The 55876-nt window shown below is 61.2% G+C and carries 59 protein-coding genes (1 of these 59 cut by a window edge); 34 read left to right on the top strand and 25 right to left on the bottom strand.

The window, feature by feature from the left end; all coding sequences use genetic code 11:
• The 6 genes from VWY75_RS15825 to aat form a co-directional block, all read left to right on the top strand.
• Positions 1 to 152 carry the end of an ABC transporter ATP-binding protein gene (locus VWY75_RS15825; protein ID WP_340545322.1) on the top strand. The gene continues 604 nt to the left of window position 1, outside the view, so the window shows 152 of its 756 coding nt (coding positions 605–756); its start codon lies off the left edge, out of view; its stop codon occupies positions 150 to 152.
• An 11-nt stretch (positions 153 to 163) separates the two neighbouring features.
• Positions 164 to 919: an ABC transporter ATP-binding protein gene (locus tag VWY75_RS15820; RefSeq protein WP_340545321.1), complete on the top strand. Its 756-nt coding sequence runs from the start codon at positions 164 to 166 to the stop codon at positions 917 to 919.
• Positions 920 to 1121: 202 nt separating this feature from the next.
• Positions 1122 to 1658, top strand: a complete 537-nt coding sequence (locus VWY75_RS15815; protein WP_340545320.1) for a PAS and helix-turn-helix domain-containing protein — start codon at positions 1122 to 1124, stop codon at positions 1656 to 1658.
• Positions 1659 to 1818: 160 nt separating this feature from the next.
• Positions 1819 to 2313 (top strand): acetyl-CoA carboxylase biotin carboxyl carrier protein, encoded by a 495-nt coding sequence (accB, locus tag VWY75_RS15810; RefSeq protein ID WP_416538635.1) that lies wholly within the window; start codon positions 1819 to 1821, stop codon positions 2311 to 2313.
• Positions 2314 to 2322: 9 nt separating this feature from the next.
• Complete coding sequence (gene accC, locus VWY75_RS15805; RefSeq protein ID WP_340545318.1) at positions 2323 to 3675, top strand: acetyl-CoA carboxylase biotin carboxylase subunit; 1353 nt, start codon at positions 2323 to 2325, stop codon at positions 3673 to 3675.
• Between the two features lie 129 nt (positions 3676 to 3804).
• Positions 3805 to 4437 (top strand): leucyl/phenylalanyl-tRNA--protein transferase, encoded by a 633-nt coding sequence (aat, locus tag VWY75_RS15800; RefSeq protein ID WP_416536180.1) that lies wholly within the window; start codon positions 3805 to 3807, stop codon positions 4435 to 4437.
• Here aat and VWY75_RS15795 read toward each other — a convergent pair.
• The 3 genes from VWY75_RS15795 to VWY75_RS15785 form a co-directional block, all read right to left on the bottom strand.
• Positions 4401 to 4763, bottom strand: coding sequence for a DUF2155 domain-containing protein (locus tag VWY75_RS15795; protein ID WP_416538634.1), 363 nt, complete (start codon positions 4761 to 4763; stop codon positions 4401 to 4403). The genes aat and VWY75_RS15795 overlap by 37 nt on opposite strands.
• Complete coding sequence (gene mlaD, locus VWY75_RS15790; RefSeq protein ID WP_340545315.1) at positions 4763 to 5215, bottom strand: outer membrane lipid asymmetry maintenance protein MlaD; 453 nt, start codon at positions 5213 to 5215, stop codon at positions 4763 to 4765. The genes VWY75_RS15795 and mlaD overlap by 1 nt, the downstream gene beginning before the upstream one ends.
• Before the next feature lie 95 nt (positions 5216 to 5310).
• Positions 5311 to 5697 (bottom strand): NADH:ubiquinone oxidoreductase subunit NDUFA12, encoded by a 387-nt coding sequence (locus VWY75_RS15785; protein WP_340545314.1) that lies wholly within the window; start codon positions 5695 to 5697, stop codon positions 5311 to 5313.
• 172 nt (positions 5698 to 5869) lie between these two features.
• Between VWY75_RS15785 and VWY75_RS15780 the strand changes: the two genes are divergently transcribed.
• The gene (locus VWY75_RS15780) at positions 5870 to 6157 is read left to right on the top strand and encodes a hypothetical protein (protein WP_416536184.1); all 288 of its coding nucleotides are present in this window, start codon (positions 5870 to 5872) and stop codon (positions 6155 to 6157) included.
• Between the two features lie 29 nt (positions 6158 to 6186).
• Here the strand turns inward: VWY75_RS15780 and VWY75_RS15775 are convergent, their stop codons facing one another.
• The 3 genes from VWY75_RS15775 to VWY75_RS15765 all read right to left on the bottom strand — a co-directional run bounded on the left by VWY75_RS15775 (position 6187) and on the right by VWY75_RS15765 (position 8694).
• Complete coding sequence (locus VWY75_RS15775; RefSeq protein WP_340545312.1) at positions 6187 to 6546, bottom strand: RidA family protein; 360 nt, start codon at positions 6544 to 6546, stop codon at positions 6187 to 6189.
• A gap of 106 nt (positions 6547 to 6652) precedes the next feature.
• Positions 6653 to 7921 carry an ATP-dependent Clp protease ATP-binding subunit ClpX gene (gene clpX, locus VWY75_RS15770; RefSeq protein ID WP_340545311.1) on the bottom strand — a complete coding sequence of 423 codons (1269 nt, stop codon included), beginning with the start codon at positions 7919 to 7921 and terminating at the stop codon, positions 6653 to 6655.
• A 140-nt stretch (positions 7922 to 8061) separates the two neighbouring features.
• The gene (locus VWY75_RS15765) at positions 8062 to 8694 is read right to left on the bottom strand and encodes an ATP-dependent Clp protease proteolytic subunit (protein WP_340545310.1); all 633 of its coding nucleotides are present in this window, start codon (positions 8692 to 8694) and stop codon (positions 8062 to 8064) included.
• A gap of 273 nt (positions 8695 to 8967) precedes the next feature.
• Between VWY75_RS15765 and VWY75_RS15760 the strand changes: the two genes are divergently transcribed.
• Positions 8968 to 9975 (top strand): GlxA family transcriptional regulator, encoded by a 1008-nt coding sequence (locus VWY75_RS15760; RefSeq protein ID WP_416538633.1) that lies wholly within the window; start codon positions 8968 to 8970, stop codon positions 9973 to 9975.
• Between the two features lie 59 nt (positions 9976 to 10034).
• Here the strand turns inward: VWY75_RS15760 and VWY75_RS15755 are convergent, their stop codons facing one another.
• From VWY75_RS15755 to VWY75_RS15705, 11 genes are all read right to left on the bottom strand, one after another.
• Positions 10035 to 10844, bottom strand: coding sequence for a lytic murein transglycosylase (locus VWY75_RS15755; RefSeq protein ID WP_416536306.1), 810 nt, complete (start codon positions 10842 to 10844; stop codon positions 10035 to 10037).
• 181 nt (positions 10845 to 11025) lie between these two features.
• The gene (locus VWY75_RS15750; protein ID WP_416538632.1) at positions 11026 to 12276 is read right to left on the bottom strand and encodes an Hsp70 family protein; all 1251 of its coding nucleotides are present in this window, start codon (positions 12274 to 12276) and stop codon (positions 11026 to 11028) included.
• Positions 12277 to 12460: 184 nt separating this feature from the next.
• Positions 12461 to 13492 carry a c-type cytochrome gene (locus VWY75_RS15745; RefSeq protein WP_416539155.1) on the bottom strand — a complete coding sequence of 344 codons (1032 nt, stop codon included), beginning with the start codon at positions 13490 to 13492 and terminating at the stop codon, positions 12461 to 12463.
• Between the two features lie 61 nt (positions 13493 to 13553).
• Entirely contained in the window at positions 13554 to 14825 is a 1272-nt protein-coding gene (soxC, locus tag VWY75_RS15740; RefSeq protein ID WP_416538631.1) for a sulfite dehydrogenase, read from the bottom strand.
• Between the two features lie 76 nt (positions 14826 to 14901).
• Positions 14902 to 16599 carry a thiosulfohydrolase SoxB gene (gene soxB / locus VWY75_RS15735; RefSeq protein ID WP_416538630.1) on the bottom strand — a complete coding sequence of 566 codons (1698 nt, stop codon included), beginning with the start codon at positions 16597 to 16599 and terminating at the stop codon, positions 14902 to 14904.
• A 98-nt stretch (positions 16600 to 16697) separates the two neighbouring features.
• Positions 16698 to 17549 (bottom strand): sulfur oxidation c-type cytochrome SoxA, encoded by an 852-nt coding sequence (gene soxA / locus VWY75_RS15730; protein ID WP_416536194.1) that lies wholly within the window; start codon positions 17547 to 17549, stop codon positions 16698 to 16700.
• 73 nt (positions 17550 to 17622) lie between these two features.
• Entirely contained in the window at positions 17623 to 17952 is a 330-nt protein-coding gene (gene soxZ, locus VWY75_RS15725; protein ID WP_416538629.1) for a thiosulfate oxidation carrier complex protein SoxZ, read from the bottom strand.
• Between the two features lie 49 nt (positions 17953 to 18001).
• On the bottom strand, positions 18002 to 18418 hold the full coding sequence (gene soxY, locus VWY75_RS15720; RefSeq protein WP_340545303.1) for a thiosulfate oxidation carrier protein SoxY: 417 nt from the start codon (positions 18416 to 18418) through the stop codon (positions 18002 to 18004).
• A gap of 49 nt (positions 18419 to 18467) precedes the next feature.
• Entirely contained in the window at positions 18468 to 18944 is a 477-nt protein-coding gene (soxX, locus tag VWY75_RS15715) for a sulfur oxidation c-type cytochrome SoxX (RefSeq protein WP_340545302.1), read from the bottom strand.
• 201 nt (positions 18945 to 19145) lie between these two features.
• Positions 19146 to 19721 (bottom strand): thioredoxin family protein, encoded by a 576-nt coding sequence (locus tag VWY75_RS15710; protein WP_416538628.1) that lies wholly within the window; start codon positions 19719 to 19721, stop codon positions 19146 to 19148.
• Between the two features lie 37 nt (positions 19722 to 19758).
• A complete protein-coding gene (locus VWY75_RS15705; RefSeq protein ID WP_340545300.1) occupies positions 19759 to 20496 on the bottom strand; it encodes a cytochrome c biogenesis CcdA family protein in 738 nt (245 codons plus the stop codon).
• Positions 20497 to 20810: 314 nt separating this feature from the next.
• On the opposite strand from VWY75_RS15705, the gene VWY75_RS15700 reads away from it, so the two are divergent.
• The 10 genes from VWY75_RS15700 (at position 20811) to mdoH (ending at position 32872) form a co-directional block, all read left to right on the top strand.
• Entirely contained in the window at positions 20811 to 21290 is a 480-nt protein-coding gene (locus VWY75_RS15700; protein ID WP_416536308.1) for a hypothetical protein, read from the top strand.
• A 19-nt stretch (positions 21291 to 21309) separates the two neighbouring features.
• The gene (locus VWY75_RS15695) at positions 21310 to 21645 is read left to right on the top strand and encodes an ArsR/SmtB family transcription factor (RefSeq protein WP_340546305.1); all 336 of its coding nucleotides are present in this window, start codon (positions 21310 to 21312) and stop codon (positions 21643 to 21645) included.
• An 86-nt stretch (positions 21646 to 21731) separates the two neighbouring features.
• A complete protein-coding gene (locus tag VWY75_RS15690) occupies positions 21732 to 22802 on the top strand; it encodes a YeeE/YedE family protein (protein WP_416538627.1) in 1071 nt (356 codons plus the stop codon).
• Between the two features lie 124 nt (positions 22803 to 22926).
• Positions 22927 to 23463 carry a DUF302 domain-containing protein gene (locus tag VWY75_RS15685; protein ID WP_416538626.1) on the top strand — a complete coding sequence of 179 codons (537 nt, stop codon included), beginning with the start codon at positions 22927 to 22929 and terminating at the stop codon, positions 23461 to 23463.
• Between the two features lie 81 nt (positions 23464 to 23544).
• A complete protein-coding gene (locus VWY75_RS15680; protein WP_416538625.1) occupies positions 23545 to 25209 on the top strand; it encodes a thiamine pyrophosphate-binding protein in 1665 nt (554 codons plus the stop codon).
• Positions 25196 to 26416: a CaiB/BaiF CoA transferase family protein gene (locus tag VWY75_RS15675; RefSeq protein WP_416539154.1), complete on the top strand. Its 1221-nt coding sequence runs from the start codon at positions 25196 to 25198 to the stop codon at positions 26414 to 26416. Before VWY75_RS15680 ends, VWY75_RS15675 begins: the two co-directional genes overlap by 14 nt.
• Positions 26417 to 26785: 369 nt before the next feature.
• Positions 26786 to 28150, top strand: coding sequence for a tetratricopeptide repeat protein (locus VWY75_RS15670; protein WP_416538624.1), 1365 nt, complete (start codon positions 26786 to 26788; stop codon positions 28148 to 28150).
• Between the two features lie 23 nt (positions 28151 to 28173).
• Positions 28174 to 29445 carry an OpgC family protein gene (locus VWY75_RS15665; RefSeq protein WP_416538623.1) on the top strand — a complete coding sequence of 424 codons (1272 nt, stop codon included), beginning with the start codon at positions 28174 to 28176 and terminating at the stop codon, positions 29443 to 29445.
• Positions 29442 to 30965, top strand: coding sequence for a glucan biosynthesis protein (locus VWY75_RS15660; RefSeq protein ID WP_416538622.1), 1524 nt, complete (start codon positions 29442 to 29444; stop codon positions 30963 to 30965). The genes VWY75_RS15665 and VWY75_RS15660 overlap by 4 nt, the downstream gene beginning before the upstream one ends.
• Complete coding sequence (gene mdoH / locus VWY75_RS15655; protein ID WP_416536206.1) at positions 30962 to 32872, top strand: glucans biosynthesis glucosyltransferase MdoH; 1911 nt, start codon at positions 30962 to 30964, stop codon at positions 32870 to 32872. Before VWY75_RS15660 ends, mdoH begins: the two co-directional genes overlap by 4 nt.
• Before the next feature lie 126 nt (positions 32873 to 32998).
• Here mdoH and VWY75_RS15650 read toward each other — a convergent pair whose 3' ends face one another.
• Positions 32999 to 33859, bottom strand: a complete 861-nt coding sequence (locus tag VWY75_RS15650; protein WP_416538621.1) for an alpha/beta hydrolase family esterase — start codon at positions 33857 to 33859, stop codon at positions 32999 to 33001.
• Positions 33859 to 34422: a rhodanese-like domain-containing protein gene (locus tag VWY75_RS15645; protein ID WP_416536210.1), complete on the bottom strand. Its 564-nt coding sequence runs from the start codon at positions 34420 to 34422 to the stop codon at positions 33859 to 33861. The genes VWY75_RS15650 and VWY75_RS15645 overlap by 1 nt, the downstream gene beginning before the upstream one ends.
• 265 nt (positions 34423 to 34687) lie before the next feature.
• Here VWY75_RS15645 and VWY75_RS15640 point away from each other — a divergent pair, with 265 nt between their 5' ends.
• The 7 genes from VWY75_RS15640 to selD all read left to right on the top strand — a co-directional run bounded on the left by VWY75_RS15640 (position 34688) and on the right by selD (position 42864).
• Positions 34688 to 37549: a monovalent cation/H+ antiporter subunit A gene (locus VWY75_RS15640; RefSeq protein ID WP_416538620.1), complete on the top strand. Its 2862-nt coding sequence runs from the start codon at positions 34688 to 34690 to the stop codon at positions 37547 to 37549.
• 2 nt (positions 37550 to 37551) lie between these two features.
• The gene (locus VWY75_RS15635) at positions 37552 to 37905 is read left to right on the top strand and encodes a Na+/H+ antiporter subunit C (protein ID WP_340545289.1); all 354 of its coding nucleotides are present in this window, start codon (positions 37552 to 37554) and stop codon (positions 37903 to 37905) included.
• Entirely contained in the window at positions 37902 to 39458 is a 1557-nt protein-coding gene (locus tag VWY75_RS15630) for a monovalent cation/H+ antiporter subunit D (protein ID WP_340545288.1), read from the top strand. Before VWY75_RS15635 ends, VWY75_RS15630 begins: the two co-directional genes overlap by 4 nt.
• A gap of 1 nt (position 39459) precedes the next feature.
• A complete protein-coding gene (locus tag VWY75_RS15625; protein WP_340545287.1) occupies positions 39460 to 39957 on the top strand; it encodes a Na+/H+ antiporter subunit E in 498 nt (165 codons plus the stop codon).
• Entirely contained in the window at positions 39954 to 40223 is a 270-nt protein-coding gene (locus VWY75_RS15620; RefSeq protein ID WP_014874349.1) for a K+/H+ antiporter subunit F, read from the top strand. Before VWY75_RS15625 ends, VWY75_RS15620 begins: the two co-directional genes overlap by 4 nt.
• Positions 40224 to 40232: 9 nt before the next feature.
• Positions 40233 to 40613, top strand: coding sequence for a Na+/H+ antiporter subunit G (locus VWY75_RS15615; protein ID WP_340545286.1), 381 nt, complete (start codon positions 40233 to 40235; stop codon positions 40611 to 40613).
• Positions 40614 to 40704: 91 nt separating this feature from the next.
• On the top strand, positions 40705 to 42864 hold the full coding sequence (selD, locus tag VWY75_RS15610; protein ID WP_416539153.1) for a selenide, water dikinase SelD: 2160 nt from the start codon (positions 40705 to 40707) through the stop codon (positions 42862 to 42864).
• Positions 42865 to 42872: 8 nt separating this feature from the next.
• Here the strand turns inward: selD and mnmH are convergent, their stop codons facing one another.
• Positions 42873 to 43925, bottom strand: coding sequence for a tRNA 2-selenouridine(34) synthase MnmH (gene mnmH, locus VWY75_RS15605; RefSeq protein WP_416538619.1), 1053 nt, complete (start codon positions 43923 to 43925; stop codon positions 42873 to 42875).
• A gap of 163 nt (positions 43926 to 44088) precedes the next feature.
• On the opposite strand from mnmH, the gene VWY75_RS15600 reads away from it, so the two are divergent.
• Positions 44089 to 44580, top strand: a complete 492-nt coding sequence (locus VWY75_RS15600; protein ID WP_416536217.1) for a MarR family winged helix-turn-helix transcriptional regulator — start codon at positions 44089 to 44091, stop codon at positions 44578 to 44580.
• Between the two features lie 117 nt (positions 44581 to 44697).
• On the opposite strand, the gene VWY75_RS15595 is transcribed toward VWY75_RS15600, so the two are convergent.
• On the bottom strand, positions 44698 to 45006 hold the full coding sequence (locus tag VWY75_RS15595; protein WP_416538618.1) for a DUF1992 domain-containing protein: 309 nt from the start codon (positions 45004 to 45006) through the stop codon (positions 44698 to 44700).
• 100 nt (positions 45007 to 45106) lie between these two features.
• Complete coding sequence (locus VWY75_RS15590; RefSeq protein WP_416538617.1) at positions 45107 to 46684, bottom strand: bifunctional metallophosphatase/5'-nucleotidase; 1578 nt, start codon at positions 46682 to 46684, stop codon at positions 45107 to 45109.
• Positions 46685 to 46838: 154 nt separating this feature from the next.
• Here VWY75_RS15590 and VWY75_RS15585 point away from each other — a divergent pair, with 154 nt between their 5' ends.
• From VWY75_RS15585 to arsC, 3 genes are read left to right on the top strand one after another with little or no spacing between them, the layout of a single operon-like run.
• Complete coding sequence (locus VWY75_RS15585; protein ID WP_416538616.1) at positions 46839 to 47177, top strand: DUF952 domain-containing protein; 339 nt, start codon at positions 46839 to 46841, stop codon at positions 47175 to 47177.
• Positions 47174 to 48232, top strand: coding sequence for a quinone-dependent dihydroorotate dehydrogenase (locus VWY75_RS15580; RefSeq protein WP_416538615.1), 1059 nt, complete (start codon positions 47174 to 47176; stop codon positions 48230 to 48232). Before VWY75_RS15585 ends, VWY75_RS15580 begins: the two co-directional genes overlap by 4 nt.
• The gene (gene arsC / locus VWY75_RS15575) at positions 48229 to 48570 is read left to right on the top strand and encodes an arsenate reductase (glutaredoxin) (protein WP_340545279.1); all 342 of its coding nucleotides are present in this window, start codon (positions 48229 to 48231) and stop codon (positions 48568 to 48570) included. Before VWY75_RS15580 ends, arsC begins: the two co-directional genes overlap by 4 nt.
• A 79-nt stretch (positions 48571 to 48649) precedes the next feature.
• Here arsC and VWY75_RS15570 read toward each other — a convergent pair whose 3' ends face one another.
• From VWY75_RS15570 to VWY75_RS15560, 3 genes are read right to left on the bottom strand one after another with little or no spacing between them, the layout of a single operon-like run.
• Positions 48650 to 49981 (bottom strand): MATE family efflux transporter, encoded by a 1332-nt coding sequence (locus VWY75_RS15570; RefSeq protein WP_416536229.1) that lies wholly within the window; start codon positions 49979 to 49981, stop codon positions 48650 to 48652.
• 5 nt (positions 49982 to 49986) lie between these two features.
• Entirely contained in the window at positions 49987 to 50553 is a 567-nt protein-coding gene (locus tag VWY75_RS15565) for a PaaI family thioesterase (RefSeq protein ID WP_416538614.1), read from the bottom strand.
• The gene (locus VWY75_RS15560; RefSeq protein ID WP_340545276.1) at positions 50550 to 50972 is read right to left on the bottom strand and encodes a PaaI family thioesterase; all 423 of its coding nucleotides are present in this window, start codon (positions 50970 to 50972) and stop codon (positions 50550 to 50552) included. The genes VWY75_RS15565 and VWY75_RS15560 overlap by 4 nt, the downstream gene beginning before the upstream one ends.
• A 115-nt stretch (positions 50973 to 51087) precedes the next feature.
• On the opposite strand from VWY75_RS15560, the gene VWY75_RS15555 reads away from it, so the two are divergent.
• The 5 genes from VWY75_RS15555 (at position 51088) to VWY75_RS15535 (ending at position 55673) form a co-directional block, all read left to right on the top strand.
• On the top strand, positions 51088 to 51465 hold the full coding sequence (locus tag VWY75_RS15555) for a MerR family transcriptional regulator (RefSeq protein WP_340545275.1): 378 nt from the start codon (positions 51088 to 51090) through the stop codon (positions 51463 to 51465).
• Between the two features lie 372 nt (positions 51466 to 51837).
• Positions 51838 to 52239, top strand: a complete 402-nt coding sequence (locus tag VWY75_RS15550; RefSeq protein WP_340545274.1) for a MerR family transcriptional regulator — start codon at positions 51838 to 51840, stop codon at positions 52237 to 52239.
• Between the two features lie 79 nt (positions 52240 to 52318).
• Entirely contained in the window at positions 52319 to 54100 is a 1782-nt protein-coding gene (locus VWY75_RS15545; RefSeq protein ID WP_416538613.1) for an acyl-CoA dehydrogenase C-terminal domain-containing protein, read from the top strand.
• A gap of 141 nt (positions 54101 to 54241) precedes the next feature.
• Positions 54242 to 54454 carry a hypothetical protein gene (locus VWY75_RS15540; protein WP_416538612.1) on the top strand — a complete coding sequence of 71 codons (213 nt, stop codon included), beginning with the start codon at positions 54242 to 54244 and terminating at the stop codon, positions 54452 to 54454.
• Positions 54455 to 54521: 67 nt separating this feature from the next.
• On the top strand, positions 54522 to 55673 hold the full coding sequence (locus tag VWY75_RS15535) for an acyl-CoA dehydrogenase family protein (protein WP_416536233.1): 1152 nt from the start codon (positions 54522 to 54524) through the stop codon (positions 55671 to 55673).
• Positions 55674 to 55876: the final 203 nt, after the last annotated feature.

Raw genomic sequence — 55876 nt, 5'->3', positions numbered from 1 at the left:
TCGCGATCATCGAACACGACATGCACGTCGTATTCTCGCTGGCGGACCGGATCACCGTGCTGGCGCAGGGTAAACCGCTGGTGGAGGATGATCCGCAAAACATCAAAGGCAACCCGAAGGTGCGCGAAGCCTACCTCGGCGAGTCGGCGTAAGGAGATCACAGATGAACGTCAAACCCGACTTTTCCAAACACGCCAACCACGCCACCACGGCCCCGGCCTTTCTCTCGGTCTGGGACATGCACGCCTATTACGGCGAGAGCTACATCGTTCAGGGCATTTCCTTCAATGTGCATGAAGGCGAGATCCTGGCGCTTCTGGGTCGCAACGGCGCTGGCAAGACTTCGACCCTGCGTTCCATCGCGCGCACGGGTTCACCGATGGTGACCAAGGGCGAAATCTGGCTTGATCATCAGCCGCTGCACACGATGTCCTCGCATGAGGCTTCGGCGGCGGGCCTGGGTCTGGTGCCGGAAGATCGCCGCATCATCCCCGGCCTGACGGTTGAGGAAAACCTGCAGCTGGCCCAGATTGCCCCGCCCATCGGCTGGTCGATCGAACGTCTATATGAGCTGTTCCCGCGTCTTGGCGAGCGGCGCAAGCAAGAGGGCGTGACCCTCTCCGGTGGGGAACAGCAGATGCTGGCCATCGCCCGCGCGCTGGCCCGTGACATCAAGGTGCTGCTGCTCGACGAACCCTATGAAGGTCTGGCCCCTGTGATCGTCGATGAGATCGAAAAGACCCTCATCCACATCAAACAGCAGGGCATCACCACCGTCATCGTCGAACAGAACGCAGTGCGCGCCCTGGAACTGGCCGACCGCGCGGTGATCCTCGACACCGGAGGCATCGTCTTTGATGGCTCAGCGGCCGAGGTTCTGGAAAACGAGGAACTGCGCGCCGAATATCTGGCCATCTGATCCAAACACTCCCCGTCGGGTCGGTACGAATGGCCGACCTTGGCACCTTGGGGCTGATGCCAGTGCATCAGCCCTTTTTTTGGTGCCGCATCCGCGCGGAATCCCGGACAATGAAGGCCTGCCACCACGAGACAGATCGGCACTGGCCCCTATCGGGCGGAATTCGCTTTGCTTTGCACAATAACAGCGGTTATCTGCCCGCATGACCGATCTCGCCTTTGAATTTGCCCCGGTGGGGCTGGCTTTGCTTGACAAACGGGTGATCCAGCGCTGCAACCGGCAGTTTGCCGAAACCTTTGGCGGCGCCAGCGCCAGTTATGTCGGCCTGCCCATCGCCGAGCTTTACCCCAGTCAGGAAGACTTCCAGCGGATTGGAGATCGGCTGCAACAGGCGGATGCGCAATCCGGCCACTATAACGACGAACGGATCATGCGCCGTCGCAACGGCGATCTGTTCTGGTGCCGGGTGCGCGGGCGGTCGCTGACACCGGAGCAGCATTTTCGCAGCGGTGTCTGGAGCTTTGCCGATATTTCAGACGACCGACCGGTGGTCAGCCTCACCCCGCGCGAGCGGGATGTGGCGATCCTTACCTGCCGCGGGCTGTCGGCCAAGGAAATCGGTGCGGAACTGAACCTTTCGTATCGCACGATAGAAACCCATCGCGCCCATCTCCTGGTCAAATTCTCCGCCCGCAAGCTGCCGGAACTGGTGGCAAAACTGACCGGAATGCCGCTCTGAGCTCTGATCTGCGCGACGAGATTGCAAATCCTGCCAATGGCGCTCATGTTAGCGGCTATCTTGTCAGCGCTTTCCTTGTGGTAAAGCATACCCTATAAGCGCCTTCAATTCTTATGCCCGTAGGGATCTGCGGGCCTGTCGGAACCGGCTGAGGACAACAATGACAAATAAGACCCACGAAGCAGACGTATCCTTCATCAAAGCGCTGGCGGAACTGCTGCGCGACAATGATCTGACCGAATTGCAGGTCAAACGTGACTACGGCGAAGACGACAGCCTGAACGTGCGCGTATCGCGCCAGACCATGGCCGCGGCCCCTGTACAGGCTTATGCCACACCGGCCCCGGTGGCCGCGGTAGCTGCCCCGGCGGCCGCCGCCCCTGCCGCGGCACCCGCCGCCGCAGAGGATCCCGCCAGCCACCCCGGCGCCGTTCCCTCGCCGATGGTCGGGACCGTCTACACCCAGCCCGAACCGGGCGCGCCTACCTTTGTAAAAGTTGGCGATCAGGTGGCCGAGGGCGATACCCTCTTGATCGTCGAAGCCATGAAGACCATGAACCACATCCCGGCCCCGAAGGCCGGCACCATCAAGCGTATCCTCGTCGAAGACGGCGCAGCGGTCGAATTCGGAACGCCGCTGGTCATCATCGAGTAAGGGTCCAACATGTTTGATAAGATCCTGATTGCCAACCGAGGTGAGATCGCGCTGCGCGTGATCCGCGCCTGCCGGGAAATGGGCATCAAGTCGGTTGCCGTGCATTCCACCGCTGACGCGGATGCGATGCATGTTCGCATGGCCGACGAATCCGTCTGTATCGGACCGCCGTCCGGCACCCACAGCTACCTGTCGATCCCCGCCATCATCTCCGCCTGCGAGATCACCGGTGCTCAGGCGATCCATCCCGGCTATGGCTTCCTGTCGGAGAATGCCAATTTCGTTCAGATCGTCGAAGACCACGGGCTGACCTTTATCGGCCCCACCGCGGAACATATCCGCGTCATGGGCGACAAGATCACCGCAAAGGACACCATGAAGGATCTGGGCGTGCCCTGCGTGCCCGGCTCCGATGGTGGTGTACCGGATCTGGAAACTGCCAAGAAAATTGGCGAGGACATCGGCTATCCGGTGATCATCAAGGCCACCGCCGGCGGTGGCGGACGTGGCATGAAGGTAGCCAAGACCGCCGCCGACATGGAACAGGCCTTCATGACTGCCCGCGCCGAAGGCAAAGCCGCCTTTGGCAACGATGAGGTCTATATCGAGAAATACCTGACCACACCGCGCCACATCGAGATCCAGGTCTTTGGCGACGGCAAGGGCAATGCCGTTCATCTGGGCGAGCGCGACTGTTCGCTGCAGCGGCGCCACCAGAAGGTTTTCGAAGAGGCTCCCGGCCCCTGCATTACCCCAGAGGAACGCGCGCGGATCGGCAAGACCTGTGCGGATGCTGTTGCAAAGATCAATTACATTGGCGCTGGCACCATCGAGTTCCTCTATGAAAACGGTGAATTCTACTTCATCGAGATGAACACCCGCCTGCAGGTGGAACACCCGGTCACCGAGAGCATTTTCGGTGTCGATCTGGTGCGCGAGCAGATCCGGGTCGCCGAAGGCCTGCCGATGTCGTTCACACAGGACGATCTGGAGATCAACGGTCACTCGATCGAGGTGCGGATCAACGCCGAGAAACTGCCGAACTTCTCGCCCTGTCCGGGCAAGATCACCCAGTATCACGCCCCCGGCGGGCTGGGTGTGCGGATGGATTCGGCGCTTTACGACGGCTATTCGATCCCGCCCTACTACGACAGCCTGATTGGCAAGCTGATCGTGCATGGCCGCGACCGGCCAGAGGCCTTGGCACGTCTCAGCCGTGCCCTGGGAGAGCTGATCGTGGATGGTGTCGACACCACCGTTCCACTGTTCCACGCGCTGCTCGAAGAGAAGGATATCCACACCGGGCAGTACAATATTCATTGGCTGGAAAAATGGCTGGAAACCAATCTCGGTAACGCCTGATCATTTGGGGCGGCCTTGCGGGGGCCGCCTTTTTTCTTTCCCGCTGCCCGATTTTTACCCCTGCCCTTTGCCTTGTATCATCGCGTTTTCCATTTTCCCGAACCCACGATCCCGTTTTAGACTAGCCTTATGACCCTCACGCCAGAACTGCTGCTTCACGCCTATTCCGTCGGCGTTTTTCCCATGGCCGAGAGCCGGGACGACCCCGACGTTTTCTGGGTAGATCCGAAGCGGCGCGGCGTGTTCCCGATCGGTGGATTTCATCTGTCGCGCTCGCTGGCCAAAACCCTGCGAAAGGGGGGGCATGAAATTGCCGTGAACCGGGATTTTGCCGCAGTGCTTGACGGCTGTGCCGATCGCGCCGAGACATGGATCAACCCAGAAATCCGCGCCCGCTACATTGATCTGCACCAGCAGGGCAACGCCCATTCGCTTGAGGTTTATCACGCAGGTGAGCTGACAGGCGGCGTCTATGGGGTTGTGCTGGGCGGTGCGTTCTTCGGTGAGAGCATGTTCTCCCGGCGCCGGGACGCGTCAAAGATCGCATTGGCCTATCTGATGGATCGGCTGCAACAGACGGGTTTCACCCTCTGTGATACGCAGTTCCTGACGCCGCATCTCGCCTCTCTCGGCGCGGTCGAGATCAGCCGGGCGCGCTATCGCCGCCAATTGCGGGAGGCGCTGGATATTGACGCGGATTTTACCGCCGCCCCCCTGCCCACGCCTCAGGCGTTGGTGCAGCGCATCACCCAGATATCATAGCGGCTGTGATCCAGCGCGTTCAAAGCCGGGCTTGACGCGATCATCCAGCCGTCAAAATAAACCGTGGCATCATTGGGATTGCGCACCGTCACATAGGCATAGGCATCGCCGGTTGGGTTGTCGGCAGGAAAGCGGCATTCCTGCAGGCTAACGATCACGCCAAATATCTCAGCGCTGCCGCCCACCGGAATTTCCAGATCCTGCGTCTGACCATTGACCTTGTCGAGGCCGCGCAGAACGGCGGAGGTGCCATTTTCAGCAGCCCCCTGCGCGCAAGCGACACCCGTGGCTGTCACAAGTGCAAAAAGCGCCGCAATCAGACGCATCAGCCTTCGTCTCCGCTGCCTGCAACAAATTTCACCAGAAGCGAGATCAGGCTGACCGCGCCCTGAGTGTCCTCCACCGCGTCCCCCGCCTCAAAGGCAAAGGGCGATCCGCCGGGCATCACCTCAACGAAGTTGCCGCCAAGCAGGCCTTCGGAAGAAATCACCACCGCGCTGTCGTCGGGGATCTCGATCCCTTCCTTGACGGAGAACCGGGTATCGGCACGAAAGGTCTGCGGGTTCAGTTCAACACCGGTGACCGTGCCGATCTTGACACCGGCAAGACGGACATCGGTGCCGACGCTCACCCCTTCCAGAGACCGGAACGAGGCGTTCAGCTCATAAGCAGAGCCCGCGCGCGACAGACCGGCAGCCTGACCGGCATAGACGGCAAATCCGATGGCAGCGGCCAGAACCAGCCCACCTGCCAAAACCTCGGTAGTGTTATGCGACATGCTGTTTCAGCCCCTGCCTTTGGATGGGTCGACACCTGTGCCAACCGGCCAGCGCCGCTGGCGACGCTGTTGTCTCGATCAGATGTGACCGATGCTTATTCCGGCGACCATGCTTCATAGTCGCTGCGTTCCTTGGGAGCTCCGGCTGCGCGGATCGACCCGGCCGGTGCATAGGCCAGCATGGTGCCGGTCAGGTTTTCCTGATGCGGCTTTTCCCAGGGTTTATGCGCCAGAGGTTTTTCGGACGGCACTTCGTCAAACGTGCGGTGCAACCAGCCATGCCAATCGGCCCCGATGCGCGAGGCCTCAACCTCGCCGTTGAACATCACCCAGCGCTTGCTGTCGTCGGCATTGCGATAATACACGTTGCCCTGATCGTCCTCACCCACCTTGGTGCCCTTACGGGCGGTGAAGATACGCGTATTCAGGGTCGAGCCGTTCCACCAGGTCACAGCCCGCAAGAGAGAGTTCAGGATTCCCATCGGTTCCTCCGAAAATTTCGCTTCTGATATGGCGCAATTTACCGCCAAGGTCCAGACACGCTGCACCCGCCCATGGGGATTGTCGCAAAACTTCTCGGGCATTTGCACAATCGGGCCATAATTGCCGCCTAAGATGCGCGTGAATTCTTAACATCCGATAGCGAGGCCGCCCGTGCGCTTCATCCTTTCTCTGGTCGCAACCCTTATTGTCGCCGTTACTGTGCTGGACCTGATGCAGGTGACCAGCCTGATGATCCACGGCGACCGTGCCCAGCAGGGGCCAAAGACGATCCGCCTGGCCGAACCGGATGAAGGAGATTGGCAGCAGATGACAATGAAAACGCTGGACGCGGCGAAATCCATGCTGGGCCTGAATGCAGAACCAGAGAAAAGCGAGTTGCAGAAGCTGATGGAGCGGCGCCGCAAGGAAACCGCCCCTATGCGTAGTTTCGAGTTCTAGCCCGCAGTCGGCCCAGGCCAGAGTTCCCCTTAGGCCGACGCCAGGGCCGTTACCTCGATCTCGATCCGAAACTTGGGATCAATCAGCCCGCATTCGATCATCGTGGCAGCTGGCGGGTTATCGCCAAAGGTCTGCGCCAACAGCGGCCAGCAGGGCTCGAACTCAGCGCGATCGGGCAGGTAGTAGTTCACCCGTACCACATCGGCAAAACTGCTGCCCGCCTGCTCAAGCGCGGCCCCAATGATATTAAGCGCTGACTGGCACTGCGCGACCACGTCGTCCCCCTGTCCCACGGTGCCTGCCACATGCACAAAGCCGCCCGCAACCACGGCGCGGCAATAGCCGATCTTGGCCTCAAATTCGCCTCCGGAGGAAATGCGTTTGATCATGTTCTCTGTCTCTTTCTTACCGAAAATCACATGGAAAAGCGGCGCAAGGTTACCCTCACGCCGCCTTTCAATCATCTCAGCTCTGCCATTGGCATCGCTACAAAGCTCAACCAGCTGTCGCCGACTCTTTTTCGGCGTCGGCGTGGATCATCAGCGGTTGTGCGTCCGAGTTCACAGCCTCTTCGTTCACGACCACTTTCTCGACGCTGTCCATTCCCGGCAGCTCAAACATGGTGTCGAGCAGGATATCCTCCAGAATGGAGCGCAGACCACGGGCGCCGGTTTTGCGTTCGATCGCTTTCTTCGCAATCGCACTCAGCGCTTCCTCGGTAAAGTCCAGCTCGGTATCTTCCAGCTCGAACAGGCGCTGATACTGTTTGACCAGAGCATTCTTCGGCTTGGTCAGAATGGTGATCAGCGCGTCCTCATCCAGATCTTCCAGTGTTGCCAGAACCGGCAGACGGCCGACGAATTCCGGGATCAGGCCGAATTTCAGCAGGTCTTCAGGTTCAAGCTTCTTGAAGGTTTCACCGACACCCGCATCGCTGTCATCACGCACATCCGCGCCAAAGCCCATGGCCGAGCCCTTGCCGCGCTGTTTGATGATCTTGTCGAGACCGGCGAAGGCGCCACCGCAGATGAACAGGATATTGGTGGTGTCCACCTGCAGGAATTCCTGCTGCGGATGCTTGCGCCCGCCCTGCGGCGGCACGCTGGCCACGGTACCTTCCATCAGCTTCAGCAGCGCCTGCTGCACCCCCTCGCCCGACACGTCGCGGGTGATCGAAGGGTTTTCCGACTTGCGGGTGATCTTGTCGACCTCGTCGATGTAGACGATGCCGCGCTGCGCACGTTCGACGTTGTATTCCGACGCCTGCAACAGCTTGAGAATGATATTCTCGACATCCTCGCCCACATAACCGGCTTCGGTCAGCGTGGTCGCATCCGCCATGGTGAAGGGCACATCCAGAATACGCGCCAGCGTCTGCGCCAGCAGCGTCTTGCCGCAGCCGGTTGGGCCGATCAGCAAAATGTTGGATTTTGACAATTCGATGTCCGAACCCGCCTTCTGAGCGTGATTCAGGCGCTTGTAGTGGTTGTGCACCGCAACAGACAGCACCCGCTTGGCCATTGCCTGACCGATCACATAATCGTCAAGGACCTCGCAGATGTCCTTCGGCGTCGGAACGCCGTCGGTGGACTTCAGCCCGGAGGCCTTCGTCTCTTCGCGGATGATGTCCATGCACAGTTCGACGCATTCGTCGCAGATGAACACGGTTGGGCCCGCAATAAGCTTGCGTACCTCATGCTGGCTCTTGCCGCAGAAGCTGCAATAAAGCGTGTTCTTACTGTCGCCGCTTGAGTTCGTTGCCATGGTCTACCTTTCCGTCCAGGGCGTGCATGCGCCTCCTGCGCCACCCGTAATATTGGCAGCTTATGCCACAGGCACAGCAGCCACAATCGCAAAGTGTGCCCCGATGACGACGGGGCACACCTGCCAGCTCACACCGCTGATCAGCTGTCCTCGTCGTCCAGCTTGCTGCGGTTTTCGACGATTTCGTCGATCAATCCGAATTCCTTCGCCTCTTCGGGAGACATGAAATTATCCCGCTCCAGCGCGTTCACGATCTTGTCGTATTCCTGGCCGGTGTGCTTGACGTAGATTTCGTTCAGGCGCTTCTTCAGCTTCAGGGTTTCCTCGGCGTGGATCATGATATCCGTCGCCTGCCCTTGGAAGCCACCGGAGGGCTGATGCACCATGACGCGGCTGTTGGGCAGCGAGAACCGCATCCCCGCCTCACCCGCCGTCAGCAGCAGCGAGCCCATGGAGGCCGCCTGGCCGATCACCAGTGTCGAAACCTTCGGCTTGATGTATTGCATGGTGTCATAGATCGACAGACCCGAGGTCACAACGCCGCCGGGGCTGTTGATATACATCGAGATCTCTTTCGACGGGTTCTCCGCCTCAAGGTGCAGCAGCTGGGCCACGATCAGGGAGCTCATGCCGTCGTGAACCGGACCATTAAGGAAAATGATCCGCTCCTTCAGCAGGCGCGAAAAGATATCATAGGCGCGTTCACCGCGGCTGGTCTGTTCCACCACCATCGGCACCAGCGTGTTCATGTATGTTTCTCTTGGATCGACCATATTGACCTGCCTGCTTTGAATTGTATCGGCATCATAGCCGACTGAGTATTACCCGAGTCTTAGTGCCGCCACATTTGGGCTGCAAGGGGCGGCGATTGTTTTTGCGCTGGCCTGTGCCCTGCACCCGAATGCGGCCTCGGTGGCGCAAACAGTCAGGTCCGCGTCGAAAACCATCGCCCCGCCGTCGCAAAAGGTGGGATGCAGGCCGCAGATCGGGGTTAACTAGCAAAGATCACAGACCCAACCGAAACCGGTGTGTTACAGGTTCCCGAAATGATCGATGACTATTTTGTGCAAAAAGGGGCGTCGGCCAATCTGACGATCCCCTTTGACGGTGAGCCGCAGGATTTCTATTTTCTGCTGCTGCCGAAGGCGACGATGCTGCCCATCGCGGCCGCCGTCGAGCCGTTGCGCATTGCCAATCAGGTCACCAATACGCAGCTCTATCGCTGGTATGTGATGACACCGGATGGCGAACCGATCCGCTGCTCAAACGGGATGACCATCACGCCGGACCTGCCAATGGGTCCGCTCCCGGGGGATGCTCTGGCTTTTGTCTGCTCGGGCGTGGAACCGCAGAATGCCGCCAGTGAAGCGGTGTTGAACTGGCTGCGGCGCGAACGCCGCTTTGGCCGCTCGATCGGCGGCATCTGCACCGGGGCCTTTGCTCTGGCGCAGGCTGGGCTACTGGGCGAGCATCGGTTCACCCTGCACTGGGAGAACCAGCCCGGTTTTGTCGAGAGATATCCGGACCTGCTCCCATCGCCCCGGATCTTTGAAATCAGCGATACTCTGATGACATGCGGCGGCGGCAATGCAGCCACAGATATGATGCTGAACCTGATCGAGGAACGCCATGGCAAGCAGCTGGCGATCATTGTTGCCGATATGTGCCTGCATGTGCGTACCGGCGGGCAGAGCACACCGCAGAAGTCCAATTACGCGGTCGCAATCGGCAGCCGCAACCAACGGCTGCTGAACGCGCTTCAGCTGATGCAGGAATCAATTGAGGAGCCGCTCTCCATCGGCGAGCTCTGTGATCGGCTGGATATCTCGCGTCGTCAGCTGGAGCGGCTGTTTGCGCGCTATCTCGACCAGAGCCCGATGCATGTCTACTTCGACATGCGGCTCAGCCATGCCTTTGCGCTGATGAACGAGACCTCGATGTCAGTGACCGAGATCGCGCTAGCCTCGGGCTTCAACAGCGCCACGCATTTCTCGCGCCAGTTCAAACGCAAGTTCGGCGCCAGCCCGCATTTTTTCCGTAAGGGGTGGAACTGAGCCGCAGCAGCCGCCGACAGCAGCAGTCTCCCCCCGTTGCGGATGAGCAGGCCGTGTCCTCAGCCGTCGATCTTGCGCCCCATGATGGCCAGCGACTGCTGGTAGACGGTCGCCGCATTCCATTCCTTCAGCACGCGGTAATTCGGCTCCCCCTGTTGGTAGCCACGCCCGGGTTTCCAGCCTTTCTTGCGCAGGAAATGGGCGGTTGAGGCCAGCGCATCCCCCATGTTGTAGAAATCCACCCGCCCGTTGCCATCCCAGTCCACACCGTAGTTGAGCGCATTCCCCGGCAGGAACTGGGTGTGCCCCAGTTCGCCGTGTTTGGCGCCTTTGGTCGCGCCGGTAATGGCGCCCTGATCCACCAGTTTCAGCGCACCAATGGCATGGGGTTTGAAGAAATCGGAGCGGCGGCAGTCGTAGGTCAGCGTCACGATGGCCGAGACCACCTGACTGTCACCCATGTAATTGCCAAACGCAGTTTCCATACCGTGAATCGCAATCAGGATCCCGGCCGGAACCCCGAACTTGCGTTCCAATGCGGCAAAGAACTCCGCATTGCGTGCCTTGCGCTTGCGGCCTTGAGCGATGATCGTATTGGCGCCGCGGATCTGCATGAATTTCTCAAGAGAATAGCGAAAGCTCTTCTGGTTGCGATCTGCGGCGATGGTGCGGCTGGCGTAGCTGGTATTGGCCAGCGCGTTCAGCCCGGCCTGGCGGACACCGGCGCGTTGCGCCTCCTGGGCGAAATCGCGTTTCCAGGTCTCAAACCCGGCAGAGGTATTGCCGCAGGATGCCGCCATCGCGGCAAGGGGAAGGCCAGAGGCCAGTATCGCGGCGGCTGCGATGGCTGACAGTCGACGGCTGAGCAGCAGCGGCGCTCGACGATGAGTGGCGGCGGCATCTGAGGTGAAGGGGCGAAACAACTGGAACATCTTAAAAAACCTGAATCCGAAGCTTATGGGCTGAACCTTCAGTCTAGCTGAAATCTGCGTCGAGACCAGCCATCAGATCACCCCGGCGCAAGCCTATGTCCGGCGTCAGTTCGCGGCCTCAGGCAAACGCGCTGCCCGCAGCCAGCGCCAGACCATCGGCGACAGCTGTCATCGCGTTCTCCGAATATAGCTCAGCGCGCGGACAGAGCTGCTGCATCTGCGTCTGCACCGCCGCAAGCAGGGCTGAACCCCCGACCAGAACCACCCGCGTGACCTGATCACCGCGCAGATCCGCCCGACGAAGGGTCTCGCGGGCGCAGGCGGTGATCTCGTCGATATCGCTCGCCAGGCTCTGCTCAAGCGTCTGCGTGTCCAGGGGCACCGACAGCCCCGGTTCCAGAACCTTCAGATCAATCACCGCGCGGCGGCGATCTGGGTGATTGACCGCGATTTTGCCCCGCTCAACGGCAAAGGCCAGATCGTGCCCCAGCTCATCTTCCAACACGGAGACAAGCCGTGCCAGTTTTTCAGGTTCTTCGGCATTGCGCGCCAGATCCTGCGCGGCGCGGCGACTGTCGGCAGCATAGAGGAAAGGGATCATCTGCCAGGTCGCCAGATCGTTGAACAGCCGGTTGGGTGCAGGCAGGCTGCCGCCGCCAAAACTGTTGCGAATGGCACTGCCGCGCCCCAACAGCGGCATCACGTGATCAATGCTCAGCTGCCGGTCGAAATCGGTCCCGCCAAGACGCACGCCATGCGAGGCCAGAATACGCGCAGCCCCATCCCGTGACTGCTCAAAGGCTGTGAAGTCCGAGGTGCCGCCGCCGATATCAACGATCAGGCCGATGCCGGGCTTGGGCAGTGCCGAGCGCAGGGCCGCTTCGGGTTCCAGCATGAAACGGACCTCCTCAAACCCTGCGGCCAGATAGCAGGCGCGCAGGTCCACTTCGGCCTGGGCATCGCGGGCTGCATCCTTGCTGTGAAACAGCACCGGACGGCCTGACAGCGCATGGCTGAACGACTGGCCGGTTGCCGCCTCTGCCCGGGTCTTCAGCTCGGCCAGAAAACGGGCCACGATAGTGACAAAATCGACCAGCTCACCATTCAGACGACGCTTTTCATACATCAGCGGCGTGCCGAGAAGGCTTTTCAAGGCACGCATGAAGCGGCCTTCGTCCCCATTGATCAACGCGCGGGTGGCTGGCCGCCCGATAATCATCTTGCGACGATCAGGATCAAAGAAAACGGCGGTTGGCAGCGTGGTTTCCCCCGGCTCGATCTCCACCAGCCAGGGTCGTCCGTTGACCGCAACACCGGCTGCCGAGTTGGAGGTGCCAAAGTCGATTCCAAGGGTGTTGGGAGTGGGCATGTCTGGCACCTGTCGCTGAGAAAGAACCGGCGTGAGTATCTGAAGACGTTGTGCAAAACAAGTGTTCAGACAGCGGCGGAACGACACAACTCTGGCGGAACGCAAACCACCCCCGCGATAGCCATAGCGGAGGTGGTGGGAGGCAGGCACCGCCTGACGCCTGCACTGAGGAGTGCTGGCGGGATCAGTCGGCGGTTGCGGCCTTCAGATAAGCGATCACCGCTTCGATATCGGCGTCTTTCTTCAGCCCGGCAAAGGACATCTTGGTCCCTTTCATGTATTTCTTCGGATTTGCGAGAAAGGCCGCAAGCGCGGCCTCATCCCAGACCAGCCCATTTTCTGCCGCCGCTAGCAGCGCCTTGGAATAGCGAAACCCATCAACATGGGCGGCTGGCGCGCCGATGATTCCGTTCAGGATCGGACCGGTTTTCGATTTCGCGCCCGCGCCGATCTGGTGGCAGGATTTGCATTTGCGAAAGGTCTTCTCGCCCTTTGCGACCAGCTCAGGGTCTGGGCCGATGTCTGGGGTAGCCTCTGGGGCGACGGCCTCTTTGACGGACGCGCTGTCTGCCTCTGCGGCGGGCACGGCCGGTTCGGCTGCGGTGTCCGCTTGTGTCTCAGCGGCATCGGTTTCGTCCGGCGTCACATCCAGCACCATGGCGCGCATGGTAATCTCGACGCTGTCCTTGCAGCTCTCCATGCAGGGTGAAGCGGTCCAGAAGTGTTTTTCCGCTTCCAGCCGGTCATCCAGAATGAAGCCATCCGCATTGGGCAGCTGCACCCCGGCAAAGGTTTCGTCCGACAGCACAAACTCATCATCGACCAGGTCGTTGGAATAGAGGATATAGGCGACAATCGCATAGACCTCATCCGGGGTCAGAGATTGTGCGTCGCCAAAGGGCATGGAACGGTTCACGTAATCCCACGTGGTCGAGAGATACGGCCAGTAGCTGCCGACAGTTTTCAGCGGATCGTCATGGTCGAGCGTGCCCTGCCCGCCCGCGAGCTTGGGCCAATTGCCCACACCCTCGGCGAAATCGCCGTGGCAGACCGCGCATTTTTCGGCAAAGACCTCCTCGCCGGCGAAGACATCGCCCGAGCCTTCGGGCAGCCCGGTGCCATCGGGAGAGACATCGAGATCCCAGGCCGCGATTTCCTCCGGCAAGGCCGGGCGACCGAGGCCGAATTTTTCCGCTGCGGCTGGCGTCGCGACCATGGTGGAAAAGACAGCTGCTGCAAGCAAGCTCCGCCTCCCCTCGGTGGGCTTCATCACCACTTCAAGAAACCTCGACATTTTCCGCCTCCCCGTTTGCCTTGACCCACCAGGTCTGGATGGCGTTGTTGTGATAAATCGAATTCAGCCCCCGCACCTCGCGCAGCTGCGCCTTGGTTGGCTGCACATAGCCCGACGCGTCGCGAGCCCGGCTTTGCAGCAGCATCTCGGACCCGTCCCAGTTGATATCCAGATAGAACCGGGTCAGCGCCTTGTCCGTTCCCGGTGCCGCCAGCCGCGCCTCGGTCCAGGTCTTGCCGCCATCCAGGGACACATCCACGCCAGTGATTGCGCCGCGCCCGGACCAGGCCAGGCCAGTGATCACCAGCGGCCCGGCGCCATGGGTAATCGGTGCCTGAGGGCTTGGGCTGGTCACAACGGATTTTGCGTCCATCTCCCAGGTCCACTTGCGGCTGATGCCATTGGCCAGCGTGTCGGTGTATTTCGAGGTTTCCTCGCGGCTCTCTACCGGACCCGCCATGACCTCGATCCGGCGCAGCCATTTGACCCACATATTGCCTTCCCAGCCGGGCACCACGAGGCGCACCGGATAGCCGTGCTCCTTGCGCAGCGCCTCACCGTTGGCCTTGAAGGCGACCAGCACGTCGTCCATCGCCTTTTCCAGCGGGATCGAGCGCCCGTTGGAGGACGCATCCGCCCCCTCGACATAAACCCATTTGCCTGCGGGGTTTACGCCCGCTTCCTCAAGCAGGGTGCGCAGCGGGACACCGGAATATTCCATGTTGTGGATCATGCCATGGGTGAACTGCGCGCCATTGAGTTGCGCGCCGGCCCACTCCATGCCGGAATTCGCAGCACATTCGCAGAAATAGACGCGGTTTTCGCGCGGGAAGCGTTCCAGATCCGCATAGGTAAACACCAAAGGCGTGTCGACCAGGCCGTTGATCATCAGCCGGTAGTCATCCTTGCGCAGCTCAATCGCGCCGGAGTGATGACGTTCAAAGGCGCAGCCTTGCGGGGTGATGGTTCCGTCCAGCGCGTGGATCGGCGTGAAGTTGATCGAGCTGATGGTGTCCGCCGTCAGCCACTCCACATTGCGCCGGACCACGTCGCTTTCGTATTTGATCGGCAGGCCGTAGGGGGTGGTATCCACGCCGTCGCCAAGACCGGATGCCCAGTCCTGCACCTCTGTGATCAGCGGGTCGGGTGTCGCAGCGCCAGCAGAACGGCTCGCCACTGCCCCTGCCCCAACCGCCGCAGCACCGGCCAGGAACTGGCGGCGCGACCGGCTGGTTTGCTTCGGTTTATCAGTCATCTCTGATTGCCTCCTTACATCGAAAAATTCACTTTCGTGAATTCATCAGCGCAAAAATTTTTGGCGGATGCCGGGCTTAGGCGCCCGACACCTGCACGGAATTGTTCGGGGAAAGGGTAACGGTGCCCATCTTGCGAATGTGGCTTTCGACCACATCCCAGATCTGCGGCCCCTCGGTCCCTTCATTCACGCTGGCCCAGCCTGCAACGATATAGGTCTTGGCCGGGTCAATCGCCTCGCCGGTCTTCAGCAGTGTCATATTGCTGATCCGTTCGCCCTGCGGCCTGGTGATGTCGATATTGTAGCCCATGCCACCGACGCGCACCATGTCGCCGCCCTGCTGGTAATAAGGGTCGGGATTGAAAATGTTGTCGGCCACGTCCTCCATCACCACCTTCAGGAATTCGCCTGTCATTTCATTGCGATAGGCTGCACCGTAGCTCATCGACGTGACATTCCAGATATCCTCGCGGGTGATGTCGTCGCCGGGCAGCAAGGACGGCCCCCAACGCACGCCGGGCGACAGGGCGATATCGGCTTCACGCTCGGTCAGCAGCGCGTCACAGATGAGATCGTCCCAAGTGCCGTTGAAATTGCCGCGCCGATAGAGCAACTCATCAGTCTGGCCGATCACCTCGGCCAGCTCTGCCTCATAGGGCGCGCGCTGGTCGTTGATCAGCTGGCTGATCACCGGATCCGGCGCAATGACGTCGGAAAACACCGGGATCAGCTTGTGCCGCAGCCCCATCAGCTGGCTGTCACGCACATCCAGATCCACGCGGGAGACGAATTTACCATTGGACCCAGACGCAACAATGTGGGTCTGACCAACAAGAACCGGTTCCGGCAGCGCATCATGGGTGTGGCCGGACAGGATCACGTCGATGCCGCTGACCACACCGGCCATTTTCTTGTCAACGTCAAAGCCATTGTGCGACAGCACCACAACAACATCCGCACCAGCGGCGCGTACCTCGTCGACCATCTCCTGCATATGTTCATCGCGGATCCCAAAGGAGTATTCCGGGAACATCCAGCCGGGGTTTGCAATCGGCATATAGGGGAAGGCCTGACCGATCACCGCAACCTTCGCGCCGCCACGGTCGAAGAACTTATAAGGTTTGAACAGCTCAGCCGGTTCATCCCATTCCGCATCAAAGATATTCTGGCCAAGTGCGGCAAAGGGCAGCCCCTCGACGATCTCATTCACCCGATCCGATCCCAGCGTGAACTCCCAGTGGAAGGTCATCGCATCCGGCTTCAACGCGTTCATCACATTGACCATGTCCTGGCCTTCGGTGTGATGGCAGGTGTAGGAACCATGCCAGGTGTCACCGCCATCCAGCAACAGCGCATCGGGGCGGTCGGCGCGGATGGCGTTGATGATTGTTGCAACACGATCCAGCCCGCCGACCCGGCCATAGCCCAGGGCAAGCGACGCAAAATCATTGTAGGTCAGTGCATAAGCTGAGGGGCTGCCATCGGCGATCCCATAGGCCTTGCGGAAATCCGCGCCGGTGATATGCGGAACATCGCCCTTGTTGTCACCAACCCCAAGATTGACCGAGGGCTCACGAAAATAGATCGGCTTCAGCTGAGCGTGAATGTCCGTGACATGGATCAGGCTGATGTTGCCATAGGTGTCAAACTGCAGGAGCTGATCCTGTGTCAGCTTCTGCTGCGCTGCCAGTCTGGCCCAGCTGCCAAAACCTGAGGCACCAACCAGCGCTGACGCTGCCATGGAGACCTGCAAGAAATCACGCCGCGAGATCATGGGTTCATCTTCCTACTGAGACATACGATATATTCGCATGTTTGAATGACATTGAGGGAAACGCGCCCCGCATCATCTCTGACACGGGGCCACGCGGATCAGTTGCGGACAGACGGTGCCTCGACCGAGAGGCCGTTGCCACGCGATGCGACATAGAGCTCCAGCGCCACAAACTCAGCCGAACCCGGTTTGTAAGTCTCGGCGCGGGTGTCACGCACGCAGCCTTTGAACCGCGCATGGGCCGTGTTCAGCTTGGTGTTCTTCAAGCGGTAGACCGGGAATCCATTGATCTGGCCCTGGCTCAGATGGTCGGCGCGGATCATGTTGCCATAGTTGTCTTCATGGCAATTGGCACAGGAGAGTTCCAGCTGACCGGTGCGGGTGTAGTAGAGCTCCTTGCCCTGTTCCCAGGTGGACTGGGCCGGGCCGTCAATGGCCACGTTGACCGGCATCCCGCGCGATTGCACCGAAATCAGCGCTTCCATAGCCGCCATCTTGCCGCTGGTGTATTTCCACTTCTCCGCGCCCATCTGGTTCTCGCGGCAGTCGTTGATCTGCATGACGAGGGTACGCATCTCGCCTGCATCCTCGTTCCACTTGGGGTAAACCGCGCGGACGCCGACCATGCTCTCTTCGACATCGTCGTGGCAGGAGGCGCAGGATTTCTCCGCGGTGCCTTCAACCTTGGACCATGTATCCATTGCCTGATCGACAAAGACCATTGCAGGGTTGTCAAAATCATCCATCTGCAGCGCCTGCGTCTCATCCGAGCGGAAATGCCAGCCTGACATCACCTCGTCCAGCACATCAGCAACATGCGCGGGTGCGGCGGTCTTGGTGACCATTTCGATCTCGTCATTGACGACCAGCGTATCATCATCCGCCTCGGCAAAGGCGGTAACGGGCAAGGCCAGCGCCATGGCAATTGCGGTGATTGCCTTATTATTCATCTTGTTTCCTCCCTTGGGTGGTCGTCCCGCCCGGCGTTCCGGACAGGGCGTTTGCCTATGGATCCGGAAGGGATCAGCCGATCGCGATCGGTTTTTGTTCCGTGTAGACAGAACCGTCATCGTCGTACCAGGTGAAGACGAATTCACCCGCCTCGGGGACGGTGGCGTCGAACTGGAAGTAAGGGTTGGTGGAAATGGCGGGTTCCATGGCCACATCAACAACGGACTGACCGTTGAACTCGCAGGTAAAGCGATTGATGATCGACCGCGGAATGACTTTGCCTTCCTTGTCCTTGCGCTGACCGCTTTCCATGTTGTGGCTGATCAGCGTCTTGATGGTCACCGCTTCGCCTGCGGCTGCTTTCTTCGGGACTTTGACGCGGGGTTTTACACCGGATGCCATGTCGTTAACTCCTGATATCTATGGGGCGAACCTGACGGACAGGTCGCGCTTAGCCGCCGCAGCCGCCGATGGTCACCTTGACGGTCGCGCTTGCCTTGGCAAAGCTGCCGTCGGCCATTTTGGCAACCGCCACAATGTCTTGCGTGCCTGCGAGGCGAATCCGTGTGGCGGCTGACTGGCTGGCAGCCAACGGACCAAAGGTAAAGGTCGCGACGCCCGGGGTCGGGTTGCCGGTCGCCAGGATCATGATGGCGGAAGCACCGGGCGCATCGACCTCGATCGGTACGGTATTGCCGTTTTCGGCGATTTCGGGCGCGGTCAGTGTCAGGCCGGTGTCAGCCATATCAGCGCCACCCGTGAACTCTGCAATCCGATCCTCGGCTGCAGCAACGACACGCAGGGGCAGCATGGTCAGGGCAGCGGCCCCAAGGCCAAGGCCAAGTGTGTCGCGACGTGAGAACTCCATCGTATGTCTCCTTTGACGTTGATGGCGCAAAAGATCCCGGTCCTTTGCGTCAGTCTTCTTTCAGGGTCGCAAGAAATGCGACCACATCTTCGATTTCCTGGGCGGTCAGGATCGGCGGCAGCGGCTCGGTCCCCGCCTCGCCCGTGTAGGCATCGCCCGGCCGGATGAAGCCATCGACCTTGTAAAAGGCGGGCATCATCGTGCCGTCGAATGTCATCTTGGCATTGGCCACCAGACCGCGCAGCTCCGCCTCGCTCCAGCGGCTGCCGGCACCATCCAGCGCAGGGCCGATTTCACCGTGAAACGGCACATCCGACAGCGCGGACACCTGATGGCAGGCCACGCAATTGCCCTTGGATTTGTCGCCAACCAGCAATGCGCCGCTGGCGGCATCCCCGGCAGCTCCGCTGAGCGATACGGCAACAGCGCCGTCGTCGTCATAGGCGACCTCTTTCGGCGCGATCTCAGCGGCAAACGCAACTGTCCCGGCCAGACAGGCTGCCAGTGTCAGAGATATTTGCTTCATGTTTCCTCCCATTGGCTCCCACGCGCTTTGGCGTGCTTCGCTGGCGTTTACCCTAGGCGACCTCACCCGGCTAACGCAACATCAAATTCAGTAATTTGAATTTCATTATGTCGTTTCGACCGTTCAACCTATCCGACCTCGTCTGCCCGACGGCACGCAGGCAAGGCCATCTTTGCTGCAAAGACGATCAAACCACCGGTATCAATCGGTGGAGCCGTTGTTCCGTTCCTGGATGCGGCGGGCATGGTAACGTTGAAAATCTTCTCCGTTATCAATCAAATAGCGCTCTTCGTTCACCCATGTGAACATATCGAGCGTAGTGCCGACCCCAAAGGCACCGGGCATGATCGCCACCGCGGCCTGCGGCGCCGGAATCTCGGGCACCTCCTGCGGCAGGAACATCATTGTCGGGGTAAACAGAACGCCCCATTTTCGGGCCATGTCCTTCTCCGACAGGGTTTCACCGTCAAAATCCGTCACTTCGACATCGCCATATAGATTGAGCTGCACCACAAAGAAATTGTCGCCGATGTAGGACCCGACCTCGGGTGTCGGGAACACCTCCTCGTGCATCTTGGTACAATAGACACAGCCCCTTTGTTCAAAGAACAGCACCAGCCGCTTGCCCTCGGCATTGGCCTCGTCCAGATCCTCGCGCAGATCCTTGAAGGTCTCGCGCATCCAGGGGGTCTTGTGCAGGCCATCATCGCCGAGCTCCACCGCCCCCGCAGAGCCGACACACAGCAGCCACAACAGTCCGATCATTAGTCGTTTCATCTCTTACCCTCCCAATACGGCCGCCATTCTGGGCCGCTCAGCCGATACTTGCAAAACCCGGGAACCACCGGATCATAGCCTCGGCAATATAACGCACGCTGCCCGTGGCGATCAGAACCGCAAAGATGATGAGCATTACGCCCATCCCCTTTTCCACCCAGGCAAAGGCAGACCGGTGGCGGGCCACAAACCTAAGAAAAGGCCCGGCAAACAGCGCCGCTACCACAAAGGGCGCGGTCATCGCCGCGCCGTAGACCAGCAACAGCAGCCCGCCGCGCCAGATATCGCCAAGGCCAGAGGCAATCATCAGGATCGAGGCCAGGGCCGGTCCCACGCAGGGTGTCCAGCCAAAGCCAAAGGCCAATCCCATCAAATAGGCGCCAGCCAAGGTCGCGGGCGGCGCGGTGCTTTCGATCCGAGCCTCGCGATAAAGCAGTGGAATCCGCAGGACCCCCAGAAAATGCAGCCCAAAGACCAGCAGCAATACCGCAGCGCCATAGGCCAGCACATCCATATATTGGCCAAACACCTGCCCCAGTGCGGTGGCTCCCATTCCCATCAGCACGAAAACCGTGGTCACCCCTGCGGCAAAGCAGATCGACGCCAGCACAAGGCGCCGCCGCGCGCCCAAAGCGATCTCGCCGTCGCTGCGCAGCTCCGCGATGGAAAGCCCCCCCATATAGGAGAGGTAAAACGGCACCATGGGCAGCACGCAGGGCGTGAAGAATGACAATAGCCCCGCAACAAGCGCTCCGAACAAAGAGATTTCCAGCATGTATCAAGGCCCCTTGCCATCTTCTGCATTCGAACCAGACAAGACCACAGTTGCCGATCCACATCGCGCCGAGAAGTATCTTCTGTCGGCTGCTGGCGGTCGATCTCCGTGTGCAAGCCGCGATTGCTCAAATCAGGCACAGCTCCAACAAGATGCGCGGGCCGCCGGTCCACCCCGGTAGAAACTTGTACTATTCACATATTCAAATTACGTAGTACATATAGACACCCTTCATGACGACCCGTCAATCACCGGCCGTGGCTCAGACATCGTACTTCACGGCCCCCACACAGATCATCGAGACAAATCGCATCATGGCCTTTTCTTCGCTGACCTCCCTGCCCTATCGCAGCTGCCGCGCCGCTGCCTCGGCGCTGGCAAAGGTCGCTGTCATGGCGGCATTGCCGCTGATCGCATCGGCCAGCGATGCCGCAGAGCTGGTGATGGTCGAGCAGCCGGGCTGCGCCTGGTGCGAACGCTGGGACGCGGAGATTGCGCCGATCTATCCAAAGACCGCCGAAGGCACCTTTGCCCCGCTGCGCCGGGCAGATTTGCGCGACATGCCGAAAGATCTGACGCTGTCACGGCGGGTCACATTCACGCCAACCTTCTTGATCGTTGAGGGCGGCCATGAGATGGCGAGACTGGAAGGCTATCCGGGAGAGGATTTTTTCTGGCCGCTGATTTCCGGTCTGCTGCAGGCGCACGCAGGCTTTGTCCCGCCCGCTGCCGAGCAACCAGACGCTGGACAAGCCCCCGACCAGCAGCCCGCCCCGATGGCCACCAATGGTTGAACCAGGAGAGAACACCGATATGGCCCTGCCACAGTTTTCCGCCGATATGGCCCCCGAAGATCTCGATACGATGGTGGACAATGCCACCCGCGCCTCGAATTTTCTGAAGGCGATCAGCCACGAGGGACGCCTGATGATCCTGTGCCATCTGGTGTCGGGTGAAAAATCGGTGACCGAGCTGGAAGAGCTGCTCTCCGCACGTCAGGCGGCGGTTTCCCAACAGCTGTCGCGCCTGCGTCTGGAAGGTCTGGTCATTCCACGCCGTGAGGGCAAGGCGATCTATTACCGGCTGGCAGATGATCGTCCGCGCCGGATCCTGGAAGTGGTCTACGAGCTGTTCTGCAAAGAGGACTGACCGACGACCGGTCGGCCCGGCCACACTGGCAGCGCCCCCTTCAGCCGCCAGCCCCGCAGCTCTTTCACCGGCGGAACCCGCACAAGATGCCCACCCCCCTGTCCGACCTCCTGAACGATACGCAGCTGACCGCCCTGCTGGGGGTGTTTGGCGGCGTCCTGCTGGGATTGGCGGCGCGGCTGGGGCGGTTCTGCACGCTGGGCGCCATCGAGGATCTGCTCTATGGCGGCTCGTCCCTGCGTCTGCGGATGTGGGGCATGGCAATCGGCATGGCAATCCTGGGAAGTTTTGGCCTCATGGCTCTAGGCTGGCTGGACCCGGCGCAGTCGCAATATCTTGCCATTCGCTGGATGCCGCTGGCCTCTATCGGCGGCGGCCTGTTATTTGGCTATGGCATGGCCCTGAGCGGGATGTGCGGCTATGGTGCCATAGCCCGGCTCGGCGGCGGCGATCTGCGCAGCTTTGTCATCGTGCTGGTGATGGGCGTATCGACCTTTGTCGTGCTGACAGGCCCTCTCGCCCCGCTGCGCAACCTGTTTTTCCGGCAACAGAGCATCACCGATGATCTGCCCGCCGGCATCGCCCATCATCTGGCCAACTATCTTGGAGCGTCGGTCAGCGCTATCGGCCTTGCCATCGGCGGTGCGATCCTGCTGATATCCATCCTCGGGCGCGAGGTGCGCGAGTCTCCGGCCGCTATTGGCTGGGCTGCGCTGGTGGCGTTTGCCATCATCAGCGGCTGGGCAGGCAGCAGCCATATCGCGCGGACGGGGTTTGACGCGATACCTCTGGTCTCGCATTCCTTCTCCGCGCCGCTTGGCGAAACCATCATGTGGACAATGACCGGCAGCCTGCGGCCGATCAGCTTTGCCGTCGGCTCGGTCAGCGGCGTCTGGCTCGGTGCCTTTATCGGTTCGCTGATCAAGGGGCATTTCCGCTGGGAGGCCTGCGACGACCCGCGCGAGTTGCGCCGCCAGATCATCGGGGCCGCGATCATGGGGGGCGGCGCGGTCCTTGCAATGGGCTGCACGGTCGGCCAGGGTCTGAGCGCCTTTTCGCTGTTGTCGATTTCTGCCCCGGTGACCTTTCTGTCGATCTTTGCCGGGGCCGCTGTTGGGCTGCGCCAGCTGATCACCGGTTTTCGCCGCGCCGCCTGACTGTACCGCCTGACTGCACCACCTGACTGCCCTGCCGCGCGGCTCGCCCCGGCTGCACGACAATGTGACTGCGGTGCAGCCGCCGAGGCATTAACCTCGCAAGCAACGACAGGAGATCACCGCCATGTTTCAAAACGTGATGGGTCCGATGGCCCCCCGCCGCAGCCATCTGTTCGCTGCGGCCCTGGCCTTTGTGCTGTTCGCCGCAACAGGGTCACATACGATGGTCGCGGCCGCCGCACCGCTGGCCGAGCGCCAGGGCTGGGCTGTTCATCAGACCCGCAAGCCCTACCCGCAGCTGGTCGAAGATGTGATTGCGGCGACGAAGGCGCAGGGTCTTGTCGTGGTGACGCAGGCCGGGCCGACCAAGGCCGCTGCGGCCCGTGGCATTACCATACCTGGCAACCGGGTGATCGGTGTTTTCAACAATGACTATGCGGTGCGGGTCCTCAGCCATTCCACCGCCGCAATGATTGAAGCCCCGATCCGCCTTTATGTGACCGAAGGCGAAGATGGCTTGGCGACGCTTTCTTATAAAACCGCAACCCATGTCTTTGCCCCCTATCTCGATGAAGGCGGGGCTGATCTCGCCGATATCGCGGCAGAGCTGGACCAACATCTTGATGCCATTGCGCAAAATGCGGCGCGCTCGGCGCCTTGACGCTCACACCCGCGTGAGGAGGCTTGCAACCTTGCCCGGTTCCGGCAATTTGGCGGCACTTGTTCACGAAGGGTGGATCTCATGACACAGACCGACACCGCGGCTGCGACGGCCACAGAACCATTGCGCGCGGCGGATGTGCTGGCCCGGCGACTATATGCCGCCGGATGCCGCCATGCCTTCGGCATGCCCGGTGGCGAAGTGCTGACGCTTGTCGATGCGCTGACCAAGGCGGGCATCCGCTTTCACCTTGCCAAACACGAGAACAGCGCCGGTTTCATGGGCGAAGGCGTGCACCACAGCGATGGCGCACCGGTTATCCTGGTGGCCACGCTGGGCCCGGGGGCGCTCAATGGGGTGAACGTTGTCGCCAATGCGCATCAGGACCGGGTGCCGATGCTGGTGCTGACAGGATGTGTGGATGCGGCGGAAGCGGCCACCTATACCCATCAGGTACTGGACCACCAGGCGGTTTTTGCCCCGATCACCAAGGCCAGCTATCGCCTCGACGCCGAGGCTGCCGGTGTGATCGCCGACAAGGCGGTGCGGATCGCAACAGCGCCGCGCAATGGGCCGGTGCATATCGATGTGCCGATCTCTGTCGCCGATTCCCCTGCCGGCCCCCACCGTCCTTGCCTCGCGCCTGCCAGAGCAACGCAACCGCAGCCCGCTGACCTGGCGCAGGCGCGCGCGTGGCTTACCGAGGCCGAGCGCCCGCTGGCGGTGATCGGTCTTGACGCTGTTGCCGAGGCCGCATCCGCGCCGCTTCTGGCCTTTCTCGAACACTACCAGATCCCTTTTGTAACCAGCTACAAGGCCAAGGGCATCCTGCCTGAGAAGCACCCGCTTTGCCTTGGCAGCGCCGGGCTGTCGCCGCTCGCCGATCGTCACCTGCTGCCGCTGGTGCGCGAGGCCGATCTGGTTCTTGCGCTGGGGTACGATCCAATCGAGATGCGCCCGGGCTGGCGCAACGCCTGGGATTGTTCCCGCCAGCGGGTGATTGATATCTGCGCCGAGGACAACACCCACTACATGCACGCGGCCACTCTGACGCTGGTTGCCGGTCTTGCGCCCAGTCTGCGCGCCCTGACGGTTGGGGCGCAGCTCGCCGATGACACACAGCCGTCCCCGCAGCGCTGGCCCGAAGGTCAGCCTGAGGTGGCCCGGGCAGCCCTTCGATCCGCCTTCACCCCGCAGGCGGACTGGGGACCCGCTGCGATCGTTGCCGAATGTCAGGCCACCCTGCCCGGCGATACGCTGGCGACGGCAGACAGCGGCGCCCATCGGATCTTGCTCTCGCAGATGTGGAGCTGCCATGAGCCTCGCGCCCTGATCCAATCCTCGGGCCTCTGCACCATGGGCTGCGCGGTGCCGATGGCCATCGGCCGCAAACTGGCAGAGCCGCAGCGCACGGTTGTCAGCTTCTCCGGTGATGCGGGTTTCCTGATGGTGGCGGGCGAGTTGTCCACCGCCGCCGAGCTTGGCGTTGCGCCGATCTTTGTTGTCTTCGCCGATGCCAGCCTCGCATTGATCGATCTGAAGCAGCGACAGCGACGGCTGGATAACGCTGGCGTCGACTTCGGCCAGCACGACTTTGCCGCGATGGGCCGGGCCTTTGGCGGCCATGGCGTCAGGGTCCGCGACCGCGCAGGCCTGCGCGCTGCCTTGCAAGAGGCACAGCAGGCCGAGCGTTTCACCGTCATTGCCGCAGAATTCGAGCGGGAGGCCTATGATGGGCTCATCTGACCGGACATCCGAAGCCAAGCTGTCCCATGGCCCGCTGACTGGCGTCAAGGTGCTGGACCTGTCCCGCATTCTGGCAGGGCCGACCTGCACCCAGATGCTGGGAGATCTGGGGGCCAGTGTGCTCAAGGTCGAAAACCCGCGAACCGGGGGCGATGACACCCGGCAGTGGGGGCCGCCCTATGTGGTGGATGGAGACGGTCACCAGTCGGATCTGTCGGCCTATTTCATGGCCGCAAACCGCAATAAGCGCTCGGTTGAGGTGGACATCGCCACGACCGAGGGCCAGCAGATCATACGTCGTCTCGCCGCTGAAGCCGATATTCTGCTGGAAAACTTCAAACCCGGCGGGCTTGCCAAATACGGCCTCGACTACGAGAGCCTGCACACAGAGTTCCCGCATCTGGTCTATGGTTCGATCTCCGGCTACGGCCAGACTGGACCCAATGCCCATAAACCCGGCTATGACCTGATGGCACAGGGCTATGGCGGGATCATGTCGCTCACCGGTGAGCCTGAGGGCCGACCGATGAAGGTTGGCGTCGGCATCGCCGACGTAATGTGCGGAATGTATGCCTGTGTCGGCATCCTCGCAGCGCTGCGCCACAAGGAACAGACCGGCGAAGGCCAGCAGGTCGATATAGCGCTGGTGGATGCGCAGATCGCCTGGCTGATCAACGAAGGAGTGGCAACACTCAACACTGGCAGCGCCCCCAAACGGCGCGGTAATGAGCATCCCAGCATCGTGCCATACGGGTTATATGAGACCTCAGATGGCCATGTGATCCTCGCGGTCGGCAATGACGCGCAATTTGGCCGCTTCCTATCTTTTCTCGGTCTGGACGGGCTGGCGCGGGACCCGCGCTTTGCAACCAACCCGGCCCGCTTGCAGCACCGCGACGCGCTCGCCGATATCCTGGTACCGGCGCTGCGCCAATACCGCACCGATGAGGTGATCGCCGCGATGGAGGCCCACAAGGTGCCAGCAGGACCGGTGCAGACGCTCGATCAGGTTTTTGCCTCTGATCAGGTGGCGGCGCGGGATATGACAATTGAAATGTCCTCAGCGGCGGGGCCGGTGCGGTTGCTTGGCAATCCGCTCAAATTCTCCCGGACGCCGGTGACCTACCGCCATGCGCCTCCAATCTGCGGCGCAGACAGCGACCTCCTAGCCAGGACCGCGGACCCGTTTTCGGAAGACGACAACTAAGACAGCGGCGCGCCGCCGACCGAGAACAGGCAGACGCCCCGTCACCCGGGGGCGGCTGCCTGCTCAATATCTCTGCTATCCCCTTAAGACACCGCAGAAAACGCCTGTTTCTCGGGCTTGCAACCGGCAGGATCTGGCCGAGTGTTACAGAAACTGGCGGTCTTCGGCCAAAGTCGCGCTGCACGGGCTTGCCAGATTACAAAAAATGCGGGAAATCGCTGTCAATCAATATGGTTGGCCCATTAATCCGGCGAGATTGCACACGCCGCTTCACCAAACCGCGAGCGGGCATCGCGAGACGCGCGGCCGTGCTTTAGGCTCGACGACAAAGCACCTCTGCTTTCGTTTTTGACACGGATCGGACAAACGATGATGCAAGATATTTTTGGCCAGGACACCAGCCTGACAAACGCCGCGGCGCTCGAGAACTGGAACTGCGTTCAGATGGGGGTGTTGTCTCACGGCGCTGCCGCGCCGCAACATCTGGGCGCCCTGCTGGAGGCTGCACCGGAGTTTGCCATGGCCCAGGCGGCCAAGGGCATGTTTGTGCTGCTGCTGGGCCGGGCAGAGCTGATGCAGGCCGCACGCGACGCCTATGCTGCGGCCAAGGCCGCCGAGGATGGTGCATTGCCACGCGAACGCCACTATATCGCTGCGCTCGGTGCTTGGCTGGAGGGCCGTCCATCGCTGGCGATTGCAGAGATGGAGACCGTGCTGCGCAGCCACCCCGAGGACGCGCTGGCGATGAAGCTGAGCCACGCGATCCGCTTCATCCTGGGCGACAGCGCCGGTATGCGCCGGTCGATCGAGCGGGTCCTGCCCGCCTATGCGCCGGATCACGCCGGACGCGGTTACCTGCTTGGATGCCACGCCTTTTCGCTTGAGGAAACCGGCGCTTATGACCTGGCCGAAGCAACCGGGCGTCAGGCGCTCTGGATGGCACCGGATGATGCCTGGGGCCTGCATGCGGTGGCCCATGTCCATGATATGACGGGCAACTCCCGTGCCGGGCTTGACTGGCTGACCGGTCGCGAAGAGGCCTGGGCGCATTGCAACAACTTTCGCTACCACGTCTGGTGGCACAAGGCGCTGATGCATCTGGATCAGGGGCAGACCGAACAGGTGCTGGCGCTATACGATCACGAGATCCGCAAAGACAAAACCGATGATTACCGTGACATTTCCAACGCCACCTCACTGCTGATGCGGCTGGAGCTGGAGGGCATTGCAATCGGTGACCGCTGGGAAGAACTCGCAGAACTCTGTGCCAACCGGACCGAAGACGGCTGCCTGATCTTTGCCGATCTTCACTATCTTCTGGCACTGGTGGGCGATGATCGCAAGGTTGAGGCTGGCCAGCTGGTGCAGCGGATCCACGCTGATGCGCGTCGCGGCGCCAGCGAGAGCGATGGCCGCATGGCAACGCCAGGCTGCGGCCTTGCGCTGGGGCTCGAGGCCTTTGGCGAAGGTAACTACAGCGAAGCCTTCGGCTATCTCGCCAGCGGACGCAGTTCCCTGCAACTGGCAGGGGGCAGCCATGCCCAGCGGGACGTTTTCGAACGCGTGACCATTGATGCGGGCATCCGCGCGGGGCGTCTGGACGCGGTGGAGGCCATCCTCAACGAGCGGCGCGCCCAGCGGGGCGGCGCCGAGGACAGCTATGCACAGGCGCGCCGTGCACTGATCGCTGCCGGACGTGGCGCGCCCTGCGCGCAAAGCGTCCCGGCAGAATAACAAAAGTAAGGACACAACAGCCTATGGCGACCATCTCGCCCTTTCCCGGTGCCAAGGGCACCGAGACCACTCCAGTGGCCAATCGCCCGGTTGCCCCGCAATCGGACGCGCAGACCCGCGCGCTTCGCGATCCCCGGCTGGATTTCTACCGCGGCATTGCGATGTTCATCATCCTGTGCGCTCATATTCCCGGGAACCGCTGGACCGGCTGGATTCCGGCCCGGTTTGGCTTCTCCGACGCGACGGAGATCTTTGTCTTCTGTTCGGGCATGGCCTCGGCCATCGCCTTTGGCGGCACCTTTGCCCGCCGCGGCTGGCTAATTGGCAGCGCGCGCGTGGTGTTTCGCTGCTGGCAAGTCTACTGGGCCCATATCGGCCTGTTTGTCTTTCTCGCCACCACCATGGCGGCGCTGGATCTCTACGGGGCTTTTGACAAGAGCTATATTGCCTCGCTGAACCTGTTGCCGTTCTTTGAAAACCCGGTGCCGCAGCTGGTTGGGCTGATGACGCTCAGCTACGTGCCAAACTACTTTGACATTCTGCCGATGTATCTCGTCGTGTTGGGGCTGATGCCGCTGATGATGGGGCTGGAACGCGTCGGCGTCTGGGCAGTGGCGGCCACCTCGATCGCGATCTGGCTGCTGGCCAACCCGTATATGATCGGCCTCGGGCCGAATGGGCTGTCGCTCTCCGCCGAACCCTGGTCGAGCCGCGAATGGTTTTTCAACCCCTTTGGCTGGCAGCTGCTGTTCTTCACCGGCTTTGCCTTCATGAAAGGCTGGCTGCCCGCCCCGCCAGTCTCACGCGGACTGATGATCATAGCCACGGCCTATCTGCTCCTGCTAGCGCCCTTCGGCTCCTGGAAAGTCTTCCTCTGGGTTGAAGCCTGGAACACCGGTCTGGCGGAGCTGATCCGACCGACCTGGCAGCTGACAGCCGAATGGCGGGAAAAAACCGACTTTGGCCTTTTGCGCTATGGCCATTTCCTGTCGCTGGCCTACCTCGGCTGGGTGGTTGCGGGCGAAGGCGGTCGCCGTCTGATCGCCTACGGGCGATCCACGCCCGCCCGGATCTGGGCCGTGCTGCTGTCGCTGATCACCAAAGTCGGTCAGCAATCGCTTGCGGTCTTTGTGTTTTCCATGGCGCTGGCCCGATTGCTCGGCTTTGCCATGGATCTCACCGACAGGTCGATCATGACCACTGCATTTTTTAACCTCACCGGGTTTGGCCTGATCATCGGCTGCGCCTATATCGCTGCCTGGTTCAAATCACATCCATGGAAAACCAAGAGATGAAAGAATTCTCGCGACGCACCTTTCTGGCAACCGCCCTGGCCAGCACGGCCCCGCTTGCGCTTGCCGCGCTGACCTCGCCTGCGCGTGCGACCGGAGGCCCTGCATTCTCGCGCGAAACGGTTGTGGCGCTGGCGCGCGAGTTGGCGGCCGCCCCTTATGCGCCCCGGCCCAGCGTGCCGCAGGACTGGCAGGAGCAGACCTATGAGGAATACCAGACCCGCTGGTTCCGTAGCCGCGATGCGCTCTGGTCGAAGACCCCGCGCAGCTACAATGTCGATTTCTTTCTGCCCGGCCTTTATTTCCCGCGCCCGGTCGAGATCTACACCGTGGAAAACGGCCTCGCCCAGCCGGTGGCCTTTGACCTGTCGCTGTTTGACAAAACCGACAAAGCCCCCGACCTGAGCGTCGACGACAGCCTCGGCTACTCCGGTTTCCGGCTGCGGACCGATCTAAAGGAACCCGGCAAGAAAACGGAATTCTGCGTATTCCAGGGCGCGAGTTATTTCCGGGCCATCGGGGCTGCACACACCTATGGGCTGTCGGCGCGCGGCCTGGCGGTGAATACCGCTACCTCCAAGGGCGAAGAATTCCCTGAATTCATTGCCTTCTGGCTCGAAGCTCCAGTTCCCGGCCAAAAGAACATGATCGTCCATGCGCTAATGGATTCGCCGTCTGTCACCGGGGCCTACCGGTTTGACATACTGCCGGGGCAAGACACGGTGATGGATGTCGAGGCGCGCCTGTTTGCACGTGCGGAACTGGACAATATCGGGCTTGGACCACTCACCTCGATGTTCCTGTTTGATCAGACCAATCGCAACCGGTTTGACGATTTCCGCCCTGCGGTTCACGACAGCGACGGTCTGCTGGTGGTCAACGGCAACGGCGAGACCCTGTGGCGCCCACTGGCCAACCCCAAGACGCTGCAGCTGTCGTCCTTTGTCGATGAAAACCCGCGTGGCTTTGGCCTGATGCAGCGCCCGCGGCTGCTGTCTGATTTTGAGGATCTGGAAGCGCATTATCACCAGCGCCCGGCGCTCTGGGTTGAGCCGAAGGGTGATTGGGGCAAAGGCGCCGTCACGCTGGTCGAAATCCCGGCAGACAAGGAAATCTACGACAATATCGTGGCCTATTGGCGCCCCCGCGACAGCTACGCCCCTGGCTCAGAGATTGCCATTGACTATCGGCTGACCTGGGGCAACGGCCCGGATCTGCCGGTGCCACAGGTGATCAACACCGCTGCGGGCGCGCGCATCTTTGGTGATCCGGGTCGGATCATCACCATCGATTTCGCCGCCCATCCGCTGTTTGCCGGTGGCGTTGATGATCTAAAGGCGCATATCACGTCACCTCATGTCACCCCAACCGAAGGCGTCTTGCAGCAAAACCCGGAAACTGGCGGGGTGCGGTTGGCCTTTGCCTTTGACCCGGGCGAACGCGACCACGTCGAATTGCGCGCTGAACTGCGCAAGGATGATCAGCCCGCCTCCGAAGTCTGGCTTTACCGGTGGACCAAATGACCAATTTCTCCCTGACCCCACCGGAACAACCGCTGGCTATGCCAGAGCAGAATTTCGGTGCCCATTTTCAGGATCACGCCTGCCCCTTACCCGGTGACAGCGTGGCAACCGGCGGACAGCCCAGCGAGTCAAGCCAGCGTCAGGTGGCGCTATGGCGTGTTCTGGCCTTCTCTCCGGCGATGGCCGCTACGGGGCTGTTGACCTGGGGTATGAAGGACTGGTTCGCGGCAGACGGGTTTTCCATGCTGGAGGTCGCACTTCTGGTGTTGATCGCGTTCAATTTCTTCTGGATCTGCTTTTCGGTCTCTACCGTTCTTCTGGGTCTCTGGGGCCTGTCCCAGCGCCCCCGCGCGCTGGGGCGAGGCCGCCCGCAGCGGATGAAGGTCGCGCTCCTGATGCCGATCTACAACGAGGTCCCCTGGTATGTACTTGGCAATGCCCAATCCATGCTGGAAGAGCTGCACGCCCGTGGCGGTGTCCATGACTATGCAATGTTCATCCTGTCCGACACCCGTGACGATGCCATTGCCGCAGAGGAACGTGCCAGTGTCGAGGCCCTGCGCAGTATGCTCCCCGCAGGGGCCCAGCTCTATTATCGGCGCCGCGATGACAATGCAGGACGCAAGGTCGGCAATATCGCCGACTGGGTGCGCCGGTGGGGCGCCGGCTGGGACGCCATGCTGGTGCTCGATGCCGACAGCCTGATGACCGGGCGCGCCATTGCCCATCTGGCCGACGCGCTGGCTCGTGATCCCGGCGCAGGTCTGATCCAGAGCTATCCGCAGCTGATCGGTGCGCATTCCGTCTTTGGCCGGATGCAGCAGTTTGCCAATGGCGTCTACGGCCTGGCTCTGGCCGAAGGTCTGGCCCGCTGGGCAGGGCATGAAGGCAATTACTGGGGGCATAATGCGATCATCCGCACCCGTGCCTTTGCCGCCTGTGCGGGGCTGCCACCGCTGCGCTCTGTCTTTGGTGGTGAAAAGCTGATCATGAGCCATGATTTCGTGGAGGCCGGGCTGCTGCGTCGCGCCGGTTGGAGCGTGCAGTTCCTGCCCCGCATTCGTGGGTCTTACGAAGAAACTCCGCAGACGCTGATTGACCATGTGCTGCGGGATCGGCGCTGGTGTCAGGGCAATCTACAGCACCTGAACCTGCTCAACGCCAAGGGGTTTCGCGCCTTGTCACGCTTTCATCTGCTGCATGGGGCCATCGGCTACCTGATGGCGCCAGTCTGGTTCGCCCTGCTGGTGATCTGGGCGCTGATCGGACGTGGCGAGGAAGCCTCGGTCCTGACCTATTTCAGTGAAACCAATCCGCTGATGCCCTCCTGGCCGGACATGTCAGAGCCGCGCCATGTGCTGGTGATCCTGCTCATCTATGCCATGCTGCTCGCCCCAAAGCTTCTGGCCGTGGCGGCGCTGCCGATGACCGGGAGCCGCTTCTCCGACTATGGCGGCGCGGGCGCCTTTGCCCTGTCACTGTTGACGGAAATCCTGCTCGCGATCCTTTATGCGCCTATCCTGATGGTTCAGCAGATGATCGCGGTGCTGCGCACCGCCTTTGGCCTCCAAAAGGGATGGGCGCCGCAGGCACGCGACGGTGGCAGCTACTCCTGGCGCACGCTGTTCACCTGCCACGCGCTGGAAACCGTCAGCGGCATCGCGCTGTGGACGGGGATTCTTGCCGGCGTGGTATCCGTCTGGCTATTGCCAATCGCCGTATCGCTGATCCTTGCGGTGCCCCTGTCGGCCCTGTCGGGCGTACCGTTGCAGCGCTTTGCCAAAGCCCTTCTGGCCACCCGTGAGGTCCATAACGAGCCCCGGATCACCCGCATCGCCCGTGCCAGACGGGACAGGTTGCGCCTGGCATTGGAGCGATCCCCCGCCCATCCCACAGCCGCTGAGTAAAAAAGACAGTTCAGGCGAAAATATCCACAATTTGCATTAAATTGAAAATTCCGGCAGGAACCATCAGGTTTCGCCGGAATTTTTTATTGAGAATTCACAGCCGCCTCATCGACGCCATATGTTGCACTACTGCGACAGCGGGCGATCCTCGAACCAATCGGCAAGCCATGCGGCCCAGCCCTCCGGCACCCGGTGCCCGCCGTCGAAAAGCACCACGTCGATATCTGCGCCTGTACCGCAGGCCCATCGGCGCCGCAGGGTGCCACCTTCAGATCCGCTGTGGCTTGGCGCATGTGTCGTGCAGCCGTTGGTATCGCGCCACAGCTCAAGCCCGGCAAAGATATCTCCCTGCTGGAAACGACGATTGCCAAGGTATCGGCCTTCCAGCGGCACCACCTCATCGCGCCATCCGTGAGTGTGCATCAAACGCACCGGACCGGTGCAGCTCTCAGGCTGCGGCCGCCAGAAACTGCCCGCAATCGTTGCGTAAGCGGCAAATTGATCGGGGGTTGCACAGGCCAGATAGCTGACCATGAAGGCGCCTGCGGAAAATCCTGATAAAACAACGGATTTCCGGTCGATATTAAACCTATGTTCAGCATCTGCCAGCACCGCCTCAAAAAACGCGGATTCGTCGCGGCCACCGAAATCCGGCAAGAACGCCCAAGAGCGAGGGCCACCGGGATCGCGCGGCAGCGCCGTGGGGGCGATCACCGCGTAGCCCCGATCGTTCAACCCATCGACCATCGCGCGATTGCGCAGTGCAGCCTCACCCGACCCGCCGTAGCCGTGCAGGAACATCACCGCCGGCAGCGCTTTCTCATCGCCGGTATCCGGCAGCACGATGTGATAGTCGCCCCCGTCAATCTGGCAGGCATCGGCGAGGGGCCCGCATCCAGCCTGTACCGCCGAGCCGAAAAGCAGGCCCGACAGAGCAACGCTTACGCCCGGCCAGAGGCGCCACATACCTGCTATCACCTGTTTCATCAGCCCTGCCCCGTCCAGCGCGCGACCGGCAGATTGCTGCGCAGCCATCCCGGCCCGGCGGCGGAGCCGAGCATCCCCTCCGGCACGTCGATCACATTTGTATAACCGGCCGCGTCCAGCGCCAGCGTCACCCGGGCGGAGCGCACACCGCGCGCGCAGATCAGGGCCAGCGGCGCGCTGCGATCACCACCGGTGACGCGATCAAGCGCGGCCAGAAAATCCTCACGCCGCATGTCGATCTGATGGCTGCCCACTGGCACACCGCTGGCCCGCCACTCACGCGGTGTGCGGATATCTACCAGGATCAGCTCCCCCGCCTTGGCCCTGGCAAATGCGTCCTCAACCGACAGGCGGGGACGGTCATGGGCCGGGGGTTGCCTGCGCCACCATGTATATCCACCGCCCCCCGCAATGGCGATCCCGGCGAAGGCCACACCGGCCTGCAGCAATCGACGCCGCGAGATCAACGGATCACCCGCCTCCGCCTCAGCTGCCGGGTCACTGTCCGCGCCATCAGTCTGAGGGCCGGAGTTATCTGACCGTTTTGATTGAGAATGCGACATCTGGCCTCTCCCCGCGCTGCCGGCGCCGTCCTACATGACCCAAGACCTAGCAGGTTCCTGCAAAGTGTTCAGCCTGAGACATCCCGCATGGTGATCAAGTTGTTGTCAACCTGACACCGGGCCGCGCCAAATTGCTGCGGCGGGAAAAAAAACTCACCGGATCGCTGCCTTTGCAGGGTTTGCAGGCGCGGTCGGGGCTGGCACAGTTGCGAAAAATTGCTTAGGCACCAAACGATCTGGCCTTGTGCATGGAGGAGAACCGCACGTGTCCCTGTTCCTGATTGCAGCCCTGCCCTTTCTCGGCGCGGTATTCCCCGCGCTATTGATCCGTGCCGGGCGCAATGCCTCGGCATCGGCGGCAGGCCTGACAACATTGCTCGCGTTTGTCGGACTGATGCTGCACGCCCCGGCGGTGATGCGCGGCGAAGTTATTCAGGCGCAATTCGACTGGCTGCCGGCGCTTGGGCTGAATGCCAATTTCTTCCTCGACGGCCTGGGCTTTCTCTTTGCCGGGCTGATCCTTGGAATTGGCCTGCTGATCATCCTCTATGCCCGGTTCTACCTGTCGCGCGAGGATCCGATGGGTAATTTCTACACCTATCTGCTGCTGTTTCAGGGCGCGATGGTGGGGATTGTCACCTCGGACAACATTCTGCTGCTGCTGATCTTCTGGGAGCTGACGTCGCTCAGTTCCTTCCTGCTGATCGGCTACTGGAAGCATCTGCCCGAAGGACGTCAGGGCGCGCGAATGGCGCTGACTGTTACCGGCGCCGGTGGCCTTGCCATGATCGGTGGCATGCTGATCCTCGGCAATATCGTCGGGTCTTATGATCTGACCGTGATCCTGGGCGCAAAGGAGGTCATTCAGGCTTCGCCGCTCTATCTGCCGGCCCTGATCCTGATCCTGATTGGCGCCTTCACCAAATCGGCGCAGTTCCCGTTTCATTTCTGGCTGCCGCACGCCATGGCCGCACCGACGCCGGTGTCGGCCTATCTCCACTCCGCAACCATGGTGAAGGCAGGCCTGTTCCTGATGGCGCGGATGTGGCCTGTGTTGGCCGGTACGCCGGAATGGTTCTACATCGTCGCAACGACGGGTCTGATCACGATGGTGCTGGGGGCGATCATTGCCCTGTTCAAGGATGATCTGAAGGCGCTTCTGGCGTTTTCCACCGTCAGCCACCTGGGCCTGATCACCATGCTGCTGGGGTTCGGCACCAAATTTGCTGCCGTCGCCGCCGTTTTCCACATCATCAACCATGCCACCTTCAAGGCGGCTCTGTTTATGAGCGCGGGCATTGTCGACCACGAGGCCCACACCCGCGACATCAAACGGCTGGGCGGCCTGCGGCACCTGATGCCGATCACCTTTGCCATCGCCACAGTCGCGGCCCTGTCGATGGCTGGCATTCCGCCCTTCAACGGTTTCCTGTCGAAGGAGATGATGCTGGAGGAAACCGTTCACACGGTCTGGGCGGGTTCACATTATCTGGTGCCGGGCCTAGCGCTATTGGGGGCCTTGTTCTCCGCCGCCTATTCGTTCCGCTTCATCGCCCATGTCTTCCTCGGGCCAAGGCGTGACGACTACCCTGCGACCCCGCATGATCCCGGCACCGGCATGTGGCTGGCCCCTGCGTTTCTGGTTGGTCTTGTCGTGCTGATCGGCCTGTTCTCGGCCAAGATCGTCGGGCCGTTGGTGGCCACTGCGGCCTCTGCCGTGATTGGTGGCGAGAAACTGCCCTATTATTCGCTGAAACTCTGGCACGGATTTACTCCGGCGCTTTATATGTCGATGGCGGCGGTTGCCGGGGGTGCCGTCCTGCTGATGCTGCACAAACCGCTGATGCGTATGTGGGATGCCGCACCGCGCCCGGAGGCGAAGGTGATTTTCGAGGCGCTGATCGGCGCGCTCACACGGCTTTCGCGTGCCATTACCGACGGGATGCACAATGGCTCGATGCCACGCTATGCCGGGATCATGATCACCTTTACCGCGGTACTGTCCTTCTATGCCTATCAATCCGGCACATTGGCGGCGCCGACCCGCAGCCTTCAGGATGTCGGGCTGATCCCGATCCTTGGCTGGGCCAGCCTGCTGATCGCAACCGGTTTTCTGGTTGCCATGCACCGCAACCGCCTGCTGGCGCTGGTGCTGATCGGCGTTGTTGGACTGGTGGTGTCGATGGGCTTTAACTACATGTCAGCGCCGGATCTCGCTCTGACGCAGATTTCGGTCGAAGTGGTCACCATCATTCTGATGCTGCTGGCGCTGAACTTCATGCCCAAGGAAACCCCGGTCGAAAGCTCTGGCGGCGCCCGCCTGCGTGACATCTCCATTGCCGGCATCTCAGGCCTTGGGGTTGCGGGGCTGATCTATGCACTGATGACCCGTGATTTCATCGGTGAGACGATTTCCGGCTTCCACCTTGAAAACTCCTACAAGGGCGGCGGCGGCACCAATGTCGTCAATGTGATCCTGGTGGATTTCCGAGGCTTCGACACCTTTGGCGAGATCATCGTTCTTGGCATTGCCGCGCTGGTGATCTTTGCGCTGACCGAGGCGGTGCTGGGCACCCGCGTGCGGGCCTATCTGCTGAACCGCAAGCCCGATCTGCCGCAGGCCGGTGACTCGCATCCGATGATGATGGTGGTGGCGACACGCGTGATGATGCCGCTGGCGCTGATGGTGGCGGCCTATATCTTCTTCCGGGGGCACAACCTGCCCGGTGGCGGCTTTATCGCCGGGCTGATCGCGGCGATTGCGGTCATCATGCAATATATGGCGTCGGGCTTTGCCTGGGCGACCGAGCGGCAGCGCTACCCCTATCATGGCATCATCGGATCCGGTGTGCTGATCGCCGCCGCAACCGGCATGGGATCATGGTTCAGCGGCAAGCCCTTCCTGACCAGCGCCTTTGGGTACATCCACTGGGAACCGCTGGAAGAATTTGAATGGGCAACTGCTGCGCTGTTCGACCTTGGCGTGTTTCTGGCAGTTGTTGGCGCTGTGCTGCTGGCGCTGGAGAGCCTGTCACGCTTTGCCTGGCAGCCTGGCACCGACAGCACCCACGCGATGGATATCAACCCGGCCCGCGATGACGTGGCCATGACCGAGAACGAGGGCTGACTATGGAAATTCTAGTCGCTTCGGCCGTGGGCGTCCTGACCGCGGCCGGCATCTACCTGATCCTGCGCCGACGCAGCTTTCCCGTCATCCTCGGGCTGTCACTGATCTCCTATGCGGTGAACGTGTTCCTGTTTGCCACTGGCCGCTTGATGACCAACGCCCCTGCGATCCTCAATAAATACGAAGAGGTCCCCTATACCGACCCGCTGCCGCAGGCTCTGGTGCTGACCGCAATCGTGATCTCCTTTGGCATGACGGCCGTTGTGGTGATGATTGCGCTGGGGGCCTATCTGTCGTCGCAGGATGACCGGATCAATCTCAGCGATGATGATGCCAAAGTTGGAGATGACGCATGAACCACCTCGTGATTGCGCCGATTGTCCTGCCGGCAATCGTCGCGCCCTTTATTATCATGGTCCTGCGCTACCATCTGGACCTGCAACGGATCTTCTCGGTCGCCAGCAGCCTGCTGGTGCTCTGCCTGACCCTGGCGCTGGCAGCGCAGGCCGCCGACGGCACCGTGCAGGTCTATGAGCTGGGCGACTGGCCTGCGCCTTTTGGCATCGTGCTGGTGCTGGATCGCCTGTCGGCAATGATGATCGTGCTGACATCGGTTCTGGCGCTGGCTGTCGTGCTCTACGCGATTGGCACCGGCTGGGATTCTCGCGGCGCCAATTTCCACGCGCTGTTCCAGTTCCAGATCATGGGCATTCTCGGCGCCTTCATGACGGGCGATGCCTTCAACCTGTTCGTGTTCTTCGAAGTGCTGCTGATTGCCTCCTACGGGTTGATGATCCACGCAGGCGGCGCCAAGCGGTTTCAGGCCGGCGTGCAATATGTGGTCTACAACCTCCTGGGCTCGACCCTGTTCCTGTTTGCGCTCGGCACGATCTACGCCGTCACCGGCACTCTGAACATGGCCGATCTGGCGGTGCGCGTGGCCGAGATGTCGGGCGAGGAAACCGCCCTGCTGCGCGTTGGTGCGGTCATGCTGCTGCTGGTCTTCGCGATCAAGGCTGCGGTGCTGCCGCTGCATTTCTGGCTGCCCGCCTCCTACAGCCATGCCCCGCTGCCGGTGGCCGCGCTGTTTGCGATCATGACAAAGGTCGGCGCCTATGCAATCCTGCGAGTCTACACGCTGATCTTTGGCCCGGATGTTGCGATCACCGAAGGGCTGGTCGGCGATTGGCTGCTGCCTGCCGCCATGGTCACGCTGGTCGTCGGCGCCATCGGTGTCCTCGGCTCGCGCGAGATCGGGCGACTGGTCGCCTTTGGGGCGATCACCTCGATGGGGACACTGCTGATTTCCATTGCCCTGTTCACCCCTGCCGCAACCGGAGCCGCTCTCTACTACATCGTCCATTCGACGCTGGCGACGGCGCTGATGTTCCTGATTGCCGATCAGGTCATGGAACGTCAGGGCGGTGCTATTGCCGCCCTTCGTCTGATGCCGCAGAGCGGCTTGCTGTCGGTGATGTTCTTTATCGCCGCTATCGCGCTGGCCGGTATGCCACCAGTTTCCGGCTTCATCGGTAAGCTGCTGGTGATGGACGCCGCGCGCGATCATGACCTGGTCTGGTGGATCTGGGCGGTCATTCTGCTCGGCTCGCTTGTGACCATCGTTGGTCTGGCTCGTGCAGGCACGCTGATCTTCTGGAAAAGCCATGGCCTGCAGGCAACCGACGGCACGGTCGCATCCGATGCAGGTGACGAGGATCTTCTCGACGGCAACCCCACCGCAGCCCCAGCGGCGGCGCCGGTCCTGCCGCTAGTTGTCTGCTTTGGGCTGATGGGGGCGATTGTGCTGCTCACCCTCTTTGCCGGGCCGATGACCCGCTATGCCGACGCCACGGCGGCCCAGCTGTTCACCCCAACCGCCTACATCGAAACCGTCCTTGGGGGGCTTTGAAATGAAGCTGATGCGCCGCGTACTGCCACACCCGATCCTGACACTGGTGCTGACCGCAACCTGGCTGTTGCTGGTGAATGGCTGGTCGCTCAACTCGCTGGTGTTCGGGTTCATGCTCGGGGTTTTGATCCCCTTCCTGACACAGCCCTACTGGCCCCAACAGCTGAAGATGAAAGGCCCAGTGAAGATCGTCGGCTACATCCTCATCGTACTCTATGATATCGTGGTGGCCAATCTGGTGGTGGCCAAGATCGTCCTGTTCAAATCCAATGCCAGCCGCCACCCCAATTGGGTGACGATCCCGCTGGACCTGCGCACACCCGAAGCGATCACGGTGCTGGCAGCGACCATCACCATGACACCGGGGACCGTCTCTGCCGATCTCTCAGCCGAAGGTCATGCGCTGCTGGTCCACTGCCTTGACGCGCCGGACCCCGAAGCGGTGCGCGACGAGATCAAGGACCGCTACGAACGCCGCCTGAAGGAGATTTTCGAATGATCGAAACAGCTGCAATCTTTGCGTTTGTCTGCTTTGCGCTGTCGCTGCTGATGAACCTGTGGAAAGTTGTCTCCGCCGAGGATGTTGCCGACCGGATCCTGGCGCTGGATACGATGTTCATCAACGCCATCGCGCTGATGGTGCTCTATGGGCTGGCGCTGGGAACCGAGATCTTCTTTGAGGCGGCAATGATCATCGCCATGCTGGGCTTCGTGTCCACAGTGGCCTATGCGCGCTTCATCCTGCGCGGCAATATCATCGAGTGAGGAGAGATCATGGACCTGTTCTTTGACATCGTGATCGCCGGATTTCTCGTGATCGGCGGCATCTTCGGTATCGTGGGATCATTTGGCCTGTTGAAGCTCAACGACCGCATGTCCCGGCTGCACGCGCCCACCAAGGCGACGACGCTGGGCGTTGGCGGTGTGCTGCTGGCCTCGATGACCCATGCCGCCGTCTACGAATACCACCTGTCGGTGCATGAGCTGATGATTACGCTATTTCTGTTCCTGACGGCGCCGATCACGGCAAATTTCATTGCCAAGGTTCACATCCACCGGCACGACACGCCAGACAGCCTGCCAGACGCGGGTAAAGACAAGATATGGGCGACGCATAAACTGCCCGAAAACGAAGTGATCGGCCCAGAGGTCTGATCTCCCAGCGCCCCCGCCAGTCCGGCGGGGGTCTTTCATCCGGGGCGGAGCCTGTCCGGGTGAGCCAGCCCAGCCCGGTGACACATAGATGATGCACGCAGCCCCCCTCCCCCTGACCAAAGACGTGGTATTGATCGGCGGCGGCCACACCCATGCGCTGGTGCTGCGCAAATGGGGTATGCGGCCCCTCGCCGGAGCGCGCCTGACCGTGATCAACCCCGGTCCGACCGCCCCCTACTCCGGCATGTTGCCGGGCTTTGTCGCCGGGCATTACGCGCGCGAGGCGTTGGATATTGATCTGGTGAAGCTGGCACGCTTTGCCGGGGCGCGATTGGTGCTCGGGGCGGCTGATCACATCGACACCGATAGACGCGAGGTCCATGTCTCGGGCCGCCCCCCAATTGCCTATGACATTGCCGCAATCAACCTGGGCATCACCTCTGCCATGCCCGATATGCCGGGATTTGATGACCATGCGATCCCGGCAAAACCACTCGGCCGTTTTGCGGAAAGCTGGGCCGCGTATCTGCACGGCGACAGCGCCGCCCATGTTGCGGTGATCGGTGGCGGTGTGGCCGGAGTGGAGCTGATCCTCGCCATGGCCCATGCGCTGCGGGCCCGGGGCCGGACGGTGCAAGCCACGTTGATTGATCGCAGCGAAATCCTGACTGACACCGGCACCAAGTCCAGCGCCCGGCTGCGCGCTGCGCTGCGCGGTCTTGACGTCACCGTGATAGAACACACGAAGATTGCCCAGATCGAGGCCACTCATGTGTTGCTGGCGGACGGCCGCGCAATCCGGTCCGATTTCACAACCGGGGCTGCGGGTGCACGTCCCTACCCCTGGCTCAACGAAACCGGGCTGGACCTGCACGACGGGTTTCTCTCGGTTGATGCCTATTTGCAGACCAGTCGCAAAGGCGTCTTTGCTACCGGCGACTGTGCTCATTTCAGCCCCGACCCGCGTCCGAAGGCCGGGGTCTATGCGGTGCGTCAGGCGCCGATCCTCTATCATAATCTGCGCGCCAGCCTGACGCGGGATCCTCTGCGCCGCTACCGCCCGCAGAAAGACTATCTGAAACTGATCTCGATGGGCGGCAAAACCGCTGTTGGAGAACGCTTTGGACAGACCTTTTCGGGCGGTTGGATCTGGCGCTGGAAAGATCACATCGATCAGAGCTTCATGGCGCAGTTCCGTGATCTGCCGCAGATGGATCAGCCGGCGCTGCCCCCCGAACACACCCATGATCTGCCAGAGGCGCTTGGCCATAAACCGATGTGCGGAGGTTGCGGTGCCAAGGTTGGCGCGCACACGCTCAAGGCGACGCTCCGATCGCAGCCGAATACTCAGCGCACGGACATCACCCCGCTTCCCGGTGATGACGCCGCGCTGCTGATAACGGGCGGGCAAAGGCAGGTGATCAGCACAGATCACCTGCGGGCCTTTACCGCTGACCCGGTGGTGATGGCCCGTATCGCGGCGGTCCATGCGCTTGGCGATATCTGGGCGATGGGCGCCGAGCCGCAGGCCGCGACCGCCAACTTGATCCTGCCCCGACTGTCGGCGGAACTTCAGGCCCGGACCCTTGATGAAATCATGTCTGCCGCCGGTGACATCCTGAGGAAAGCCGGCGCCGAGATCGTTGGTGGCCACACCTCCGTGGGAGACGAGCTGACCATAGGGTTTACCGTGACCGGACTATGCGACGCGGCGCCCATCACCCTGGCCGGGGCACAGCCGGGTGACGCCCTGATCCTGACAAAACCGCTGGGCACCGGGGTGATCATGGCGGCGGAAATGGTGGGAAAGGCCGAGGGTGCCTGGGTCGCCGCGGCATTGACGTCGATGAGCCAGTCGCAGGACAAGACCGCCGAGCTTCTGCACGCCGCACATGCGATGACCGATGTGACCGGATTTGGCCTGCTGGGCCATCTGCTGGGGATTTGCGAAGCCTCCGCTGTTGGAGCTGAACTGGACCTCGGGGCAATTCCTGCGCTGCCCGGTGCCGCTGCATTGACAGCACGCGGGGTCAGATCCTCGCTCTTTGAAGAAGATGCCGCGCTTTTGCCGCAGATAACCACCGGCGGGCCACAGGATCTGCTGTTCGATCCGCAGACTGCCGGTGGCCTGCTGGCCGCACTGCCGCGCGATCAGGCCCAGGCGCTCTTACCCGAACTCCGCAGATACGCAGCTGAGGCCGCGATCATCGGCCATATCACCGGCTCTGCGGGCGCGATCACGCTGATCTGAAGTCGCGGCTATAGCCGGTCCAGCTCAAGACGCAGATCCGCGGCCAGCCGGTCCAGATCTGGCCCCCGCAGGTCGGTTGCCCCCAGCGTGGTTATCACATCGGCACCGATGGCCCGGCGCGCAGTCTCATAGGCGGGGTCGTAATGCTGCGTGATGAGCGCCTCCGTCAGCGCCGGTTTGTCGCCTTCGGCAATCCTCTGCAACCAGCCATCGACCACCGCATTGGAGCGATGTGCCCGCAACCCATCGAGACGCACGCGCAGCATCTCCGTGTTTGACAGAATATCATCATAACCCGCCAGCAAGTATCGACAACGCGCCGCCACAGGTGCGTGGATCTCGATCCGCGGAGCCCGTTTCATGGCCGCCCAGAGCTGCGGTGGGATGATCCGTGCGCCGATCTTGCTCGACTCCGCCTCCACCAGCACCGGGCGTTCCGGGTTCATCCGTGCCAGTTGACCGGCCAATGCGGATTCAAACGCCTTCTGGCTGGGCTGCGGGGTTGGGTGATCGCCAAGCAGCGAGCCACGATGATGTGCCAGCCCCTCGAGGTCCAGCACCTGTGCGCCAAGCAGTCCAACACGCTGGAGGATATCGGTTTTTGCGGTGCCCGTGTAGCCATCCAGCGCCACGAAACGATGCGGCAACGCTGCTTTATAGAGATAATTATGGACCAGTCTGCGGTAACTTTGGTAGCCGCCCTCGACCACATCCGCCCGCCATCCAATCTGCTGCAACAGCCAGGTAAAACTGCCGGACCGTTGCCCGCCGCGCCAACAGTAGACCAGCGGGCGCCAGGATCCCGGATGATGGCTCAGCCGTTGCTCAATATGGTCGGCAGCATTGCGAAACACCTTCGCGGCACCGACCTTGCGGGCCAGAAACGGACTTTGCTGGACATAGATCGTGCCAACTTCGGCGCGCTCTTCATTATCCAGAACCGGCAGGTTTATGGCCCCGGGCCAGTGATCCTCAGCAAATTCGGCGGGACTCCGCACGTCGATGACACAATCGTAGTCTTGATCGAGAATTTCGGATAGCGATGTAAAACGAAGGGCCATGTCTGATGATCTACCGCGCCGCGCGCGCAAGGAAAAGTCGCATTCCCTTTATACCTTAAACATTTTATTATGGATCAAAGATTCGTTTGAAATTCTATCTATAAACCGATCACAGCCGGTTCCCGGATGTGAACTGGATGCTTTTTCCAGCGGGAGGCAGGACATGGCAGAGCCACAGATAGATACCTTGCAGTTCCCCGGTCATCTGATCCGGCGGTTGCACCAGATCTCTGTTGCCCTGTTTGCGGATCATATGGCGCGCAATGACATCGACCTGACACCGGTACAGTTTGCCGCGATTGACGCCCTGGCCCACGAACCCGGTGTTGATCAGGCAACAATCGCGGCCCGCATTGCCTATGACCGCGCAACGCTTGGAAAAGTGATCGACCGGCTAGAGGCCAAGGGGCTGATCCGGCGTGATATTTCTCCAGCTGATAGACGTGCGCGCGTTGTCACCCTGACGGAGGCTGGCCAGTCGCTCCTGAACAAAGCCATGCCGATTGTCGAGGCGCTACAGTCCGAAATCCTGACCGGCCTCAGCCCGGCGGAGCAGGTTCAGATCACCACATTGTTGACCAAGGCGACCCAGATCGGCGACCGGCTGCGCCGCGCTCCGCACCGCGCGCAAACAGGCTCGCAGAAGGAATTCTGACCCCGCTATCGCGCGGAGACGGCCCGGCAGCCATATGGTGAGTAGCGGATAACAAGCTGCCGACGCAGGACCCGAACAGCACCGTCAATGCCCTAGCCAGATAGCGTGCAACGCTGGTTATCGACCATAGGCCTCGCGCGCGAGGTCGATGCGGGCTTCCAGAATTGTCATTTCTTTCATGATATCACGGCGTTTTGAACGGTCGCCGGTATCGGCAAGCTGTTGGCGCAGAACCGCAAGCGTGCGCGACAGCGTGACGAACTCCGGCACACCGCCGCTCTCCTTGATCAATCGGTTGACCAGCGCATTCTCCGGGTCGTCAACCGGTGGCAACGGTTTGCCCGCTCCTGACAGGTTGTCAAAAGCGCCATCGGCCTCCGCCTTCTGGATACGCGCGTTGATAAGGTCAATCAGGGGGTGATCCATAACGGTGTTATGTCGCAGCTGACAGGAAAAACAAAGACCGCGCCGAAGATACGGCGCGGTCCAGTCTGGATTGTTGAGGCAGCGCAATAGCTGCGCCCGGTCACTTCTGGCTGATGCGGCCGTCGGTGTAGGGCTTATAGGGGGAGTTCTCGACCAGATACTCTGCCATGACATCCGCCAGATCCGGGCCAAAGTCATAGGCGTTCTTGTCGTCGCCTGCGAAGACCTTGTAGCCATCACCGCCATTGCGGACGTAGTTGTTTGTCACGACAACATAGGTCTTGGTCGGATCAATCGGCACGAAGCTGTCGCCTTCGCTCACCATGACCTCCTGAATGCGGCCCTCATTGGGTGCAACCGACGGATCCCAGGTGAATTTCAGACCAGCGACCTGCGGGAAGCGGCCCTTGACCTCTTCAACCTGGCTCACCCCGTTTTCCAGGGCCGCGATGACGTCCTCGCCAGTGATTTCAAAGGTCGAGAGCGTGTTCTGGAACGGCAGGACCGTCAGGACCTCTCCCATCGTGACCTCGCCCGGCTCCAGGCTCGCACGGATACCGCCCGAGTTGGCAATCGCAATGCTGACACCCTGATCCTTCACTCGGTCCAGCATCGCATCGGCCACCAGGTTGCCCATCTGGCATTCCTGAACACGGCAATTGTCGCGGTCGCCGTCAACAGCTTCTGCGCTCTCGGCGACAACCTTGTTGCGGATCTCGTCCAGCGGTTTGGCCAGCTCGGCGATGCGTGCGACGGTATCCGCATCCTCGGTGACGGTGCCATCCATAATCAGAGGTTCGCCAACCGCTTCGACGACATTGCCTGCATCATCGAAGGTCACGTTCAGCTCACCCAGGAACTTGCCATAGGCATAGGCCTGCACGATGGCCACATCATTGACCATGGTCGGGTATGGCCCTGAAGCATCTTCCGAAGTGTTGGAAAGATAGGTGTTGCTGTGCCCACCCACGATGACGTCCACACCCGTGGTGCCCGCCGCAACGCGCTGATCCACGGCATAGCCCGAATGGCTCAGCACGATGATCTTGTTGACGCCCTCGGCGGTCAGCCGGTCGACCTCCCCCTGCACGGCATCAACCGGGTTGGTGAAGGTGATGTTTTTGCCCGGGCTGGCCAGATCGGGCGTATCTTCGGGAGTGAGGCCGATCAGGCCGATCTTTTCACCGCCGCGTTCGATCACGGTGGATTTCTTCAGCACACCGGCCAAGGCAGGCTCAGCGCTGACATCGGCATTGGACATCAGAACCGGAAACTGAACCGAATCCATGAACCCGCGCAGGACCTCGGGGCCATCATCGAACTCGTGGTTGCCGACAGTCATGCCGTCATATCCAAGCTTATTCATCATCTCGGCGGCAACTTTGCCCTTGTAGTAGGTGTAGTAGAGCGAGCCCTGAAACTGGTCGCCACCATCAACAAGAATGCTGTTGTTGCTGCGCGCGCGCGCATCCGCCAGCGCAGTTACCAGACGTGCCGATCCGCCAAAGCACTTGCCCTCGGCATTGTCCCCTTCGCGGCAGCCGCTGTCATACTTGCTGATCGGCTCAAACCGCGAATGAAAGTCATTGGTGTGCAGGATGGTCAGCTTGTAGTCGGCTGCGGCTACGCCCGCCGTCAGGCCAAGCGCGGCAACAGACGTCAGAAAACGCGTCATCATGGAAACATACTCCCTTATTATTTTTCTATTGCCGGATGGTGAGGGGAAATGCGGGCGCAGTCAAAGGGGAAAAATTCATCGCCGTGCTGTCTTTGCGTCAAGACCGATCATATTCAGCCTTGATTCACCTCTGCGCGCAGGGCATCACCGCGCCATGCTCATCTATAAAATCTTCCGCACCGACGAATGGACCACCCTTCAGGCAGAGGGTGAGACCCTCGGCGCCCCCATCGATCTGAGCGATGGTTACATTCATTTCTCCACCGCCGACCAGTCCCAGGAGACCGCAGCCAAGCATTTTGCCGGAGTTGACGGGCTTTGGCTGATTGCGGTCGATGCCGAACGGCTGGGGCTAGACCTGCGCTGGGAAGTGTCGCGGGGCGGCGCCGAGTTTCCCCATCTCTACCGCAAGATGACCATGACTGATGTGGTCTGGGCGAGACCGCTGCCGCTGGTCGACGGCACCCATCAATTCCCGGAGGATATGGCGTGAGCCTCGTTGAACGTCTTGCCCTTGGTGCGCTGCATCGCTGCGACCCGGAGACCGCCCATGGCTTGTCGATCAAGGCGCTGAAACTGGGGCTGACGCCCGCCCCCGGCCCGGTCACCTCCCAGCGTCTTACGACCGAGATCGCCGGTCTGTCCCTGCCAAATCCGGTTGGCTTGGCGGCGGGATTTGACAAGAACGCCGAAGCACTGCGCCCGCTCTCTCAGGCCGGGTTCGGCTTTATCGAGGTGGGGGCCGCGACGCCGCGCCCGCAACCCGGCAACCCCAAGCCGCGCCTGTTTCGTCTGACCGAAGATCAGGCGGCTATCAACAGGTTCGGCTTCAACAACGACGGCATGAGCGTGATCGGCCAGCGTCTTGCGGCCCGCCCGCGCGATGCTGTGATCGGCCTCAACCTTGGGGCCAACAAGGACAGCAGCGACCGCGCTGCCGATTTTGCCAAGGTGCTGGCCCATTGTGGGGCGCAACTGGATTTTGCGACGGTGAATGTCTCCTCGCCCAACACCGAGAAACTGCGCGATCTGCAGGGCAAGGCCGCCCTGTCAGCGCTGCTCAGCGGCGTGATTGAGACGCGGGACGGGCTGGACCAGCGGGTGCCGGTGTTCCTGAAAATCGCCCCCGACCTTGACCGCACCGGGATCGAGGATATTGCCGAGGTGGCGCTTGAAACCGGTATTGATGCGGTGATTGCCACCAATACAACGCTTGATCGCGACGGGCTGAACAGTGCGCATCGTGGCGAAACGGGCGGCCTGTCTGGCGCGCCGCTGTTTGAGAAATCCACCCGCGTCCTGGCGCAGCTTTCCGAGCGTCTAGACGGTCGGGTGCCTCTGATTGGCGTGGGCGGCATCTCCACAGCCGAACAGGCCTATGCCAAGATCTGCGCCGGCGCATCGGCGGTCCAGTTTTATACCGCCATGGTCTATACCGGGCTGTCACTGGCCGGAGAGATCGCGCGCGGGCTGGACCAGCTGCTGGCCCGCGACGGTTTTGACACTGTCGCAGATGCCGTCGGCAGCAAACGCGGGGACTGGCTATGATCACCTACTGGCACAATCCGCGCTGCTCAAAATCCCGTGCGGGCCTTGCCCTGCTTGAGGAGGCCGGAACAGCGGTCACCCTGCGCCTTTATCTGAAAGATGCGCCCTCGGAGGCAGAGCTGGCGGAGGTTCAGGCCAAACTGGGTGTCACTGCAATTGAGATGATGCGCAGCGGCGATGCCACCTTCAGGGAGCAGAACCTCAGCCCATCGGATGATGACGCAACGCTGATCGCGGCGATGGCCGCGCATCCGATCCTGATTGAGCGCCCCATCGCCATTTCGGAAACAGCAGCCGTCATAGGCCGTCCTACCGAAGCGCTGAAAAAACTTCTCTGACAGGAGCTGCCCGAAACAGTGGCCGCCTGAAACAGTCGCCATCTGAAACACAGCTGCTCTCTTTCAGCCCATCCCCGATCTATGCGCCGACCTGCGCTTCGAGCCGTGGATAGCGCAGACCAAGCGTCGCACCTCGCGCAAGGTTCAACACCATCAATGCCGCCCAAAGCCCGTGATTGCCGAGGAGCGGCACCAGAACCAACAGGGCCACAACGTAGACCGCCACCGATTGCAGCATCGCGATCCGCATGTCCCGCGTCCAGGTCGCCCCGATGTAAATCCCGTCGAACATATAGCTGGCCACACTGAGCAGCGGTAATATCGCAGCCCAGATCAGGTAATCCCGCCCGGCTGCCCGCACCTCAGGCGAAGTGGACATGACATCGATGAGCCAACCACCGCCCAGCCAGAACAGCAGCCCCAGTGCGATTGCGCCGCCCACGCCCCATTGGCTGGTCACCACCGCTGCGCGTCGCAGCTGCATCCGCGCCTTTGCACCGACCGCGCTGCCCACCAGCGCCTCGGCAGAAAAGGCAAAACCGTCGAGCGCAAAGGCCGTTATCTCAACGAATTGCAGCAACACCTGATTGGCTGCGAGCGTCACATCGCCCAGATCGGCGCCGATGAACAGAAAGGTCGTGAAGGATCCGGTCAGCAGCACCGAGCGGATCATGATATCGCCATTGACCTGCATCATGCGTTTCAGCCGCACAGGATCGAACACACGGGCCCAGTTGCGCCACTGGCTGCCTGCAAAGGCATCGCGGCACAGCCACAGCCCCAGCGCAAGACCGCTCCATTCCGCGATCAGGGTTGCGACCGCGACCCCTTCGACTCCCCAGCCCAGCCCCAGCACGAACCAGAGATCCAGCAGAATATTGAGACCGTTCATCCAGATTTGCAGGGCAAAAACACCGCGTGTGCGTTCAACCGCGATCAGCCAGCCTGTGACCGCATATAGCGCGATGGTAGCTGGGGCACCCCAGATGCGAATCTGAAGGTAATCCCGCGCCAGCCCTTCGACCTCGGCACTGGCAGGGGCCAGCGCAAAGGCCCCCCAGAACACCGCGACCTGTCCAACAATGAACACAAGGCCCGCAGCAAAGGCCAGCAGGATCCCCCGGGTGAGCAGCGCGCCCGTTTCTGCCCAGTCTCCAGCCCCGCGGGCCTGCGCGGCGAGACCCGTGGTGCCCATCCGCAGAAAACCGAAGATCCAATAGATCGTCGCCAGAATGACCGCACCGATGCCCACCGCCCCGATAGGAGCCGCCTGCCCCATCTGGCCAACAACTCCGGTATCCACGGCCCCCAGAATAGGCACCGTCGCATTCGAGAGTACAATCGGCAGCGCAATCTTCAGCACCCGCGCATGGCTGATCGGTTCCGGCACCTCGGCGCTGGCCGTGGACATGCGTTCTAGCCCTTGTCCCGAGGCGCGGCATCGGCCACGAAGTCCGGCGCGGCAGCCCCCTGTTTTGCCGCCTCCTGCGGCATCAGGAAATGGCCCGTGGCCTGGGCGAACAATTTGTCCTTGTGATCCTGCCAGGCCGCCACATGGACCGAGGCATAGCGCCGGCCGGACCGGGACACGGTGGCGCGTGCATAGGCATCTCTCGGCAGCCCGGAACGCAGGTAATCCACCGTGAAATCAATGGTCTTCGGCTGGCGTGGCAATTTACCTGCGGCCAGTTCCTCAACATCGAGCGTGCCGCTTTCGATGCGCTCCCACAGGTTGGCCCAGGTCAGGGTCATCACGGCTGTCACCTCCAGAAAGGCCGCTGTGACACCACCGTGGATGGCGGGTAGAAACGGGTTACCGATCAGCTTGTGATCGAAATTTAGCTGCGCCGTCAGCTCATCGCCGCGACGATCAAACGTGATGTTGAGAAAACGCGCATAGGGCACGGATTCCACAAGCGCGGCGAGGGCAGCGTCGCGCCGTTGCTTCACCACCTGAACGGGTTCGGGACGGGGGCGGCTCAAAATTTTGCCTCCACGGTAAAGGCGCCAACCGCCGTGGCGACGGGATGTGCCTCATCCTCGTCCATCGCCGTCGCACGGACGAAGGCGACGTTGCGGGTCATGTGATGACAGGTCGCGCGGGTCACGATCCGCTGCCCGGGGGTGGCCGCACGCATGTAGTCGATACGCAGGTCGATCGTGGCGGTGCCGCCCGGCGCCGACGGGTGGCACATCACCGCCGCGCCGCAACAGGTATCCATCAGCGCCGACACCGCGCCACCGTGGATCACCCCGGTTTCCGGGTCGCCGATCAGTTTCTCATCATAGGGCATCACGATCTCGGCCGTGCCATCCCCCAGTTCCGTGAGGGTCATCCCCAGTTCCTGCGCATGCGGGATGGCTTCTATGAACTGTCGCGCGAGCTGCGTCTTGTCGACCATGGGCTTCCCCGTTCCTATGTTTTCCTCTTTATCGGCCAGACCTTGGCCGAAGAGCAACCCCGGCGGTTGAACCCTTTGCCGGTTGTGCTTAGTTTGCGGGTAAGGGAGATACGGAATGACCGAACAGAAATTGTCATTCAAGGAGATGTGCAGCGAATTCGACGTGACCCCGCGCACGCTTCGCTACTATGAGTACATCGAATTGTTGCAACCCGATCGCGAAGGCCGGTCGCGGTTTTACGGTGCCCGCGAGCGGGCCCGGATGAAGCTGATTATGCGGGGACGCAAGTTCGGCTTCCAGCTCGAAGAGATCCGCCAGTGGCTGCTGATCTATGAAAACGAGGGCGATGAGGCTCAAAATCGCGCCTTTGTCGAAATGGCCGACCGCCAGATGGAAGAGCTGCGCAAGCAGCGCGAACAGCTCGACGAAGCGCTTCAGGAACTCCACGACCTGCGAGCCACCACGCTCAACCTGCTGAAACAAGACGCCTGATCCCAGCCGACCAAGCGTCAGGTCGGATCCGCTTTTGACACTCAACGCCCCGCCGACTGGTGGGGTGTTTTCCGTTCTGCGGGCTCGTCAGCGCGTGATCTGCCGTCCATGTGACGGATGTTTCAATCAAAAAAATCGAACATAATCCACGCGAAAAAGCCCGATAATTTTGTCGGTAATTTGCACGATCGCCCTATTTTAAGGGCTGATAGCCAAACCCGAAACGAAGTAACGTTGCGTCAGTTCGGTGGATCCTACGTCACCTCGGAAAGTGACGCAGCGTTCAACTTACGTCAACGTCAAGTTGCTGTTGTAAACGACGAGCAAGCTGCTCACCTTAGTCTCACAACCCAGCAGTTATGAGTTACGACGATGACCGATGAAACCAAGACCATCCGCCAGATGTGCGATGAGTTCGGCGTTACGCCGCGTACATTGCGGTTTTACGAAGCCAAGGAGTTGCTGTTCCCGATCCGCGAGGGTCAGAAACGCCTCTTTACCAAACGCGACCAGGCCCGGCTCAAGCTGATCCTGCGCGGCAAGCGGTTTGGCTTCAGCCTCGAGGAAATCCGGCAACTTCTGAATCTCTATCATATGGGCGACCAGCAGCTGACGCAGTTGACCCGCACCTATGACATCGCCTGCGACCGGCTCGCCGATATGGAGCGGCAGCGCGATGAGCTGAACGAGGCAATTGATGATCTGAAAGAGCAGCTGCGTTGGGGCGAACGTGTGATCGCCTCGATGAGCGCCAAACAAGAAGCCGCGGAATAGATCCCGGCCCCCATGCCTGCCTGTCCCACGATGGGAGAGGCAACCAGACAGACACCGCAGAACCACAGCGAGGACCGCGATGCCCAGTTACACCGCCCCGATCAAAGACACTCAGTTCATTCTTCACAATGTTCTGAAGATCTCTGAAAGCGCCATTCCCGGCTATGACGAGCTGGACGCCGATTTCACCAATGCCGTGCTGGAAGAAGCAGGCAAGATCTCCAGCGAAGTCCTGCACCCGCTGAACACCGTCGGCGATACCGAAGGCTGCCGCCTTGAAAATGGCGTCGTCTACACACCGACCGGGTTCAAGGCTGCGTTTGAGCAGGTCAAGGAAGGCGGCTGGACCGGTCTCGACATGCCGGAAGAATACGGTGGCCAGAACATGCCCTATATCATGGGCACAGCCGTGGGCGAGATGTTCTCCGCTGCGAACCAGGCCTTCACCATGTATCAGGGCCTGACCCATGGCGCCGCGTCGGCGATCCTCGCCCATGGTAGCGACGCCCAGAAAGATACCTATCTGCCGAAAATGGTGTCCTGCGAATGGACCGGCACGATGAACCTGACCGAACCGCACTGCGGCACCGATCTGGGTCTGATGCGCACGAAGGCCGAACCGCAGGATGACGGCAGCTACAAGATCACCGGCCAGAAGATCTTCATCTCCTCCGGCGATCACGACATGGCCGACAACATCATCCATCTGGTGCTGGCCAAGATCCCCGGCGGCCCCGAGGGCATCAAAGGCGTGTCGCTCTTCATCGTGCCGAAGTTCATGGTGAACGAGGACGGCTCGCTCGGCGAACGCAATGGCGTCTCCGTTGGCAAGATCGAAGAAAAGATGGGCATCCACGGCAACTCGACCTGTGTGATGAACTACGACAGCGCAACCGGCTACCTGCTCGGCACCGAGCACAAGGGCATGCGCGCCATGTTCACGATGATGAACGAAGCCCGCCTCGGCGTTGGCATGCAGGGTCTGGCTCAGGCCGACGCCGCCTATCAGAACGCCTTGGAATATGCCAAGGACCGTCTTCAGGGTCGCGATGTGACCGGCGCCAAGAACCCGGAAGGCCCGGCAGACCCGCTGATCGTCCACCCGGACATCCGCCGCAACCTGATGGATCAGAAAAGCTTTGCCGAAGGCGCGCGCGCATTCATCCTCTGGGGCGCAAAGATGATCGACCAGGCGCATCGCGCCGAGGATAAGAATGCCGACGGGCTGATCTCGCTGCTGACACCGGTCATCAAAGGCTTCCTGACCGATCAGGGTTATGACATGACCGTTCAGGCACAGCAGATCTACGGCGGTCACGGCTACATCGAAGAATGGGGCATGTCGCAATACACCCGCGATGCCCGGATCGCGATGATCTACGAAGGCGCCAATGGCGTTCAGGCGCTGGATCTGGTCGGCCGCAAGCTGGCGCAGGATGGCGGCAAACATGTCATGGCCTTCTTCGAGATGGTGAAGAATTTCTGCAAAGAAAACGGGGACATCTCCGACGCTTACAGCAAGGAGTTCATCGAACCTCTGAAAGCCGCGTCGAAGGACCTTCAGGCCGCTGGCATGTATTTCATGCAAAACGGCATGACCAACCCGAACAATGCGCTGTCTGGGTCTTATGACTTCATGCACATGTTTGGTCACGTCTGCCTCGGCCTGATGTGGGCGGAGATGGCCAAGGCCGCACAGGCAGAGCTTGACGCCGGGTCTTCTGACGCCGCGTTCTACGAGACAAAAATCGCGACCGGGCGGTATTACATGGCACGCAGGCTGCCTGCGACGGCGCTGCACCTCAGCCGTATCCAGACCGGCGGCGACACGGTGATGGCACTGGCGGCAGACCAGTTCTGAAGCGCAGTTTGATCATCTCGGAGCCCCTTTTCGTGAGGGTCTCCGACACCGCCCCCGTCTGATCATCGGGGCGGCAGGATAACAGGCGATCCGGGCCATCCGGGGCGCCAGAACCAGGGCGTCGCAATTGGAGGAGAGACAATGCCCAAACGCTTTCGCCTCACGCGCCGCCTGCCGGTAGCGATGACCGAAGACGGCTATCGCCGCTTGCGCCGATTTTCGCAGGAGGCCGGCCTCGACGAAGGCGAAGCCCTCTCCTTCCTGTTTGAGAATTTCGACAGCATCACAGATCGCGACAACCTCACCCACCGGCTGCGGCTCTTCAATGCCGAGCTTGAGGATCGCAAGAAATAGGCCGGCCCACACCGTCCAGAGAAAACAGATGCCACAAGGCACGAGACAGCCACCAAAGGGGAGCCCCATGAGCGCAGAGCAAAAATCCAGCTGGATGACCGAAGAGCATCAGATGCTGGCGGATATGACCGCCCAGTTCATCACCCGCGAATGGGCGCCGAAATTCGAGACCTGGCGCAAGCAAGGCATGATGGATCGCTCCACCTGGAATGAAGCTGGTGCCCTTGGCCTGCTCTGCCCCTCCGTACCGGAAGAATACGGCGGCGTCGGTGGTGATTTCGGCCATGAAGCCGCAATCCTGATTGAAGGCAGCCGCGCCAATCTCGCCAGCTGGGGCCACGGGATCCATTCCGGCATCGTCGCCCATTACGTGCTGGCCTATGGGACCGAAGAGCAGAAACAGCGCTGGCTGCCCAGGATGATCACCGGCGAGCTGGTCGGCGCTCTGGCGATGACCGAACCCTCCACCGGCTCCGACGTGCAGCGGATCAAGACAAAAGCAGTCAAAGATGGCAACGCCTACCGGCTGAGCGGTCAGAAAACCTTCATCACCAATGGCCAGCACGCCAATCTGATCCTGGTGGCGGCCAAGACCGACCCCACCGAAGGATCCAAGGGCATCTCGCTGGTGGCGGTTGAGACCGATGGCGCAGAGGGTTTCAGCCGCGGCCGCAACCTCGACAAGATCGGCTGCCATGCCGCAGATACCTCGGAACTCTTCTTCGACAATGTCGAGATTGCGCCGGAAAACATCCTCGGCGGCGCCGAGGGTCAGGGCTTTTACCAGATGATGCAGCAGCTGCCGCAGGAACGGCTGATCATCGCCTGTGGCGCCGTCGGTGCCATGGAAGGGGCGGTTGAACGCACGATCGCCTATTGCAAGGAGCGCGAGGCCTTTGGCGGGCCGCTGACGCAGTTTCAGAACACCCGGTTCAAACTGGTCGAATGCCAGACAAAAACAAAGGTTGCCCGTGCTTTCCTTGATGAATGTATGGTCGAACATCTGCAGGGCAAGCTGACCGTGGAAAAGGCGGCGATGGCCAAATACTGGATCACCGATACCCAAGGTGAGGTGCTCGACGAATGTGTCCAGCTGCATGGCGGCTACGGGTTCATGCAGGAATATGCTGTGGCCGAGATGTGGGCAGATGCCCGCGTTCAGCGCATCTATGGCGGCACCAATGAGATCATGAAGGAATTGATCGCGAGGTCCCTGTGAGGCTTCGGGCTGCACATATGGACGCAGATGCCGGAAGCCTCCGGCGGGAGTATTTGGGGAAAGATGACAGGATGAGACGCGCCTCCCCCCGAGCTCTCCGCCTAATGGGGCGGCGCGCCGTCACCTTTCACGGTCATCGGCTCTCCAGCCTGTTCCGCAGGACCATGCTGACGCCATCTACCTTAATGCGGAGTGAAGGCTCC

This window comes from Phaeobacter sp. JH20_08, assembly GCF_048056635.1.
GTDB classification, from domain to species: domain Bacteria; phylum Pseudomonadota; class Alphaproteobacteria; order Rhodobacterales; family Rhodobacteraceae; genus Phaeobacter; species Phaeobacter bryozoorum.
This window is presented reverse-complemented; position numbering and strand designations above follow the sequence as displayed.

Coding starts and splice junctions, on each gene's coding strand:
- clpX (WP_340545311.1), bottom strand. CDS start 7,921: ATGGCAACGAACTCAAGCGGCGACAGTAAGAACACGCTTTATTGCAGC.
- VWY75_RS15585 (WP_416538616.1), top strand. CDS start 46,839: ATGCTCATCTATAAAATCTTCCGCACCGACGAATGGACCACCCTTCAG.
- VWY75_RS15595 (WP_416538618.1), bottom strand. CDS start 45,006: ATGGATCACCCCCTGATTGACCTTATCAACGCGCGTATCCAGAAGGCG.
- VWY75_RS15635 (WP_340545289.1), top strand. CDS start 37,552: ATGGAAATTCTAGTCGCTTCGGCCGTGGGCGTCCTGACCGCGGCCGGC.
- VWY75_RS15555 (WP_340545275.1), top strand. CDS start 51,088: ATGACCGAACAGAAATTGTCATTCAAGGAGATGTGCAGCGAATTCGAC.
- VWY75_RS15675 (WP_416539154.1), top strand. CDS start 25,196: ATGGGCTCATCTGACCGGACATCCGAAGCCAAGCTGTCCCATGGCCCG.
- VWY75_RS15550 (WP_340545274.1), top strand. CDS start 51,838: ATGACCGATGAAACCAAGACCATCCGCCAGATGTGCGATGAGTTCGGC.
- VWY75_RS15765 (WP_340545310.1), bottom strand. CDS start 8,694: ATGGTCGATCCAAGAGAAACATACATGAACACGCTGGTGCCGATGGTG.
- VWY75_RS15820 (WP_340545321.1), top strand. CDS start 164: ATGAACGTCAAACCCGACTTTTCCAAACACGCCAACCACGCCACCACG.
- VWY75_RS15660 (WP_416538622.1), top strand. CDS start 29,442: ATGAAAGAATTCTCGCGACGCACCTTTCTGGCAACCGCCCTGGCCAGC.
- VWY75_RS15700 (WP_416536308.1), top strand. CDS start 20,811: ATGGCCTTTTCTTCGCTGACCTCCCTGCCCTATCGCAGCTGCCGCGCC.
- VWY75_RS15545 (WP_416538613.1), top strand. CDS start 52,319: ATGCCCAGTTACACCGCCCCGATCAAAGACACTCAGTTCATTCTTCAC.
- soxX (WP_340545302.1), bottom strand. CDS start 18,944: ATGAAGCAAATATCTCTGACACTGGCAGCCTGTCTGGCCGGGACAGTT.
- VWY75_RS15620 (WP_014874349.1), top strand. CDS start 39,954: ATGATCGAAACAGCTGCAATCTTTGCGTTTGTCTGCTTTGCGCTGTCG.
- VWY75_RS15690 (WP_416538627.1), top strand. CDS start 21,732: ATGCCCACCCCCCTGTCCGACCTCCTGAACGATACGCAGCTGACCGCC.
- selD (WP_416539153.1), top strand. CDS start 40,705: ATGCACGCAGCCCCCCTCCCCCTGACCAAAGACGTGGTATTGATCGGC.
- soxZ (WP_416538629.1), bottom strand. CDS start 17,952: ATGGCATCCGGTGTAAAACCCCGCGTCAAAGTCCCGAAGAAAGCAGCC.
- VWY75_RS15680 (WP_416538625.1), top strand. CDS start 23,545: ATGACACAGACCGACACCGCGGCTGCGACGGCCACAGAACCATTGCGC.
- VWY75_RS15815 (WP_340545320.1), top strand. CDS start 1,122: ATGACCGATCTCGCCTTTGAATTTGCCCCGGTGGGGCTGGCTTTGCTT.
- VWY75_RS15670 (WP_416538624.1), top strand. CDS start 26,786: ATGATGCAAGATATTTTTGGCCAGGACACCAGCCTGACAAACGCCGCG.
- mdoH (WP_416536206.1), top strand. CDS start 30,962: ATGACCAATTTCTCCCTGACCCCACCGGAACAACCGCTGGCTATGCCA.
- VWY75_RS15695 (WP_340546305.1), top strand. CDS start 21,310: ATGGCCCTGCCACAGTTTTCCGCCGATATGGCCCCCGAAGATCTCGAT.
- VWY75_RS15615 (WP_340545286.1), top strand. CDS start 40,233: ATGGACCTGTTCTTTGACATCGTGATCGCCGGATTTCTCGTGATCGGC.
- VWY75_RS15795 (WP_416538634.1), bottom strand. CDS start 4,763: ATGCGTCTGATTGCGGCGCTTTTTGCACTTGTGACAGCCACGGGTGTC.
- VWY75_RS15590 (WP_416538617.1), bottom strand. CDS start 46,684: ATGATGACGCGTTTTCTGACGTCTGTTGCCGCGCTTGGCCTGACGGCG.
- soxY (WP_340545303.1), bottom strand. CDS start 18,418: ATGGAGTTCTCACGTCGCGACACACTTGGCCTTGGCCTTGGGGCCGCT.
- VWY75_RS15560 (WP_340545276.1), bottom strand. CDS start 50,972: ATGGTCGACAAGACGCAGCTCGCGCGACAGTTCATAGAAGCCATCCCG.
- VWY75_RS15685 (WP_416538626.1), top strand. CDS start 22,927: ATGTTTCAAAACGTGATGGGTCCGATGGCCCCCCGCCGCAGCCATCTG.
- VWY75_RS15775 (WP_340545312.1), bottom strand. CDS start 6,546: ATGATCAAACGCATTTCCTCCGGAGGCGAATTTGAGGCCAAGATCGGC.
- VWY75_RS15710 (WP_416538628.1), bottom strand. CDS start 19,721: ATGAAACGACTAATGATCGGACTGTTGTGGCTGCTGTGTGTCGGCTCT.
- soxA (WP_416536194.1), bottom strand. CDS start 17,549: ATGAATAATAAGGCAATCACCGCAATTGCCATGGCGCTGGCCTTGCCC.
- VWY75_RS15535 (WP_416536233.1), top strand. CDS start 54,522: ATGAGCGCAGAGCAAAAATCCAGCTGGATGACCGAAGAGCATCAGATG.
- arsC (WP_340545279.1), top strand. CDS start 48,229: ATGATCACCTACTGGCACAATCCGCGCTGCTCAAAATCCCGTGCGGGC.
- VWY75_RS15785 (WP_340545314.1), bottom strand. CDS start 5,697: ATGGGAATCCTGAACTCTCTCTTGCGGGCTGTGACCTGGTGGAACGGC.
- soxC (WP_416538631.1), bottom strand. CDS start 14,825: ATGACTGATAAACCGAAGCAAACCAGCCGGTCGCGCCGCCAGTTCCTG.
- accC (WP_340545318.1), top strand. CDS start 2,323: ATGTTTGATAAGATCCTGATTGCCAACCGAGGTGAGATCGCGCTGCGC.
- VWY75_RS15630 (WP_340545288.1), top strand. CDS start 37,902: ATGAACCACCTCGTGATTGCGCCGATTGTCCTGCCGGCAATCGTCGCG.
- VWY75_RS15650 (WP_416538621.1), bottom strand. CDS start 33,859: ATGAAACAGGTGATAGCAGGTATGTGGCGCCTCTGGCCGGGCGTAAGC.
- soxB (WP_416538630.1), bottom strand. CDS start 16,599: ATGATCTCGCGGCGTGATTTCTTGCAGGTCTCCATGGCAGCGTCAGCG.
- VWY75_RS15570 (WP_416536229.1), bottom strand. CDS start 49,981: ATGTCCACGGCCAGCGCCGAGGTGCCGGAACCGATCAGCCATGCGCGG.
- VWY75_RS15705 (WP_340545300.1), bottom strand. CDS start 20,496: ATGCTGGAAATCTCTTTGTTCGGAGCGCTTGTTGCGGGGCTATTGTCA.
- VWY75_RS15540 (WP_416538612.1), top strand. CDS start 54,242: ATGCCCAAACGCTTTCGCCTCACGCGCCGCCTGCCGGTAGCGATGACC.
- VWY75_RS15645 (WP_416536210.1), bottom strand. CDS start 34,422: ATGTCGCATTCTCAATCAAAACGGTCAGATAACTCCGGCCCTCAGACT.
- VWY75_RS15665 (WP_416538623.1), top strand. CDS start 28,174: ATGGCGACCATCTCGCCCTTTCCCGGTGCCAAGGGCACCGAGACCACT.
- aat (WP_416536180.1), top strand. CDS start 3,805: ATGACCCTCACGCCAGAACTGCTGCTTCACGCCTATTCCGTCGGCGTT.
- VWY75_RS15745 (WP_416539155.1), bottom strand. CDS start 13,492: ATGGTCGCGACGCCAGCCGCAGCGGAAAAATTCGGCCTCGGTCGCCCG.
- VWY75_RS15760 (WP_416538633.1), top strand. CDS start 8,968: ATGATCGATGACTATTTTGTGCAAAAAGGGGCGTCGGCCAATCTGACG.
- mlaD (WP_340545315.1), bottom strand. CDS start 5,215: ATGTCGCATAACACTACCGAGGTTTTGGCAGGTGGGCTGGTTCTGGCC.
- mnmH (WP_416538619.1), bottom strand. CDS start 43,925: ATGGCCCTTCGTTTTACATCGCTATCCGAAATTCTCGATCAAGACTAC.
- VWY75_RS15625 (WP_340545287.1), top strand. CDS start 39,460: ATGAAGCTGATGCGCCGCGTACTGCCACACCCGATCCTGACACTGGTG.
- VWY75_RS15750 (WP_416538632.1), bottom strand. CDS start 12,276: ATGCCCACTCCCAACACCCTTGGAATCGACTTTGGCACCTCCAACTCG.
- VWY75_RS15600 (WP_416536217.1), top strand. CDS start 44,089: ATGGCAGAGCCACAGATAGATACCTTGCAGTTCCCCGGTCATCTGATC.
- accB (WP_416538635.1), top strand. CDS start 1,819: ATGACAAATAAGACCCACGAAGCAGACGTATCCTTCATCAAAGCGCTG.